This is a genomic window from Alteromonas sp. ABV4_515, from assembly GCF_056160345.1.
Window position 1 is genome coordinate 288,358 of the sequence record NZ_JBSWWZ010000002.1, and the last position, 57,671, is coordinate 346,028.

52 protein-coding genes (2 of these 52 only partly in view) are annotated in these 57,671 nt (G+C 48.2%); 20 read left to right on the forward strand and 32 right to left on the reverse strand.

Translation table 11 applies throughout. From position 1 onward, the window contains the following. Nucleotides 1-385 carry the 3' portion of a DUF3360 family protein gene (locus ACXAGX_RS05585; RefSeq protein ID WP_474837104.1) on the forward strand. Its footprint begins 1,106 nt before the window's first position, so 385 of the gene's 1,491 nt are visible here — the last part of the coding sequence; its start codon lies beyond the left edge, outside the window; it ends in the stop codon at nt 383-385. A 14-nt stretch (nt 386-399) separates the two neighbouring features. Here the strand turns inward: ACXAGX_RS05585 and ACXAGX_RS05590 are convergent, their stop codons facing one another. From ACXAGX_RS05590 to ACXAGX_RS05610, 5 genes are all read right to left on the reverse strand, one after another. Next, a complete protein-coding gene (locus ACXAGX_RS05590) occupies nt 400-1,800 on the reverse strand; it encodes a sensor histidine kinase (protein WP_474837106.1) in 1,401 nt (466 codons plus the stop codon). After that, nucleotides 1,797-2,477: a response regulator transcription factor gene (locus ACXAGX_RS05595; protein ID WP_070124894.1), complete on the reverse strand. Its 681-nt coding sequence runs from the start codon at nt 2,475-2,477 to the stop codon at nt 1,797-1,799. Before ACXAGX_RS05595 ends, ACXAGX_RS05590 begins: the two co-directional genes overlap by 4 nt. Before the next feature lie 169 nt (nt 2,478-2,646). Further along, complete coding sequence (gene aceK / locus ACXAGX_RS05600; RefSeq protein WP_474821006.1) at nt 2,647-4,365, reverse strand: bifunctional isocitrate dehydrogenase kinase/phosphatase; 1,719 nt, start codon at nt 4,363-4,365, stop codon at nt 2,647-2,649. Nucleotides 4,366-4,541: 176 nt separating this feature from the next. Then, a complete protein-coding gene (locus ACXAGX_RS05605; RefSeq protein WP_474837108.1) occupies nt 4,542-5,222 on the reverse strand; it encodes an SDR family oxidoreductase in 681 nt (226 codons plus the stop codon). 95 nt (nt 5,223-5,317) lie between these two features. Further along, nucleotides 5,318-5,860 carry an NUDIX domain-containing protein gene (locus ACXAGX_RS05610; RefSeq protein WP_474821010.1) on the reverse strand — a complete coding sequence of 181 codons (543 nt, stop codon included), beginning with the start codon at nt 5,858-5,860 and terminating at the stop codon, nt 5,318-5,320. A 351-nt stretch (nt 5,861-6,211) separates the two neighbouring features. On the opposite strand from ACXAGX_RS05610, the gene ACXAGX_RS05615 reads away from it, so the two are divergent. Continuing rightward, on the forward strand, nt 6,212-8,776 hold the full coding sequence (locus ACXAGX_RS05615; protein WP_474837110.1) for a TonB-dependent receptor plug domain-containing protein: 2,565 nt from the start codon (nt 6,212-6,214) through the stop codon (nt 8,774-8,776). Between the two features lie 197 nt (nt 8,777-8,973). Continuing rightward, nucleotides 8,974-9,840, forward strand: a complete 867-nt coding sequence (locus tag ACXAGX_RS05620; protein ID WP_474821018.1) for a hypothetical protein — start codon at nt 8,974-8,976, stop codon at nt 9,838-9,840. 77 nt (nt 9,841-9,917) lie between these two features. Here the strand turns inward: ACXAGX_RS05620 and ACXAGX_RS05625 are convergent, their stop codons facing one another. Genes ACXAGX_RS05625 through betI form a run of 5 tightly spaced genes read right to left on the reverse strand, consistent with a single transcriptional unit; the run spans nt 9,918 to nt 15,633 of the window. Then, the gene (locus tag ACXAGX_RS05625; protein ID WP_474837113.1) at nt 9,918-10,631 is read right to left on the reverse strand and encodes a TorF family putative porin; all 714 of its coding nucleotides are present in this window, start codon (nt 10,629-10,631) and stop codon (nt 9,918-9,920) included. Further along, nucleotides 10,632-11,849 carry a BCCT family transporter gene (locus ACXAGX_RS05630; protein WP_474821026.1) on the reverse strand — a complete coding sequence of 406 codons (1,218 nt, stop codon included), beginning with the start codon at nt 11,847-11,849 and terminating at the stop codon, nt 10,632-10,634. It lies immediately after the preceding gene. 49 nt (nt 11,850-11,898) lie between these two features. Beyond that, nucleotides 11,899-13,560, reverse strand: coding sequence for a choline dehydrogenase (gene betA, locus ACXAGX_RS05635; RefSeq protein WP_474837115.1), 1,662 nt, complete (start codon nt 13,558-13,560; stop codon nt 11,899-11,901). 13 nt (nt 13,561-13,573) lie between these two features. Continuing rightward, nucleotides 13,574-15,037: a betaine-aldehyde dehydrogenase gene (betB, locus tag ACXAGX_RS05640; protein ID WP_474837116.1), complete on the reverse strand. Its 1,464-nt coding sequence runs from the start codon at nt 15,035-15,037 to the stop codon at nt 13,574-13,576. A 14-nt stretch (nt 15,038-15,051) separates the two neighbouring features. After that, the gene (gene betI / locus ACXAGX_RS05645) at nt 15,052-15,633 is read right to left on the reverse strand and encodes a transcriptional regulator BetI (protein ID WP_474837118.1); all 582 of its coding nucleotides are present in this window, start codon (nt 15,631-15,633) and stop codon (nt 15,052-15,054) included. Nucleotides 15,634-16,061: 428 nt separating this feature from the next. Here betI and ACXAGX_RS05650 point away from each other — a divergent pair, with 428 nt between their 5' ends. Next, entirely contained in the window at nt 16,062-17,087 is a 1,026-nt protein-coding gene (locus tag ACXAGX_RS05650) for a Gfo/Idh/MocA family protein (RefSeq protein ID WP_474837120.1), read from the forward strand. Nucleotides 17,088-17,106: 19 nt separating this feature from the next. Here the strand turns inward: ACXAGX_RS05650 and ACXAGX_RS05655 are convergent, their stop codons facing one another. After that, entirely contained in the window at nt 17,107-18,840 is a 1,734-nt protein-coding gene (locus tag ACXAGX_RS05655) for an alpha-amylase family glycosyl hydrolase (RefSeq protein ID WP_474837122.1), read from the reverse strand. Between the two features lie 572 nt (nt 18,841-19,412). Here ACXAGX_RS05655 and thrA point away from each other — a divergent pair. Genes thrA through ung form a run of 4 tightly spaced genes read left to right on the forward strand, consistent with a single transcriptional unit; the run spans nt 19,413 to nt 24,798 of the window. Further along, nucleotides 19,413-21,878 carry a bifunctional aspartate kinase/homoserine dehydrogenase I gene (thrA, locus tag ACXAGX_RS05660; protein WP_474837124.1) on the forward strand — a complete coding sequence of 822 codons (2,466 nt, stop codon included), beginning with the start codon at nt 19,413-19,415 and terminating at the stop codon, nt 21,876-21,878. A gap of 15 nt (nt 21,879-21,893) precedes the next feature. Beyond that, nucleotides 21,894-22,850 carry a homoserine kinase gene (gene thrB, locus ACXAGX_RS05665; protein ID WP_474837126.1) on the forward strand — a complete coding sequence of 319 codons (957 nt, stop codon included), beginning with the start codon at nt 21,894-21,896 and terminating at the stop codon, nt 22,848-22,850. An 11-nt stretch (nt 22,851-22,861) separates the two neighbouring features. Next, nucleotides 22,862-24,145, forward strand: a complete 1,284-nt coding sequence (gene thrC, locus ACXAGX_RS05670) for a threonine synthase (RefSeq protein WP_474837128.1) — start codon at nt 22,862-22,864, stop codon at nt 24,143-24,145. After that, nucleotides 24,142-24,798 (forward strand): uracil-DNA glycosylase, encoded by a 657-nt coding sequence (gene ung, locus ACXAGX_RS05675; protein ID WP_474837130.1) that lies wholly within the window; start codon nt 24,142-24,144, stop codon nt 24,796-24,798. Before thrC ends, ung begins: the two co-directional genes overlap by 4 nt. Nucleotides 24,799-24,862: 64 nt before the next feature. Here the strand turns inward: ung and ACXAGX_RS05680 are convergent, their stop codons facing one another. From ACXAGX_RS05680 to tal, 3 genes are all read right to left on the reverse strand, one after another. Continuing rightward, a complete protein-coding gene (locus tag ACXAGX_RS05680) occupies nt 24,863-25,039 on the reverse strand; it encodes a DUF3545 family protein (protein ID WP_083272968.1) in 177 nt (58 codons plus the stop codon). Nucleotides 25,040-25,271: 232 nt separating this feature from the next. Next, the gene (pgi, locus tag ACXAGX_RS05685) at nt 25,272-26,921 is read right to left on the reverse strand and encodes a glucose-6-phosphate isomerase (RefSeq protein WP_474837131.1); all 1,650 of its coding nucleotides are present in this window, start codon (nt 26,919-26,921) and stop codon (nt 25,272-25,274) included. Nucleotides 26,922-26,982: 61 nt separating this feature from the next. Then, nucleotides 26,983-27,942: a transaldolase gene (gene tal / locus ACXAGX_RS05690; RefSeq protein ID WP_474837132.1), complete on the reverse strand. Its 960-nt coding sequence runs from the start codon at nt 27,940-27,942 to the stop codon at nt 26,983-26,985. A 340-nt stretch (nt 27,943-28,282) separates the two neighbouring features. Here tal and yaaA point away from each other — a divergent pair, with 340 nt between their 5' ends. Continuing rightward, on the forward strand, nt 28,283-29,059 hold the full coding sequence (gene yaaA / locus ACXAGX_RS05695) for a peroxide stress protein YaaA (protein ID WP_474837133.1): 777 nt from the start codon (nt 28,283-28,285) through the stop codon (nt 29,057-29,059). Between the two features lie 65 nt (nt 29,060-29,124). On the opposite strand, the gene ACXAGX_RS05700 is transcribed toward yaaA, so the two are convergent. Genes ACXAGX_RS05700 through ACXAGX_RS05710 form a run of 3 tightly spaced genes read right to left on the reverse strand, consistent with a single transcriptional unit; the run spans nt 29,125 to nt 30,921 of the window. Beyond that, complete coding sequence (locus ACXAGX_RS05700; protein ID WP_474837134.1) at nt 29,125-29,679, reverse strand: hypothetical protein; 555 nt, start codon at nt 29,677-29,679, stop codon at nt 29,125-29,127. Nucleotides 29,680-29,682: 3 nt separating this feature from the next. Next, complete coding sequence (locus ACXAGX_RS05705) at nt 29,683-30,186, reverse strand: RNA polymerase sigma factor (RefSeq protein ID WP_474821075.1); 504 nt, start codon at nt 30,184-30,186, stop codon at nt 29,683-29,685. 6 nt (nt 30,187-30,192) lie between these two features. Further along, nucleotides 30,193-30,921: a hypothetical protein gene (locus ACXAGX_RS05710; protein ID WP_474837135.1), complete on the reverse strand. Its 729-nt coding sequence runs from the start codon at nt 30,919-30,921 to the stop codon at nt 30,193-30,195. A 266-nt stretch (nt 30,922-31,187) separates the two neighbouring features. Between ACXAGX_RS05710 and ACXAGX_RS05715 the strand changes: the two genes are divergently transcribed. Then, nucleotides 31,188-31,820 (forward strand): glutathione S-transferase family protein, encoded by a 633-nt coding sequence (locus ACXAGX_RS05715; protein ID WP_474837137.1) that lies wholly within the window; start codon nt 31,188-31,190, stop codon nt 31,818-31,820. Between the two features lie 31 nt (nt 31,821-31,851). Here the strand turns inward: ACXAGX_RS05715 and nei are convergent, their stop codons facing one another. Continuing rightward, nucleotides 31,852-32,679, reverse strand: a complete 828-nt coding sequence (nei, locus tag ACXAGX_RS05720) for an endonuclease VIII (RefSeq protein ID WP_474837139.1) — start codon at nt 32,677-32,679, stop codon at nt 31,852-31,854. Between the two features lie 283 nt (nt 32,680-32,962). Between nei and ACXAGX_RS05725 the strand changes: the two genes are divergently transcribed. Continuing rightward, nucleotides 32,963-34,873 carry a CHRD domain-containing protein gene (locus ACXAGX_RS05725; protein WP_474837141.1) on the forward strand — a complete coding sequence of 637 codons (1,911 nt, stop codon included), beginning with the start codon at nt 32,963-32,965 and terminating at the stop codon, nt 34,871-34,873. Between the two features lie 67 nt (nt 34,874-34,940). Here ACXAGX_RS05725 and ACXAGX_RS05730 read toward each other — a convergent pair whose 3' ends face one another. The 5 genes from ACXAGX_RS05730 to ACXAGX_RS05750 form a co-directional block, all read right to left on the reverse strand. Further along, nucleotides 34,941-36,275 carry a serine hydrolase domain-containing protein gene (locus tag ACXAGX_RS05730; protein ID WP_474821092.1) on the reverse strand — a complete coding sequence of 445 codons (1,335 nt, stop codon included), beginning with the start codon at nt 36,273-36,275 and terminating at the stop codon, nt 34,941-34,943. A gap of 67 nt (nt 36,276-36,342) precedes the next feature. After that, on the reverse strand, nt 36,343-36,786 hold the full coding sequence (locus ACXAGX_RS05735; protein WP_474821095.1) for a DUF4426 domain-containing protein: 444 nt from the start codon (nt 36,784-36,786) through the stop codon (nt 36,343-36,345). 94 nt (nt 36,787-36,880) lie between these two features. Next, a complete protein-coding gene (locus tag ACXAGX_RS05740) occupies nt 36,881-37,423 on the reverse strand; it encodes a YggT family protein (protein WP_474821098.1) in 543 nt (180 codons plus the stop codon). A 21-nt stretch (nt 37,424-37,444) separates the two neighbouring features. Continuing rightward, nucleotides 37,445-38,266, reverse strand: a complete 822-nt coding sequence (gene proC, locus ACXAGX_RS05745; RefSeq protein WP_474837143.1) for a pyrroline-5-carboxylate reductase — start codon at nt 38,264-38,266, stop codon at nt 37,445-37,447. A gap of 48 nt (nt 38,267-38,314) precedes the next feature. Further along, nucleotides 38,315-39,001 carry a YggS family pyridoxal phosphate-dependent enzyme gene (locus ACXAGX_RS05750; protein ID WP_474837145.1) on the reverse strand — a complete coding sequence of 229 codons (687 nt, stop codon included), beginning with the start codon at nt 38,999-39,001 and terminating at the stop codon, nt 38,315-38,317. A gap of 28 nt (nt 39,002-39,029) precedes the next feature. Here ACXAGX_RS05750 and ACXAGX_RS05755 point away from each other — a divergent pair, with 28 nt between their 5' ends. From ACXAGX_RS05755 to ACXAGX_RS05765, 3 genes are read left to right on the forward strand one after another with little or no spacing between them, the layout of a single operon-like run. Then, complete coding sequence (locus ACXAGX_RS05755) at nt 39,030-40,067, forward strand: type IV pilus twitching motility protein PilT (RefSeq protein ID WP_070125090.1); 1,038 nt, start codon at nt 39,030-39,032, stop codon at nt 40,065-40,067. A gap of 10 nt (nt 40,068-40,077) precedes the next feature. Continuing rightward, nucleotides 40,078-41,190 (forward strand): PilT/PilU family type 4a pilus ATPase, encoded by a 1,113-nt coding sequence (locus tag ACXAGX_RS05760; RefSeq protein WP_474837147.1) that lies wholly within the window; start codon nt 40,078-40,080, stop codon nt 41,188-41,190. A 19-nt stretch (nt 41,191-41,209) separates the two neighbouring features. Then, complete coding sequence (locus ACXAGX_RS05765; protein ID WP_474837149.1) at nt 41,210-41,536, forward strand: putative signal transducing protein; 327 nt, start codon at nt 41,210-41,212, stop codon at nt 41,534-41,536. Here the strand turns inward: ACXAGX_RS05765 and ruvX are convergent, their stop codons facing one another. The 6 genes from ruvX to ACXAGX_RS05795 all read right to left on the reverse strand — a co-directional run bounded on the left by ruvX (nt 41,537) and on the right by ACXAGX_RS05795 (nt 46,084). Further along, on the reverse strand, nt 41,537-41,953 hold the full coding sequence (gene ruvX / locus ACXAGX_RS05770; protein ID WP_474837151.1) for a Holliday junction resolvase RuvX: 417 nt from the start codon (nt 41,951-41,953) through the stop codon (nt 41,537-41,539). 1 nt (nt 41,954) lies between these two features. Beyond that, nucleotides 41,955-42,521 (reverse strand): YqgE/AlgH family protein, encoded by a 567-nt coding sequence (locus tag ACXAGX_RS05775; RefSeq protein ID WP_474821117.1) that lies wholly within the window; start codon nt 42,519-42,521, stop codon nt 41,955-41,957. Between the two features lie 10 nt (nt 42,522-42,531). Further along, on the reverse strand, nt 42,532-43,482 hold the full coding sequence (gene gshB, locus ACXAGX_RS05780; RefSeq protein WP_474821120.1) for a glutathione synthase: 951 nt from the start codon (nt 43,480-43,482) through the stop codon (nt 42,532-42,534). Between the two features lie 114 nt (nt 43,483-43,596). Next, nucleotides 43,597-45,024: an ATP-binding protein gene (locus tag ACXAGX_RS05785; RefSeq protein WP_474837153.1), complete on the reverse strand. Its 1,428-nt coding sequence runs from the start codon at nt 45,022-45,024 to the stop codon at nt 43,597-43,599. Between the two features lie 75 nt (nt 45,025-45,099). After that, nucleotides 45,100-45,828: a 16S rRNA (uracil(1498)-N(3))-methyltransferase gene (locus tag ACXAGX_RS05790; RefSeq protein ID WP_474821126.1), complete on the reverse strand. Its 729-nt coding sequence runs from the start codon at nt 45,826-45,828 to the stop codon at nt 45,100-45,102. A gap of 91 nt (nt 45,829-45,919) precedes the next feature. After that, on the reverse strand, nt 45,920-46,084 hold the full coding sequence (locus tag ACXAGX_RS05795; protein WP_170826576.1) for a hypothetical protein: 165 nt from the start codon (nt 46,082-46,084) through the stop codon (nt 45,920-45,922). A 489-nt stretch (nt 46,085-46,573) separates the two neighbouring features. On the opposite strand from ACXAGX_RS05795, the gene ACXAGX_RS05800 reads away from it, so the two are divergent. Next, complete coding sequence (locus tag ACXAGX_RS05800) at nt 46,574-47,449, forward strand: mechanosensitive ion channel family protein (RefSeq protein ID WP_474821133.1); 876 nt, start codon at nt 46,574-46,576, stop codon at nt 47,447-47,449. 49 nt (nt 47,450-47,498) lie between these two features. Here ACXAGX_RS05800 and ACXAGX_RS05805 read toward each other — a convergent pair whose 3' ends face one another. After that, nucleotides 47,499-48,413: a LysR family transcriptional regulator gene (locus tag ACXAGX_RS05805; RefSeq protein ID WP_474837155.1), complete on the reverse strand. Its 915-nt coding sequence runs from the start codon at nt 48,411-48,413 to the stop codon at nt 47,499-47,501. A gap of 125 nt (nt 48,414-48,538) precedes the next feature. Here ACXAGX_RS05805 and ACXAGX_RS05810 point away from each other — a divergent pair, with 125 nt between their 5' ends. After that, nucleotides 48,539-49,645: an NADH:flavin oxidoreductase/NADH oxidase gene (locus tag ACXAGX_RS05810; protein WP_474837157.1), complete on the forward strand. Its 1,107-nt coding sequence runs from the start codon at nt 48,539-48,541 to the stop codon at nt 49,643-49,645. 63 nt (nt 49,646-49,708) lie between these two features. Here the strand turns inward: ACXAGX_RS05810 and ACXAGX_RS05815 are convergent, their stop codons facing one another. Beyond that, nucleotides 49,709-50,506: a M48 family metallopeptidase gene (locus ACXAGX_RS05815; RefSeq protein WP_474837159.1), complete on the reverse strand. Its 798-nt coding sequence runs from the start codon at nt 50,504-50,506 to the stop codon at nt 49,709-49,711. Between the two features lie 260 nt (nt 50,507-50,766). On the opposite strand from ACXAGX_RS05815, the gene ACXAGX_RS05820 reads away from it, so the two are divergent. From ACXAGX_RS05820 to prsR, 4 genes are all read left to right on the forward strand, one after another. Then, on the forward strand, nt 50,767-52,542 hold the full coding sequence (locus ACXAGX_RS05820) for a choice-of-anchor I family protein (RefSeq protein WP_474837161.1): 1,776 nt from the start codon (nt 50,767-50,769) through the stop codon (nt 52,540-52,542). A 225-nt stretch (nt 52,543-52,767) separates the two neighbouring features. After that, entirely contained in the window at nt 52,768-53,892 is a 1,125-nt protein-coding gene (locus tag ACXAGX_RS05825; protein ID WP_474837163.1) for a beta-ketoacyl-ACP synthase III, read from the forward strand. A gap of 39 nt (nt 53,893-53,931) precedes the next feature. Beyond that, nucleotides 53,932-55,962 (forward strand): XrtA/PEP-CTERM system histidine kinase PrsK, encoded by a 2,031-nt coding sequence (gene prsK / locus ACXAGX_RS05830; protein WP_474837165.1) that lies wholly within the window; start codon nt 53,932-53,934, stop codon nt 55,960-55,962. Between the two features lie 48 nt (nt 55,963-56,010). After that, a complete protein-coding gene (gene prsR / locus ACXAGX_RS05835) occupies nt 56,011-57,372 on the forward strand; it encodes a PEP-CTERM-box response regulator transcription factor (protein ID WP_070124961.1) in 1,362 nt (453 codons plus the stop codon). 46 nt (nt 57,373-57,418) lie between these two features. On the opposite strand, the gene ACXAGX_RS05840 is transcribed toward prsR, so the two are convergent. Further along, nucleotides 57,419-57,671: the end of a GGDEF domain-containing protein gene (locus ACXAGX_RS05840; protein ID WP_474837167.1), read on the reverse strand. Its footprint extends 782 nt past the window's final position; only the last 253 of its 1,035 coding nucleotides appear in the window; its start codon lies beyond the right edge, outside the window; it ends in the stop codon at nt 57,419-57,421.

Here is a 57,671-nt window from a genome sequence, read left to right on the forward strand (position 1 = left end):
AGGGGCAATCTTAACGGCGCTATTTTGTGTGTTGGCGGCGGTGATGGGCTATCCCATGGATTTAGCAATTTGGGAACCGGTACTCTGTGTCGCGTTGATTGTGGGCGTATTTGTTCCATTGCTGGAAGCCGGTATGGAAATGACCCGTGAAGGGAAAACCACCCAGTCTGCGGCAATAGTAGTATTTGCCAGCTCGTTGGTGAATCCGGCATTTGGCTGGTCTCTCACCATGCTGTTAGATAATCTGGGCCTGATTGGGAGTAAGGAACGGAGTGCCGAATTGTCTCATATGAGTCGCTGGATCATTCCAGGCGTCATGTTTGTGATCCTAACAACAGTGATGGCGCTGGTAGGCTTACTGCCGGGCATTCCGGCATTGATGTAAGATAACTTAGATGGCTAGTGCGACAGGCTCTTGCTTGATCGCACTGGCAGACTCATTACCACTCCAAACCCGCTTGTCTCACACAGTGGGTTATCGACAAACCACAGTTTACCGTAGTGCAAAGATGTCACCGCACTCACCATCGACAAGCCCAATCCGTTACCAGGGGTGGTGCGACTTTGCTCGGCTCGATAAAACCGTCGGTCCAGGTTTTCAAATTCAGCCGTGGGCAGGCCTCTGCCGCTGTCGAATATGGCAATGATGTTTCGGTTCCCGTATTGCTTCAGCAGCACCTCAATGCGCCCACTGCTTTTCGCATGCTTAAGACTGTTGTCGACCAAGTTACTGAGCGCCTGAAACAGCAAGTGCGGATCGCCTTCAATCTCAACGGCATCGATATTTGTGGTTAATCTGACTTGCTGATCTTCTAACAGCGGTTCGTACAAATCGATAACGTCATTCACCACAGTATGCAGGGCAACGCGCTCAAATCCGGCGCGCTGTCGCTCACTTTCCACGTCAGCAATGCGCAGTAGACTGTTAAATATACCCAGTAAGTTGTCGGCTTCAGCCATGGCATCGTCGCGAAGTTCGCTGTCAGGCATGCGCTCAAGCTTACCACGAAGGCGGGTCAGCGGTGTGCGCAGATCGTGAGCAATGTTATCTGAAACCTGCTTGATGTTTTTCACTGAATTTTCGATTTTATCCAGGGTTTTGTTAAACACGATTGCCAGTCGGCTTAAGTCATCCCAGTTACTGTCTATCTCCATACGCGCAGCCAGGTTTCCCGTGTCCATAATGTCACTAGCAGTGCGCGACATGCGGTTTATACGGTTTACCACATAGATGGCGACCCCAAAACTCAATGCCGCAATCATTACCAACATAACAATAAACAGCCAGCCAAGGGCGCGACCAATTTTCTGCGTGCTATAGAGTGCTTCCACGCTTCGCGCCACCATGATGCGGTATTCCCCTAAAGGAATGTCATCTATTAAGAAGTAATCGCTGGTGGCGAGGTAGCTGTCATTCGCTACGGCCTTGCTCAGGTATTCGGTGATGGGTAACGAGAGAATAACGGGAACGTTTGTTGCGTCGTAGTCTGGTAAGCGTTGTAGATTGCCGGCAAGAATTTTCTGATTGCTGTCGTACAATGCTACGAGTGTGTCGTTATTCGGCAAACTCACTCGCCGGTTCACACTGGATATCGTTTGCTCAATATCACCACTGCGAAATAACTCGGAGAAAAGGAATTTTTCCGCTGCAATGGCAGAGTGGGCTTCAGCCAGCAGCTTGTCGTCGTCGGCCAACGACCAGAAGTAGAAGATAAACAAGATCCCGGCGGAAGATAAAGCGGTAAAGAGCGCGCCTACCCGGAAGCTTGAGCTGCGGGTAAACGCACCAATTGCAATCAACTGAGGCCCTCAGAAATGCGATACCCCGTGCCACGTACCGTTTCAATAAGCGGTATGTTGAAGGTCTTATCTACCTTTTGGCGAAGACGGCTAATATGCACATCAATAAGATTAGTCTGTGGGTCGAAGTGATAATTCCAAACCCGCTCCAACAGCATACTGCGGGTAACCACTTTGCCGCGGTTTCGCAATAAACATTCTAGCAGTTGGAACTCTTTCGCCTGCAAGTCGATTTCTGTTTCACCCCGGGTCACTTTGCGGCGAAGCAGATCTAATGTTAAATCGCCTACCGAAAGCTCTGTTTCCTTGCTGGCAGCACCAGGGCGACCTGCAAGACCCTCAGCGCGGGCAAGCAATTCTTCAATGGCAAAAGGTTTGGTGAGATAGTCGTTGGCACCGGAACGCAGCCCGCGAACCTTATCGTCTACCTGACTTTTAGCACTCAATAATAATACCGGTAATGCGGGGTGTACGGCTCTGATTTCTTCCAACACCGTAAATCCATCCATTTCCGGTAACATGATGTCCAGAATCACCAGATCAAAATGTTCATCAAGGGCCCGGTTTAATCCATTTTTACCGTCGCTCTGATGAAAGCATTCGTGTCCGGCTGATTCCAATCCGCTGCGAATATGTTCTGCAACAGTGGGATCGTCTTCAATGATTAACGCTTTCATACATCCGGCTCTGCTAGTTAATGTTAACAGGACTTCTTACGCCAAAACGACGTGACATTGATCACAATAATAAGCGATTTCACGACTAAAACGTCAAATGTGACATTCTTTTAATATTGCAATGCTACCGAAAAATCGGTTTATCAACACTATAGCTGAAGTTTGTTGTTCAGGTTTCCCGAAGTTGAAAACGCATGGCTGGGTTATACGGGGTAAAGTTTTGAACATCGCCACGGGCAGTAATGCGCTGCACCTCTCGCCAATATTCAGGCGTCATTAAATCACCATGGAGCGACTTGAGAATATCTTTGAATTTCTTTTTACCCACAATAAAGTGTTCGAACTGTTCTGGGAATACATCGTTGGGAGCAACTGATAAGGTGTCCAGTGCGTAGGGATCATCGGATTTGGGCAGTTCGCGGAAATTACGATCTTTCATCAGGCAGATCTCATCGTAATCATAGAATATTACCCGACCGCCTTTGGTAATGCCGAAGTTCTTATGCAGCATGTCGCCGGGGAAAATATTGGCAAGGGCAATTTGTTTTATGCATAAACCGAGTTCGTTTATCGCATTGTGCAGTTTATCTTCATCGGTTTCCTGTAACAGAAACAGGTTCAGCGGCGTCATTTTGCGCTCGATGTAGAGGTGCTTGATGATTAATTCATCGTCAGTAAATTCCAAGCTAGAGGCACAGGTCGATTTCAGTTCGTCGATCAGTTCAGGCGCCATGCGATTAAGCGGGAAGCGGAAGTTCACGTATTCGTGGGTATCTGCCATACGGCCTACGCGGTCCGAGTTTTTCACCAGCTTGTAGCACTCTTTTACGTGCTCGCGGGTGATTTTCTTACTCTCAGCAAATTCGTCTTTGATAATTTTAAACACCACGCCGTAGGTGGGCAGATGAAATACCATCATGACCAGGCCGCGAGTGCCCGGCGCCCGTTCAAAAATATCGTCGGTGTTATCGAGGTGCTGAAGATAGTTGCGGAAAAATACTGTTTTACCGTGCTTGTGATGGCCTAGCGACATATACAGTTCAAAATGCTTTTTGTTGGGCATAAGTTCCTGCAGAAACGCCGCCACTTCAGCCGGGTACTGGGTATCCACCATGAAATAACTGCGGGCAAAGCCAAAAATCACGCTAAGATCCTGCCGGTCGGTAAGCAGGGCATCCACATAAATTTCCTGGCTATTGTTGGTGTGCATGGAAATCACAAAAGGCAGGGTTTCACCGGGCATACAAATGCGCCCGATCAGATAGGCCGATTTGCCGCGATAGAATACGGGTTTTAAGATTTCGACTAATTCCACACTGGCGAGTTGCGCTTTGTTCAAACGCTTACGCAGGGCATTTTCAAGGCTGTCCATGTCGCGCTGACGATCTTCAAAAGCCAGATTAAAGCGGTATAACTTGTAAATCGACTCATACATTTCAGCTACCGTGGTGGTGGTATCTAAACTGTTGATCACCTGTGCCCGATCACGTCCTGGCAGATAGCAGCGGCTTGGCAGCACAAACATCACATCATTTTCGAATGACTGGTGACGAAACAGACGACCGATAATGGAATTGTAGAAGGTTTCTGCCAGCTCAAACTGTGGGTGAGTTTCCAGGTGACGGGTATAGGTTTCTTTCATTTGTTGCCAGAAGCTGCGATCCCGCTGATGCACCTCAACCTGATGATAAATATCGGCAACCGCATCAGACACGCTTTTCTCGTAGATGTTGAGGCGCTCGCGGGAAGCAATTTGTGTTGCTTGCCATTCGCCGTTTTCGAAGCGCTCTTTGGCTCCCCGGGTGATGCGGGTAAACCAGCGATAACTTTTATCGAAGTGGGTGAGAATTTGAAAGGCGATTTTGTTCGCCAGGCGCGTGTCTGTCATTGCCGGTGCTCAATCTGGTTTCACAGGCTAACACTAGCACAGCGATTTTACCGGTCACAACACTCTGGTGAATGCTGACTATCACCAGGATAAGAATGGGTAATGGTTGGCCATAAAATAGCAGCAAGGCGAGACCTTGCTGCCGTGTCAGCCCTGGAGTGTTCGGCTAGGCAGATCTAGTTAGCCGGCATCAGATAGATTTCACGCACGCTATTACGAGCGTTAGTGCCAATAGCATAGGCCACCGCATCCGCCACGTCTTCTGGCTGCAGTTTATCGTCTTTGGGTTCGTCGAAAAAGGGCGTATTGACCATGCCAGGACAAATAGTGGTACAGCGACCTTGCCACTCTTTCATCTCTTCAGCCAGATTCATTCCGAATCCGTAAGCGAACCATTTACTGGCACCGTAAACGGAGCCCTTAATCGGGATTTTGCCGGCGGCTGAGCTGGTCAGCAGAAAATGTCCGGTGGTTTTCTTCAGATGGGGCAGGGTGAGTTTAGCCGTCCATAGCAGAGCTTTGACATTTAGGTCGATTAGGGTATCCCATTCATCAGGATCACCCGCTTCAGTACCTGCCGTGTTCACACCTTTGCCCGCATTGGCAAACACCGCATCCAGACGACCAAAATGATTCACGCCAGCTTCTACAACGGATGCCAGCTCGTTAAACTGGGTGGCATCGGCTGCCACTGCCAGTACGTTTTCTTCCCCCAGCGCGCTGGCAATGGTGTCGAGTTTATCTTTACTTCTCGCGGTAATGATAAGCTTATGACCTTCTTGTACCAGTTTTTTGGCCGTAGCTTCGCCAATGCCGCTGGACGCGCCGGTGATCAGTACAACTTTACTCATAGTCATCTCCTTAAAGCGGTTGCTCATTATGGAGGTTTCTACTTATAACAGTACCGGTTAAGATCAGCCTTGGCGCGATGGCGATTCATCCCTGGATGAACCTAAATAAGTCCTTTCATCCGGGCTAGGCCTAATGCATTGCAGGTGGTCGCATCGAGAATTTCGCCGTTTTTGATTTTCTCATCAAGTTCACTAAGGCGAATTTTATGGCAGGTGAGCCCTTCTTCTTCCGGGTCGAGGTTCTGCTCGGTCATGGTGAAATCTGTGGCAATCCAGATGTGATAACCCTGGTTACAAAAACCGTAGGCTAAATACTGATAACCCACATGGGTCCAACTTTTTGCCAGCAAGCCCGTTTCTTCCTGCAGTTCGCCAGCGGCGAGTTCTGCCGGATCGGCCTGGCCATTCTCTTCCCAGGTGCCCTGGGGGAATTCTAATTGTCGCTTCTCTACCGGATATCGGTATTGCTCCACCATGTACACATAATCATCCTGGATCGGAATGACTACAGTGAAATCGGGTTTTTCCATCACGCTGTAAATGCCTTGCTGGCCGCTAGGACGTTCGATGGCATCTTCCCGCACTCGCATCCATTTATTCTCGTACACCACTTTACTCGACAGTGTCTTTATTTCTGAAGACATTCAACAGACTCCTTTTAATCCTTTTTCATATTCCGGTCGTAAACCGGACCGTTATTTTATGAAAGAAAAATGACAGTTCGTCTACGAAAAGAAGACGGTTAACGGATCTTGTCCGTTTAGTCTTGGAGTTGCGTCGGCAGTTGTGATTAACTCCGGTGCGCAACGTAGCTGGCTAGTTGCCTAAAAACTCAGTCCGCTTTAACCACACGTTGTCCTTTTCAAATAATAAAAAGTCATCATTACTAGATGCCTAAGTCTCACCCTGACGCCAGAAAAAACAGTAGGCGCAACGACGCCAACATTGCAAAACATGCAATGTATTGAATTCACATATAAATTCGGGAACACACTATGCAACAGGAAAGATGCATTTCCTCTAAATTCAGATACTCTCTTCTCTCTGCAGCCATTATCGGCTTGCCGCTTTCTTTTTCAACACAGGTGCAGGCGCAAACTGACACCGTCGCTGATGCCGATCTGGAAAAAATTCAGGTTGTTGGTTCGCGCCGTGTGGGCCGCACCGTTAATGACTCACCTGTACCCATTGATATCATCGATGCGTCTTCTATCGAAGCGACGGGTTTGACAGAAACTAACATGATTCTGAACCAGTTACTGCCTAGCTTTAACTTTCCGCAGCCTTCCATTACCGACGGTACTGACCACGTGCGTCCTGCGCAGCTGCGTGGTCTGGCACCGGATCACACGCTGGTACTGGTAAACGGTAAGCGTCGTCATACCAGCGCACTGCTTAACCTGAACGGTTCAGTGGGCCGTGGCTCATCGGCAGTAGACTTAAATGCCATTCCAGCCAATGCCATTAAGCGTATTGAAGTACTGCGTGATGGTGCGGCAGCCCAGTATGGCTCTGACGCCATTGCCGGTGTTATCAACATCGTGTTGAAAGACGCTTCCGAAGGCGGTGAGTTTTCTGCCACCTACGGTGCAAACGTGACCACCATGGACGGCGTGCCAGATTTAAACGGTGTGTACATTAATGACGAAGGTAACTTAGGTTTTGATACTGGTTCAGACCGCAGCCTGACCGACGGACAAACTGCCACCTTGCGCGGCAACATGGGCTTTGAATGGGGCGATGATGGCTTCATCAATGTGTCTGCCGAATATCGCGATCGTGGTCAGGCTAATCGTGCCGATTTCGACCCTCGCGAAAACTACGCCCGCGATGCTGATGGCAACCTCGACCCACGCGAGTTGACAGTTAACCGTTACAATCACGTTTATGGTAACGGTGAAGTAGAAGACTACGCGCTGTTCGTGAATGCAGGTAAAGCGCTGACCGATGAGGTTGAGTTCTACGCAACAGCCGGTGCCAGTACCCGTGATTCAATCAGCGGTGGTTTTTATCGTCGGGCTCAGGATGGCCGTAACATTGTGACTATTTATCCTGATGGTTTCCTGCCGCAAATTACCACTGATATCACTGATACGTCATTACTTGCTGGTATAAAAGGCTACGGCAATGTGTGGAATTACGACCTGTCTGTTACCCATGGAGGTAACAAACTGGAATATGGCGTGGTAAATACGCTGAACACCTCTGTGGGCCCAACCAGCCAGACTAGCTTCGACGCCGGTACTCTGGAATATAACACCACCGTAGTGAATGCGGATGCCTCTCGTCTGGTAGAAACCGGTGTGTTCTACAGTGAAATGAACTTCGCCATGGGCGCAGAATATCGTCACGAGAGCTATGAGATCTCTGCCGGTGAAGAAGCGTCTTACTTGCAAGGTCCATACGCGGCAGGCGGTCTTGAAATTGCCGGTGAAGGCGATACCCTGGCTGCGGCCGGTTCTCAGGTATTCCCTGGCTTCACCCCTGCATCTGCTGGCGAAAACAGCCGTCATAACTACAGTTTCTATGTGGATTTAGAAGCTGACGTGCTGGAAAACTGGAATGTTGCGGTAGCTGGTCGTTACGAAGATTACTCTGACTTCGGTAGCACCTTTAACTGGAAACTGTCTAACCGAGTGACTATCACTGATGAGTTTGCGTTGCGTGCATCGGTTTCCACCGGTTTCCGTGCGCCTTCTCTGCAACAGCAGTACTTTACTTCTATTTCTACGGTATTCATTGACGATGTACCTACCGAAACTGGTACCTTTGCGCCTTCCAGTGAAGTAGCGCAGGCACTAGGTAGCCCGGGTCTGGATGCAGAAGAATCGACTAACTACAGTGCTGGCTTCACCTATTCGCCAACGGCTGATTTTAACCTGACAGTTGATTTTTATCGCATCGATATTGATGACCGCATCGTGTTATCGAACAACTTGTCTGGTGAAGCCATTACTGCACTGCTGGCGGGTACCGGTGCCACGCAGGGGCGTTTCTTCCTGAATGCCATTGACTCACGCACGCAGGGTGTCGATATCGTGTCTACTTACACGCTGCAAACGGCAGAGTGGGGCGCATTCAACTTCAATCTGGGCGCGAACTTCAACGACAACGAAGTTACCGATGTGATTGATGCACCAGAAGTGCTGCAGAATGCTGGGTTTGACCAGGACAACCTGTTCTCGGGTGTTGAACTGCGTCGCTTCGAGTCTAGCTCACCGGATAATAAATTTAATCTGGGTGTGACCTGGAACTACGATCGCTATACCACCACCCTGCGCACTACCCGTTACGGTGAGGTGGAAGATCCAGCTTCTACTGCGGCAACCAATGAAATTATTCCTGCTGAGTGGATCACGGATCTAGACGTAAATGTGGCACTAACGGAAGGCTTGTCGGTATCGGTAGGTGCTAACAACCTGTTTGATGTGTACCCGGAAGCAAGTCGCTACCTGGTTGAGTCGCCGTCTACATTTACTAACCTGTTCCCGTATTCTGGCTTCTCGCCTTACGGTTTCACCGGTCGTTATGTTTACGGTAAAGTGGCTTATCGCTTCTAAGCGTTAAACTTACAAAAAAAGCCAGCGGTTCAGTGAAGTGTCCGCCGGCTTTTTTTGCCTTGCGTTATAGCTGACTAACGATGATTATTAATTAAGAATTTTTGACGTAAATTTTCAGTAAAGCTTAACTCTGTAACGCATTCCCGTTGCAGAATAAATGCTGACTCGACGTACTTTTATTTCGTAGAAAAGCATTTATGAATCAAATATCGACCCCCTCCACGCAAAAAATCATCTCGATCACCAGTCAGTCTCATTCGGGTTCAACTGTGCTTTCAATGGCGCTGGCCTGTCACTGGCAACTGGTTTCTTTAGGAGAAATCTATCAGGTACTGCGTGAACAGCCTGATTTCTGGCTGGACGATCCCGCACAACGTTGCAGCTGTGGAGCGCATGCTTCTGAATGCAGCTTCTGGCGTGTTGCACTTAGCCGGGTGAAGCAACAACAGAAACATACTGGTAAGCCGGATAAAGCCGATATTCGTGCAGGATATCAAATTGTTCTTGATACCTTCCGCGAGCAGTTTGCAGACTTGGGAATCGTTGATACCTCGAAGGGGGAAGATCATATTTCTTTGCTGAGCGAACTTAAAAATGCCGATCCACAGGTGATTTTTCTGCTCAGGGATGTGCGCTCATTTGCTGTTTCGCAAACCCGACTCGCTCGCCTTGAGAACCGTAAAGGATTTAAAAAAGCAAAAGGGCATTACTGGTACCAGATGGTTCGCTGGTATACTCGAAATAGAAAGCGGGAAGCAAATCTGATTCGATCTGGCCTTTCCTATCAGCAAATCGGGTATGAAGCGTTTTGCTTTGATGTGCGAAATACGCTGGCCCGCACCTTCGAAAAATGCGGCTTAGAACCCGCTGATCAAGAACGTGATATACATCACTCAGAACACCATGTTTTATTTGGCAATCCTATGCGCCTCAACGCCAGTGCTCATCAGCAGATTAATTATGATGACAGGTGGTTTAAGGAAACGGGATATCAGCTACCCCTGACTCTGATGCCATTTGTGATGCGGTACAATCGTGAAAAGGTGTATGCAGTCGGGAAGTGATCTTAAGGAAGTTTGTTTAGCTCGAATAACAAGTTAATAGATGGCGGTGCACGCACCGCCAATATTCAGATAAATGCTCAGAAACTGAAAGTTCTGCTCACTGACGCCACAATGCGGGCATCTGCTCTGTCGAGATCCATGGTGGTATCTTCTGCCGCCAAGGAAAAATCAAACCCCTGATAAGAAGTCAGGTAAGCCAGTCGCCAGTGATAATAGTCGTTATCGCCGTCCCAGCTCCATGCTTGTTCATCATGGCTGTTTGAGCGGTCTCCACTAATGCGAATGGTGTGACCCGGTGCCACTTCAAAAGAATGGGCCAGCATAATAATTGAGTGTCCACCACCCAATCCGAAATAATCCCAGCTATACCAGAAGTTGAGCTCTGTATTCCCCAGTTTATTGCCGTGATTAAAGCTGGCGTAGACTTCCGGGTAATTGTAGTCGCTGCTGTAGTCGGCGCCGTGGTAAGTGTAATAAGCAATACCGGTATCCAGACTCAGGCTGTCGGTCAGCGCCTGGTAATAACCTGTGTAGCCGTCCCACTCCAGTTTGGTTTCGTCACCGGCATAGTCAATGTTAGAACCCCAGGTGCCCGCATACCAGCCATTGTCGGCGCTGTAGTCTATGCTGCCCTGCAGAGCTGGGTTGTTCTGTGTTTGGCTCACACCATTGAAGGTGTAGTCTGAATTTAGCGAAACGGTGCCAGACCAATCGGCATGGGCATCAGCGGCTACCAATAGACTGGTCGCTGCCAACGGTAATAGTGATTTAATTAATACTGCTTTTTTCATTTAATTAAGCGTCTCTATTTTAGTGAAATCAATTTTGTTTTCTTTTGGTGAAGCTTCGATATTGCTGACTTTTCTTGCTTTAGTGACAGCCATGTAACCGGCACAAATGAAGAACAAGCCAATCACTAACGCGCCCACCCACTGGATTTTCAGGAAATCCAGCTGGAACAGCATGGTAAGTAAACTCAATACCACCACGTTGCCGATGATGTATTTGGCTTTGCCAAAACGGGCCACAGTGATATTCAGGTTGTCGGTGTACAGACGCACCAGTGAATCCAATGAATTCAACACAAATGTGATGCCCACAAAAGCCATGGCCAGGTTATATAAGCCGCCAGTGTTCAACCCGTTATCGTGATAGAAGTATAGTACGGAGAACCATGTCGCGATGGGGATTGACGGGAATATCAACATTGCCGCCAGAACCTGATAGGTACGTAAACCACCCACGAAACGGGAGGTAAACTGACCAATCATGATGCTCCAGGCAAACCACCAAAACAGGTAAAATTCGTGATAATCGTTCAGCGGCAGCAAAAACTGTTCGATGTTGCCAAAGTAGTCACCCATCATGGCAGTGGTATTAATAAACGCACCTACAGAGCCGTTGTCACCTAAGAAGGCGCCTGCCCACATCAGCGCGATAAGGCCGATGAATAACCAGGTGGTCGACAAACTTAAAATACGAACGTATTTCAAGCTGGTACTGGAATATACCGCCCCGCTAATTACAGCCAGAACAATAAGATAAAAAATACCCGTTCCCACGCTGGTGTCTTCCAGTGAAGGCAAATACCAGGGCAAATTTGCCAGCAATAAATAAGCAGTGAAGGCACAGGTACCAATGATCACCACGTTATTGATGAACTTTACCCAGGAAATTTCGAAAAACTTCACCCGCGGTTCAATCACGCAAAAATAGAAACAGGTAAGGAAGTAGAAACTCCAAATCAGGAAACCCCAGAACCCGAACTCTATGGCTAACGGGTTGGCAAAACTGTATTCCGGGCTCACAGCCGTATCGGCGTAACCGGCAAATTCAGTCAGCGGGAACATGATCAGGCCCACATCGAGCCCAGAGGTAAACAAAATAGCGATAAACGTTAATGTGCGAACTGGGGTAACACCGACACAGCGGATGCGGCCCCATTTCAACAGGATAAAGGCGATAGACGCGTACGTGAATATCAGCCCGGCGGATAACCAGGTGGTCATAATTTCTCCCAAGTTAAATGCTGTTCGAGCGTAAACTGGCGAGTAACCCTTACGAGTTAGCTCGCTGCTTAGTCTGCCAGTCCTGTTCCATCAGAACGGGTGTATCGGTCGCCGGTGGTAATGCAGATTTGCCCAGAATTAAATCTGCGGCTCGCTCTGCAACCATAATTGTCGGCGAATTGAGGTTGCCGTTGGGAATGGTGGGGAAGATGGAGGAATCCACTACCCGCAAGCCTTTCACGCCGTGTACCCGCGTTTGCGGATCCACTACGGCCATATCGTCTGTGCCCATTTTGCATGAGCACGAAGGGTGATAAGCACTTTCAACGTTCTGACGCACAAAGGCATCAATTTCTTCGTCGGTTTGTACGTGTTTACCCGGTTGGATCTCTTCACCGCGATACGCAGATAACGCATCCTGGCCAATGATTTCCCGTGTTAGTTTTACGCAATCACGGAAGCCTTCGCGGTCTTCCTCTTCAGCTAAGTAGTTGAACAGGATCTCTGGTGGCACGGTTGGATCGGCCGATGTCACCTTAATATGGCCGCGACTTTTTGGCTTGTTATGGCCAATGTGAACCTGGAAACCATGTCCTTTCACTGCACTCTTACCGTCGTAACGCATGGCTGCAGGCAGGAAGTGATACTGCAAATCAGGCCATTCAACGCCGGCTTTAGAGCGAATAAAGCCGCAGGATTCAAAGTGATTGGTTGCACCCAGCCCCTTCTTTGTGAGGATCCAGCGAACACCAATTTTTAACTTGCTCCACCAGTCCAGCTTGCCGTTCAGCGTAATGGGCTTGTTGCAGCGGAACTGGAAGTAAAACTCTAGGTGATCCTGCAGGTTCTGGCCCACGCCCGGAAGCGCATGTTTAACCTCAATGCCTGCCGCCTTAAGGGTGTTAGCGTCGCCCACACCCGATAGTTGCAGCAGGTGAGGGGAGCCTACTGAACCCGCCGATAAAATCACTTCATTAGCAAAGTACTCTTCCGTGTTGCCATTACGGGTTAACCGAACCCCTTTTGCGACTTTATCGTCGATAAGGACTTTCTCAACCAGGGCATGAGTAATAACAGTAAGATTACTGCGTCCCATGGCAGGACGAAGATACGCATTCGATGCCGACCAGCGTACGCCGTCTTTTACCGTCATATGCATGGGGCCGAAGCCTTCCTGCAAAGCGCCGTTATAATCTTTGGTTTCGAAATATCCCGCTTCAACGCCCGCTTCGATAAAAGCAGAATAAAGCGGATTCTCCATGTTATTGCCGTTATTAGTGGCTAAGGGGCCTTTGCCGCCACGATACTCGTCGCCACCAAACGCCCAACTTTCCGCTTTTTTGAAATATGGCAAACAGTGCGCATAGCTCCAGTCGGTGGCACCGTGTCGTTCCCATTCATCGAAATCTTTGGCATGACCACGCACATACACCATGCCATTAATCGACGAAGAGCCGCCGAGCACACGACCACGGGGGCAGTGCATTTTGCGATTGTCCAAATGAGGCTCTGGCTCGGTTTCAAACTGCCAGGCGTACTTTGTCGTGTTCATTGGAATAGACAGGGCAGTAGGCATCTGAATAAAGATGCTTTTATCACTCCCCCCATTCTCAATGAGCAATACGTTGTGGTCGCCGCTTTCAGTAAGACGGTTGGCTAATACGCAACCTGCTGAACCGGCACCGACAATAATATAATCAAACTTCTGCATCAGACCTCCTAGATTAAAACGGGCTTTCTACATCAGACATGCCGATGTAAACCGCTTTGGTCTGGGTGTAGTGATACAGGGTTTTCAACCCATTTTCGCGACCGATACCCGACTGCTTATAGCCGCCAACCGGCATTTCAGCGGGTGATGCACCGTAGCTGTTAATCCAGCAAATACCGGCTTCCATCTGATGAATAACGCGGTGTGCACGGGTAATGTCTTTGGTGAAAACACCTGCTGCGAGACCAAGGTGTGTGTTATTCGCCCGGGCGATTACTTCGTCTTCGTCGTCGAAGGTTAATACCGACATCACCGGACCGAAAATCTCTTCCTTCACGATGGTCATATCGTCGGTGCAGTCAGTGAAAATGGTTGGTGCAACAAAATAACCGTTTGGCGCAGATGCCGGTTTAAGTGCGTGACCACCGGTTACCAGCGTCGCGCCTTCATCTTTACCTCTCTGGATATAATCCATCACCAGGTTACGGTGCTTCTCAGAGATCAATGCTCCCAGATTCGTCGCAGGGTCCATCGGATCGCCGGCAACGATGTTCTGTTCAGTGCGTTGCTTGAGTTTTTCCATGAACTCGGCATAAACACGCTTATGTACGAAAACCCGGGTACCGTTGGTACACACTTCGCCTTGGGTGTAAAAGTTCGCGAGCATGGCGGCAGAAACCGCATTGTCTACATCCACATCATCAAAAATGATGAGTGGCGATTTGCCGCCCAACTCCATGGTGACGTCTTTCAGTGAAGAAGCAGAGCTCGCCATGACTTTTTTACCTGTACCCACTTCGCCAGTGAACGATACTTTGGCAATTTCAGGGTGCGCGGTTAGCCAGGCTCCCACTTCACCGTCGCCCTGAACTACGTTGAACACACCTGCGGGTACACCCGCTTCAATGAAGATCTCTGCCAGCTTGAGTGCGCCCAGCGGAGTTTCTTCAGAAGGTTTAAAAATCATCGCATTTCCGCAGGCTAATGCCGGTGCAGATTTCCAGCAGGCAATTTGCAGCGGATAGTTCCAGGCACCGATACCGGCACAAATCCCAAGGGGTTCCTGACGGGTGTAGTAGAAGTCGCCGCCTAAATCTTGTTGATTACCTTCGATGGAAGGCGCAAGGCCAGCAAAGAACTCGATGCTATCTGCACCGGTTACCACATCAACTACCGACGCTTCCTGCCAGGCTTTACCGGTATCCAGAACTTCAATTTTTGCCAGCTCGTCATTGCGTTCACGCAACAAGGCAACCGCTTTCAACAAAATGCGGCTGCGCTCCATTCCTGACATTTTTTTCCAAACAGCAAAGCCTTCCTGGGCGCTTTTCATTGCCGCTTGTCTGACATCATCACAAGCTTTTTCCATTTGATAGGCCACTTCACCGGTGGCGGGGTTAATGACATCAAAGGTTTCACCTGTGCTATTGGCCAGGTATTTACCATGTACGAAATTCTGGTAGCGGGGTAACGACATTAAATGCTCCGAAATTAAGAAATTAGTTTTGCAATAAATTGCTTACAAAGGCGCTCACTTGCCTCAAAGTCAGGATTCGATTCCTGACTCAGTGCACTGCGCAGCCAAAAACCGTCAATCATTGCTGCGGTTGCCTGAGCCGCTTCGATAGCCTGATCTTTTGGCATGAGTTGTCGGAAGGAGAACCGTAAGTTGCTCAACAAACGTTGGTTGTTGATGTGCTGTAGTCGCGCCAGTTCAGGCACGTGCAGCGACTGTTCCCAAAAACTTAACCAGGCTTTAGTAGCAGGCTCTGAGCGTTGAAACACACTGAAGTTACTTTCAACAATCAGATTAAGGCGCTCAACCGGAGACAAGGTTTGCCCAGCCGTTTTTTCGACCAGAACATGATTTAGCTTGTCCAGTAAATGACGCACAGTGGCTTCGATTAACTGCTGCTTACCACCAAAATAGTGATTAATGATCCCAGACGATAAGCCCGCTTTTTTACTAATAGTAGTAATGGTTGTGTGGTACAGACCAAACTCATCAATTGAAGCCAACGTGGCTTCAATGAGCTGCTGCTTTCGTATGGGTTTCATTCCGACTTTAGGCATAATTTTTTGTTGATTGACCGTTCAATTAAAATAAAGCTTAATGATTTGAGTTGAATCTATCAAGTGTCTTTTTGTTGCTGATCTCAGGGTGCTGCAGCAAATCTCTTTGATTATTCTGATTTCAAATAATTGAAGTTTAATGGTATTTTTTTAATTGGGACTGTTTTAAATCGTGTCTTAAATAATTTGAATTTATATCTTTAGTTGCTGGTGTTGGTTGCTTTTTGTACTGATTGATGATGGGGTTAGGCTATTTTTATTAGTGAATCAGTTTCAAATGTGTCGCCCAGGCAGAGGAATATTAATAGTCGACAGGAGTTGAAAAAGACCAGTTGCTAAATTTATTTTTCATTTTATTTTAAATTGAAATGTATTTTTCGTTACTGTATTGTTAATGCTCAATTTACTGGCCACGCTTTAAGGAATTTATGCGCATAGGATTAGTAGGCTACGGTACTGGCGGACAACATTTTCATGCACCGTTTATCGAAGCAGCGAAAGGGGTAACGCTGGCTGCAGTAGTGGCCAGAGCACCGGAAACTATTGCTAAAGTTAAGGCGGATTTTCCTGAATTGCCTGTTTATAGCAGCCTTACGGACATGATTGCCTCTGGTTCAGTGGATGCAGTAACAATTACCACACCGCCAGCTACGCGTCAGTCGCTGGTACTCGAAGCGCTCGATGCGGGGCTGCATGTAGTAGCGGACAAGCCATTTGCGCCTGATGTAAAGCACGCCAGGATTCTAGAGGAAAAGGCGCAGGAAAAAGGCGTCGTACTGGGCGTTTTTCATAACAGACGGTTTGATACAGATGTGCTCACTCTGAAAAAGACGCTGGATAGCGGTGTTTTAGGCGAACTATCCCGGCTTCATACCCGCTTTGATCTGGATGATCAGGGGACTCTGGAGAAAGGCCCTGAGGGCGGGCTGTTGCGTGATCTTGGTTCTCATCAAATCGATCAGGTATTGCATTTACTTGGCCCGGTAGAATCTGTTTATGCCAGTCTTGATAATCAGATGTATCCGGAGGGGCTTACCAACGTAAGTTACTGTCTTACACTCAAACACACGAGCGGGATTACTTCCCATGTCTCAGCGTCTAAACTGAATTATCAGGTAGCCAAAGAGTTTATTGTTTATGGAGAGTTCGGCAGTTATTACTCTAATTCTACCGACGTTCAGGCGGCAGCAATTTTTGCCGGAGACCGGCCGAAAGATAATCCCGAAAAGTGGGGCATAGAAGAGAAATCGCGTTGGACGGTTTTAGCTACTGCTGAAGGTAAAACCCACATTCGCTGCGAGCAGGGGAATTACCACGACTACTATTCTCAGTTTGCCCTGGCAGTAGAAAATGGTGATAAACCACCGGTTACACCAGCAGATGCTATTGCTGCCATTGAGGTAATGGAAGCCGCTTATGAAAGCGCCGGAACGAATCAGGCAGTGAAGTTATAACTTCACTACCTGTACCACCTTAGTGGCCGGAAAATATAAAAGCCGAGTAAGGCGTCATGTGAATAAGGTTGTCGTTAACTGAAAACGAGTCAGTGGTGATCCCGTCCTGCCAGCTGAACAAACATTTGGCATCTGAAGGTAAGCCGTTGAGCCGGTATTCATCGACATCAGCCCCGGAAAGGTTAATAAACACATAAATTGACTTGTCATCAAGTCCGTTCGTACGCTTATACCCCAGCACTTTCTGCCCGTCATCTTTGTGAATGACTTCCGCGGAACCGCCGGTCAGGGCGGCGCTTTTACCGTCACTATTGGTGCGCAGTGCCACCAGTGCAGCGAAGGCTTCAGCAAACTCTTTAAAGCGCTCTTTGCGGTCCCATTCAATATCGTGGTTATCGTCGAACCAGCCGGATTCTTTGAAATCCTGCCCCTGGAACAACATGGGCACGCCGACGGACGTCAGTACCAGTACGCCAGCCAGAATACCTTTTTGACGAGCGAAGTAATTATCGTCTACATTGCCGGGCGCAACTTCTTCAACCAGCCGCGACTGTCCGTTTGCCACTTCATCGTGGGATTCGGTGTAAACCACCCGGGCGAACGGGTTGTTGCTGATCACATTTGTCACCGAAGAGGCGACCGTATTTAAATCGACATGACTGTCTTCCGTTTTTGTCAGTGCATCACGGATAGGATGAACAAAGCCAGCGGCCCATTGAGAAGTGTAACCGCAACCCCCTTCTTCAACCGGGTTGGTGATGTATTCGTGGGAGTGTAAGTCTTCAGCAATGGTCATCTTATCTGGATGCGCCTGGTGGACTTGTTGGTTTATGGTTCGGATCAAATCGTAGGCTTCCGGAATATCATCCTCGCCATTATCGGCACCAGACACGCTGCGCATATAGGGCACCATGTCCATACGCAGGCCATCGGCATGAAACTCATCCACCCACATTAAAGCGTTGTCGGTGAGATAGTCACGCACTTCCTGACGGCCGTAGTCGGGGCGTGTGTCGCCCCAGGGGGTGGTGCTACGGTAGTCGTTGTAAAAATAAATGCCGCCTTTATCATTTTCCTGCCAGCCATCAAACTGCCAAATATCCAGATCACTGGGACCAAGGTGGTTATACACAACATCGAGTACGACACCCATGCCCAGCCCATGGGCGGCATCAATAAATTCTTTCAAACCGTCCGGGCCGCCATAGGCTTCTTCTACAGCGTAAGGATAAGCCGGGTTGTATCCCCAGCTAATGTCGCCGGCAAACTCATTAACCGGCATCAGCTCAATAATATTGATGCCCAGTTTTTTTAGTTCGGGTAACTTTTCGATAGCCGTTGCGAAAGTGCCGTGGCCGTCCTTCGGTTTATTAAAGGTGCCAATGTGCATTTCGTAAATTACCCGTTCATGGATGGGAGGGGCTTTAAACGGGGAATGCTCCCAAGGAAAGTCATCGTCGTAGATAACGCTATTGCCCACACTATTCGTTAACTTGCGCGCCCGTGGATCATTCTTTACCAGCCGCTCATCCTGTCGCGTTGTAATAATGAATTTATATTCCTGGCCGTTTTCTGCATTATCGATACAGCCATACCACACGCCACCGTTGGTTGCGTTCAGTGCCGTTCCGTTATCGTTCCAGCCATTAAAAGTACCTGTTACTGCCACCGCTTTTGCGTTGGGGGCCCAAACCGCAAACTGGTAGCCTTTCGTTACAGGTGAAACGCCGAGTAATCCGTTAAATGAAGACATCGATAGGCTCCGAAAAGAAGGTAATAAAGGAAGTGATTAACTACTATCACTCGCAGAGCAAAGAAGATGCCGCAAAATGGCGTTTGTGTTTTATTGATAGGCTTTTAATTACGGCGTGAAACCAACTGATTTTGTTTTACTTTTTTAGAGTAGCTGTGAATGTGTCGATTGGGAGGAAGCTGATGGGAATATTGTTACGGGCAAAATTTACCGGCACGCAAAGCAAAAACTTCCCGGTGAGTGAGGTTTGCTTAGGATGATTGTTTTGCCATATTGCAATATGGCATGTCAGTTTTGCGCGCTTATTAGGACTAAATTTTCTGATTTGGCGGTGTTTTACCCAGAAAAAGCAAAATCGCGGTTGACAGTTAGACGTCTATACGGCAAATTGTCGCTATGAAAACAATTATTAGCACCACCGGCATGATGATTATTACCACCTCGTTGAGGGCGGTCGCTGGCTAGTGCGCATAAGCAAACAGACATCGAAAGCCCGCCCCCCAACAAGGAGCGGGTTTTTTTTTACGCAATTAAGCGTTGATGTAGCAAAATAAAACCGAAAGGAGCATTACATGAAAGTCTTAAAGTTTGGTGGATCTTCTCTGGCCGACGCAAAACGTTATCTTCGCGTTACCGAGATTTGTATGACCGCCCACCAAACCGAGGGCGCAGCCGTAGTGCTCTCTGCCCCGAAGGGCGTCACTAACGCGCTGTCGCTGCTTTGCGATCAGGCCGCTGCCGGCGAAGATTTCAACCCGTTGTTCACCAAGCTGGATGAGCTGGTAAACGGTATCGCTAAAGAACTCGATGAAACCCTTACTGGTTTCCCTTTTGAAAAGGTTTCTACTTTTATTGCCAGCCGTTTAGGCATCTTAAAACAGCAACTTGAAGGTATTCGTTTACTGGGGACTGCGCCAGATTCAGTGGCGGCAGAAATTCTCAGCCTTGGCGAATACATCAGTGTGTCTATGTTTGGGGGTATTCTTGAAAGCAAAGGTGTAGCCAATCAGCTTATCGACCCGGTTGATTACGTACTGGCAAATGGCGAGTACCTTGACAGCATCGCCGATGTGGCATTAAGTAAGGCCCGCTTTAGTGAAGTGGTTAGCGACGGTAGCGTGTTCCTGGTTATGCCAGGGTTTGTTGCAGCCAATGATGATCGCGAAAAAGTAACGCTGGGCCGTAACGGTTCTGACTATTCTGCAGCGATTTTGGCAGCGTGTATCGATGCATCGTGCTGCGAAATCTGGACTGACGTAGACGGCGTATATAACGCCGATCCGAATCAGGTTGAAGGCGCGGTACTGCTTGATAAATTGACGTATCAGGAAGCCATGGAACTGTCTTACTTCGGCGCGAAAGTACTGCATCCTAAGACCATTGGCCCCATCGCTCAGCACCACATTCCTTGTCTTATCAAAAATACTTTAAACCCAGCGGCACCGGGTACGCTCATCAGCAATGAAAAAAGTGAAATCTGGACCTCCGTAAAAGGTATTTCCCAGCTTGATAATGTGACCATGTTTAATGTAGCTGGCCCTGGCTTGAAGGGCATGGTTGGCATGGCGAGTCGCGTATTTGAAGTAATGAGCAATGCGAATATTTCCATTAGTCTCATCACGCAGTCCAGCTCTGAGTACAGCATTAGCTTCTGTATCCAGGAAAAAGATGCCGTACGTGCCCAGCACCTGCTGGAAGATGCCTTTACTCTTGAGCTACAAAACCAGCTGCTTGATCAAATTGAAGTCCGTCACGACCTGGCCATTGTTACGCTCGTGGGCGACGGTATGCGCCACACCAAAGGTTTGGCGGCCCGCTTCTTCGCTGCGTTGTCGCAGGCTCGGGTAAATAACGTTGCTATCGCGCAGGGCTCGTCTGAACGTTCTATTTCCACCGTGATCGAAGCGAAAAAGGCGAAAAAAGCCGTTCGCGTGATCCACCAGAATTTCTTCTCAGATCGTCACACCATCGACGTATTCCTGGTTGGCTGCGGTAATGTGGGTACAGAGTTACTGGGTCAGATCGCCCGTCAGCAACCCGCGTTGCTTAAACGTAACATTCAACTGCGCGTGTACGGTATTGCTAACAGCCGTAAATTGCTGCTCGACAGCAACGGCATTGATGTGGCTTGCGACTGGAAATCACTGCTGGCTGAGTCATCCGAAACGCTGAGCGTAGACCGTCTGCACCAGTTTGCTAACGATAACAGCCTGGTAAACCCAGTGATTGTTGACTGTACCAGTCATGAAGCAGTGGCAACACAGTATGTCGACATGATGGAGCAGGGCTTCCACGTGGTGACACCAAACAAGAAAGCCAACACCGACACCATGGCTTACTATAAAAAGCTGCGTCGCACGGCACAGAACACCAACCGTCAGTACCTGTATGAAACAACGGTAGGTGCCGGTTTGCCGGTTATCGATAACCTGCAAAAACTGTTTGCAGCCGGTGACGTACTGCACCAGTTTGAAGGTATTTTGTCTGGTAGCTTGTCGTATGTATTCGGAAAGCTGGAAGAAGGCATGAGCCTGTCTGAAGCCACCACGGCAGCGAAATCGAATGGTTACACTGAGCCAGACCCACGTGACGACTTAAGTGGTATGGACGTTGCCCGTAAACTGCTTATTATGGCTCGTGAAGCTGGTCTTGCGCTTGAGTTGTCAGATATCGAAATTGAATCTGTACTGCCTGCGGGTTTTGCTGAGGGCGCCTCTATTGATGAGTTCATGCAGCAGTTACCAGAATTGGATGCGGAGTTCGGAAAGCGTGTTGATGCCGCCAAAGCAGATGATAGCGTGCTTCGCTATATCGGTAGCATCAATGGTGACAAGTGCCGAGTAACCATTCAGGCGGTACCATTGTCTCATCCATTGGCGGCAGTGAAAGACGGCGAGAACGCGCTGGCTATTAGCAGTGATTATTATCAGCCAATTCCTTATGTAATTCGTGGTTATGGTGCCGGTGGTACGGTAACAGCGGCGGGGGTATTTGCAGATATCCTGCGTACCATGCCGTGGAAACAAATGGCGCTGTAATTAAAGGATAGTAGTATGAAAACAACCCGCGCTTACGCGCCTGCCTCAATTGGCAATGTTAGTCTGGGTTTTGACGTTCTGGGTGCCGCGCTGGCACCTGTGGACGGCACAGAACTTGGCGATGTGGTGGAAGTCAGCGATGCTGCCGAATTCAGGCTGACTTGTACCGGCGCTTTTGCCCACAAATTACCGCCAGGTGCTGACAATAATATCGTGACACTTTGCTACGCACATTTCTTTGAAGAAATGGTGAAAGCGGGCGAAGAAACCCATCATGTGGCGATGACGCTACATAAAAACCTTCCTATCGGCAGTGGACTCGGCTCCAGTGCCAGTTCCATTGTTGCTGCTTTCCATGCATTGAACGCACATTTCGACTACCCGTTTGATGAAAACGGGCTACTGTTGATGATGGGCGAACTGGAAGGGCAGATCAGCGGCAGTATTCACTATGACAATGTGGCGCCATGCTATTTAGGCGGCTTAACGCTGATGACCGGCAATGATGCGAAAGTTACCGTACAGTTGCCAACCGTGAAAAGCTGGTATTGGGTGGTATGTTACTCTGGAATTAGTGTGTCTACGTCGGCAGCCCGAAATATTCTGCCAAAAGAAGTGGCCATGGCTGATACGTTAACCTTTGGTCGTCAGTTGGGTGTGTTTGTGCATGCCTTGCATGCTGGCGATACCGATTTAGCTGCCAGCGTAATGCAGGATGTTATTGCAGAACCCTATCGTAAATCGTTACTGCCGGGGTTTGATGATGCCCGTGCGTTCAGCATGGAAAACGGCGGCCTGGCATTTGGTATTTCTGGCTCTGGTCCTACCGTGTTTGCCGTGTGTGACGACGCAGATAAAGCTGAGGCAATTCGCGAGTGGCTTCAGGCTAATTATGTACAAAACGAAGATGGCTTCAGCCACGTTTGCCGCATTCCTGATAAAGGCGCGGTAGAACAGCAAGTGAAAGAATAAAGGTATCCCAAGTGGAATTAGTAAATTTAAAAGTAGCATCTGATACAGCATCATTTTCTGAAGCTGTAAAACGTGGTCTGGGTCAGAATCAGGGCCTGTATTTTCCTACCAGCATTCCTAAACTGGAAAACATTGACGCACTGCTGGAAAAACCGTTTGTAGAGCGCAGCGTTGAAGTGCTCACTTCCCTTATCGGCGATGAGCTGGGCGAGGGCACGCTGCAGGAAATCGTTGAAGCGGCTTTCACGTTTCCGGCCCCGGTTGTCAGTGTAAACGATAAAGTGGCAACGCTGGAATTGTTCCACGGCCCGACACTGGCGTTTAAAGATTTTGGTGGCCGTTTCATGGCACAAGTGTTGTCTCGTATCAGTAATGGCGAGCCAATTACTATCCTTACTGCAACCTCGGGTGACACGGGTGCAGCGGTTGCCCATGCTTTCCACGGTATTCCTAACATCAACGTGGTCATCCTGTTCCCGAAAGGTAAAATCAGTCAGTTGCAGGAAAAACTGTTTACTACGTTGGGTGATAACATTCATACGGTTGCTATCGAGAGTGATTTCGATGCCTGTCAGGCGATGGTTAAAAACGCGTTTGACGATCCGGATGTACGCGAAGGTCTGCACCTTAACTCTGCCAACTCAATCAATATCAGCCGTCTGCTGGCACAGGTTTGCTACTACTTTGAAGCCGTAAGCCAATTAACGCCTGAGCAGCGTGAAGAGCTGGTATTCTCCGTACCTAGCGGCAACTTTGGTAACCTGACAGCGGGTATGATTGCCAAGTCTATGGGTCTGCCAATTAAGCGTTTTGTGGCTGCAACAAACCTCAATGATACGGTTCCCCGTTACCTGAAAACCGGTGAGTGGGCGCCAAATCCTACCGTCGCAACCATGTCTAACGCCATGGACGTTAGCCAGCCAAACAACTGGCCACGTATTGAAGCGCTTATTGAGCGCGGATACCTGGATAAAGACTGCCTGCGCGGCGAATGTGTTGATGAAGAATACACGCAAATTGCCATGCGTCAGTTGGCGCAGCAGGGTTACACCAGCGAACCACATGCCGCTATCGCTTATCGTGCTGTAAGCCACGATCTGAGTGACAGTGAATATGGCGTGTTCCTGGGAACCGCGCACCCGGCTAAATTTCGCGAAACCGTGGAAAACGTTCTGGGTTCACCGTTAAGCCTGCCTCAGGCACTGGTAGACTGCTCAAGCAAAGAAAGTCAGGCGGTGCCACTACCTGCTGACTACGAGGCGCTGAAAGCGCACATGTTCTCTATTTTAAAATGAGTTCATGGCACGAAGTGCTTAGCCCCGAAAAGGCTAAGCCTTACTTTGTCGAACTGATGGCGAAGGTGGATAAGGCCCGGCAGGAGAAAACGGTTTATCCACCCGAGCAAGATGTATTCAATGCCTTTGCCATGACACCGCTGGATGACGTGAAAGTGGTGATCTTGGGGCAAGATCCTTACCACGGTGCCGGTCAGGCACATGGTCTGAGTTTCTCGGTACAGGACGGCGTTAAAATTCCGCCTTCATTGCGGAATATCTACAAAGAGCTGGCGACTGATATCGACGGATTCAGCATCCCGCAGCATGGAAATCTGACAAGCTGGGCAGAGCAGGGTGTGTTGCTTCTTAACACGGTGCTTACCGTGGAAGAGGCGAATGCAAACAGTCACGCCAAATTCGGTTGGGAGACATTTACTGATGCCGTTATAGACGCAGTAAATCATCACACCGACGGCGTGGTATTTCTTTTGTGGGGCAGCCACGCGCAGAAAAAAGGGGCGAATATCGACAGTCAGCGCCATCTGGTACTGACATCACCGCATCCGTCACCACTTTCCGCTCGTCGTGGCTTTTTCGGGTGTCAGCATTTTAGCCAGGCAAATACGTGGCTAAAGCAACACCAGAAAACACCCATAACATGGCAGGTTTAACTAAACCTCTACCCTGGTCTAATAAAGCAAAACGGCCACCTGTTTCCAGGTGGCCGTTTTCGTTTTATCTTTCCATGGTTTCCAGTTCGTACTCAAACCCGTAATCGATTTCTGCCAGTTCCTTTTCCAGTTTGAATCGGTCCTGCAGAGCTTCGATTTCTCTCCACTTTCTTTTCTTGCTTTTAGTTTTAGCCGGAGTTTCTTCAATATTTAACATTGCAAACAGATCTGACTTATCCACTGGGATCTCCTTTTATACACCACTAACATCAGTGCCAGAATTGAATGTTTTTTCATCCTTCTGACTACTTTTGTATCACAGTCGACACGATAATAAAATGAAAAAGTTTACTTTTTATTAACAAATTGTGACGGTTATATGACATCGTGTGGATTTGCCCAATGAAAACGGCCAGTAAAAACCGGCCGTTTGTCAGATGCACCATGTCTGGTTTAACCCAGCTTAACTTTCCTTAAGTTGGTGCATTGGCGTTTCTGAATCGACTAATAAGTTGCTGGGTTGATGCATCAAACGTATCGCTTTCTACTTCACCCTGGATGCCAGCAAGTACCTGATTACCGAGTACTTTGCCAAGCTCAACGCCCCATTGGTCAAAGGAGTTCACCTGCCAGATAACGCCCTGGACAAATACCTTATGCTCATACATTGCAACGAGTGCGCCAAGTGTTTGCGGATCGAGCTTTTCAAACAAAATAGTGTTGCTCGGTTTGTTGCCCGGCATGGTTTTGTGTTGTGCCAGTGCGCTGCGCGCTTCTTCTGAAAGCCCTTTGCCTTCTAAATCGGCGAAACACTCATCAAAGGTTTTACCTTGCATCAGTGCCTGAGTTTGACCGAAGCAGTTAGACGCCAACATAGCATGATGCGTGTCGTTCTGATTCGGTACATTCAGCGGCAGCATAAAGTCTGCGGGGATCACAGAGGTGCCCTGGTGGATGAGCTGGTGGAAGCTGTGCTGGCCATTGGTGCCTTCGCTACCCCAGATAATCGGACCGGTTTGCCAGTCAACAACGTTACCTTCTAGTGTGACCTGCTTACCATTACTTTCCATATCGAGCTGCTGCACATATGCAGGCAAGCCGCGCAAGTAATGATAGTAGGGCAGCATTACATGAGATTGTGCATCGAAGAAATTGCGATACCACACGCCAAGCACCGCCAGGATAACCGGTAAGTTGCTCTCGAATGGTGCAGTGCAGAAATGTTTGTCCATTTCGTGTGCACCTTCCAGCAGGCCTTTGAAGTTTTCAAAACCCAGTGCCAGTGAGATAGGCAAACCAATAGCAGACCAAAGTGAATAACGACCACCTACCCAATCCCACATTGGGAAGATATTTTCTTCGGCAATACCAAATTCTGTCGCGGCTTTAACATTAGAGGACACCGCAACGAAATGTTTCGCGATATCTTCTTGCTTACCACCTTCACCTAAGAACCAGGCTTTGGCAGTTAACGTATTTTGCAAGGTTTCCTGCGTCGAGAATGACTTAGAAGACATCACGACGAGGGTTTCTTCGTGATCGACACTGGCAAGCACATCGTGAATGTGACAGCCATCAACGTTGGCAACAAAGTGCACTTTCACCGCGTCACACGTATACGGCTTGAGTGCCTCGGTCATGATTTTGGGGCCAAGGAATGAGCCGCCTATGCCAATGGCAACGATTTGCTTAATGGCTTTCCCGGTATAACCCTTATGCTCGCCCGAATGAATAGAGGCTGTGAAGGCTTCAATTTTATCCAATGTTGCCAGAACTTCAGGCATCACATCTTCGCCATCAACCACGACTGGCTTGCCACTAAAGTTACGTAAAGCGGTATGCAACACGGCACGGCCTTCGGTACTGTTAATGGCTTCACCGCTAAACATTGCCTCACGGTGGGCTTCTACGCCCTGGGCCTTTGCCAGAGTGAATAGTTCGCTTAGCACTTCATCCGTCACGCGGTTCTTTGAGTAGTCAACAAACAGGCCGCAGGCTTCAACCTGCATTTTATCTGCCCGTGATGGGTCGCTATTAAACCAGTCACGCATGTGCGTGTCGCTGATGCTTTTAGCCAGTCCAGAAAGCTTCTCCCAGGCTGGCTGTTGAGTAAAATCTGTCATCGTATTTCCAATTCCGAATAGTAAAAAGGCCTGTTACTCGATTAACAGGCCTCCAAGGCAATTACTGACCAAGCTTTTCTTTCAGCATGGTCTCCAGTTTTTCCTGGTCTGCCGCAAAATTACGGATACCTTCAGCCAGTTTCTGGGTTGCCATGGCGTCTTCGTTCATGTCCCAACGGAAACCAACTTCGTCAAGTTTCGCGCCTGGTGTAGCGGTTGCGCCATTATCTTTCAGTTTCACTGGCAGTTCGTCAGTGTTGTTTTTCAGTTCTTCCAGCAGATTCGGGCTGATAGTTAAACGGTCGCAGCCGGCCAGAGCCTGAATTTCACCGATGTTACGGAAACTCGCACCCATCACCACGGTGCTGTAACCATGCTCTTTGTAGTAGTTGTAAATGCGGGTTACGGAAACTACACCAGGATCTTCGTCTGCGGTGTATTCTTTCTTGTCTGTGTTGGCTTTGTACCAGTCGAGAATACGGCCTACAAACGGGGAAATCAGGTACACACCTGCCTCGGCACAAGCACGGGCTTGGGCAAAGCTGAACAGTAGTGTCAGGTTACACTGAATACCTTTCTGCTCAAGAATTTCAGCGGCCTTGATACCTTCCCAGGTAGAGGCGATTTTAATCAGGATTTTAGATTTGTCGATGCCTTCATCGTTGTACAGCTCAACCAGGCGCTCAGCCTTGGCGATGGTGGCGCCGGTGTCGAAAGACAAACGTGCATCAACTTCTGTAGAAATGCGACCTGGAATAACACCTGAAATTTCTTTACCAATGGTGACGGCCAGTTTGTCAGACGCATCAGTTAATTGTTGCGCAGGATCTTGAGATTGCAGTTTCGCCCAGGCTACCGCATCGTCGATATAACCAGCGTACTCTGGAATACCCGCCGCTTTAAGCAGCAGTGAAGGGTTGGTGGTAGCGTCTACCGGCTCGTATTTTTTGATCGCTTCAATGTCACCTGTATCGGCAACAACCGTGGTAATTTCGCGCAGCGCGTCTAATTGATTGCTCATCATTGCTCTCTGAATAGATGTTTTAAATAAAACGAACAGCCGGCTGCGTTGTGCAAACCCGCTGGTAGAATTCTGGGGTTGTGAATAACTAAATCAACCCAAATGTAGAGTTTGTATGTCCGGAAGATTAAACCAGATCGAATTTAGTAAATTTATAACAGACTGGCGCTATAAATAACACCGTAATGGATGAAAATGTACGGCTAAAACGAAGAATGGTAATTACGTTAACACAGTAAACCGGTTCACCGATGGAGCCGTATTTTGTGGTAACCTTTGTGGCATGCCTAACCGGTGACAATACAGCGGTGCGGACGAATTGAATTAAAGAGGAAATAGAATGTTAGTAGTGGTATCACCGGCGAAAAATCTCGACTTCGAATCGCCGGTTCCGGTGGAAACCTATACGCAGCCAGAGATGTTGTCTTCGGCAGAAAAATTAGCTGAAACCTGTAAGAAATTAACACCGGCTGATTTATCTTCACTTATGAAAATCAGTGACAAACTGGCGACGCTGAATGCAAACCGCTTCGATTCTTTCAGTACTCCGTTCACCAAGGACAATGCGCGACAAGCGCTTTATGCGTTCAACGGCGATGTATACACCGGGCTAGATGCTTACTCTTTAAAAGATAAAGACGTGGAATATGCGCAAGCTCATCTGCGTATTTTGTCTGGGCTTTACGGCTTGCTAAAACCGATGGATTTAATGCAGCCATACCGGTTGGAAATGGGCACAAAGCTGGAAAATCCCAAAGGTAAAAACCTTTATGAATACTGGGGTTCAGACATTACCACTGCATTGAATAAAGCCCTTGAAGCACAAGGTGACAACGTGCTGGTAAATTTAGCATCCAATGAGTATTTTAAGTCGGTGAAGGCAAAATCCTTAGACGGCATGATTGTCACGCCGCATTTTAAAGATTTAAAGAACGGTCAGTATAAGATTATCAGTTTCTTCGCCAAGAAAGCCCGTGGTCTCATGGCGCGCTACATCATTGAAAATCAGGTTGAGAATGTCGCAGGTTTGAAGGCGTTTAATGTGGCAGGGTACTACTTTTCAGAAGAACAAAGCAGCGATACGGATTTAGTTTTTCTGCGCGATGAAGCCGAATAGGCTTCATCAATACGCTTCAGGTTAGCTGTAACTTCGTTCCAGATATCATATCTGCCATTCGTCGATTAGCTAACCTCTTCTATACGTTCCAATTTGTCCGGAAGCGCCTTTTTCAAATAGCGATAACGCCATCCTGCACCAAGCACCACTACTGCATTCGCGAGCAGTTGGGTAAGCCACAATGTCCAGGTGGCATAAAGCGTGATATTGATGATTGCCAGAAGCAATAATCCCAGCCACATCACAGCACAGGCAATAAAGCTGACTTTCCAGTAATGAACTTGCTTATGCAGCGCGTTTTTTTCAAAGTTCAGCATGCTGAAAACATCTGCCGTTTGCATCGTCCATTGTTTGTGGCGCAGGCGGAACGACCATACTGTAAAAGCTAGCGGAACCGGCAGTAAACAGGCAATTAAAGTAAATTGGCCGGTACTTTGTACGTCAAATATCAGGGTATACAGAACGAATAGTGTCACTGCCACAGCGCCGGCAACATCGGCAAACGCTTTCCACTTCATTTTTTGTCTGGCACGGCGGGTTCTTTGAATCAACGCCTCGGTATCAACCTTTGGCGTGTTCGCTTTAAATGCCTGCTGCCATTGTTCAATTTGTGGGTCCATTTATCAGTTCCTGTTCATCAGCTTTGCTAGTTGCTGCTTAGCTCTGCTGGCGCGCTGCGCTACGGCATCTTCGCTGAGCCCTAGTGTCGTGGCAATTTCTGGGTATGAGAAGCCTTCAAGTTGTAGTGCAATGACCTGACGATAATTGATTTTCAGTTTGTGAAGTCCGCTCATGAGATCCAAAACCTGTTCATGGCTATTGGCTGGCGTAGAAAAAGTGTCAGACGATTCATCATATTCCTCACTCGTTGCATACCTGCGCTGTTCCTTGATGACATGGTCGACGGCCCGGTTGTGAGCAATTCTTGCGATGTAGGTTTTCAGAGTGGATTCTTCCCGAAACTGATTTTCGTTACTTTCGGTGCTATCCAGCGCCCGCCATACCAACAGAGAAATATCTTGAATAAGATCTTCTTGTAATGCCGTGTCTTTCTCGTAAGTTGCCGCGACCCGCGCAATTAATGGCGCGAAGTCTCTCAGCAGGCGTGTGATATGGGGCGCTTTCAAGGTTTGTTACTTACTAGGTGCTGTGAGGTGCGTGTAGCCAGCGTATAGAGCACAACTCATCAATGGGCCGAAAATGATGACAGAGAGGATAATGTACGGCGCGGCAAATAAGATAAGCGCATAGCCAATACCGATGATCAGAAATGGTTTCCATGCCTTGGTTAAAAAGTGAATGCTTTCTGAAATAGCTTTCATAACACGCTGATTTTCCAATAGTATTCTTGCTGGTGCAAAAGATAACAGTAGCATCAGAGGCATTGCGGAAGCAAATACGAGTCCGAGCTGCCAACGTGCAACCTCGGTTTGTTTCATGTGCAGTAAGAGGTCTACAGCATCAGGCCCAATCACTAACATGGCTACGCCAAATTGCATGGCTGCCATAGCAATACCCGTTAAGCCAAATAACGCTACAGATAACCAGTTGCCGGAAGAGAACGCCGATTTAAAAGAAAACTGCCCCGTGAGATTGATATGATGTAAAAGTGGCCAAAGTAGGGCTACTGCCGCTGCTCCAAACCATTTCGACGTGATGATACTGTATGGAGCCGGTAGCAACTGGATGAACCCGCTAAGCAGCATGGGTAACAACGCGAAGAGGATAATTTTTACTGGTGATTTACGTAGCAGCGCAAAGCCCTCTTTTAACCATTGCCAACCGGTAGCATAAGTAAACGCGGCCTTGTCTGTATTGCTGGAAGTGGTTGTGGATTGCTGTTGCATTACGGAAGTTGTCATGGGTAATCCCTCATTAAAGTTACATTCCTTGTTAGATACACACTGCCCTCCAACAAGCTTTATGTTTTCGATATCCCCATAGACGATGACGATTCAGTAATCCTGACAAATTTTTTTAATTTTTTTCCTGCAGAGCTATTTTTTGAAAATCAAACTTGCTACCCAGAGTGGTGAATTGCGGTGATAACCTGTAATGGCTTATGCTAAGTAGAGTTAATGCTGCCTCAATAAGAGGCAGATCAACAGACCCATCAGGAGAAATGGCAATGTATACACTTTATGGATTTCCGCGCACTCGCTCAGTGCGTGTGGCTTGGGCACTGGAAGAGTTGGGTTTACCCTACGAATACAAACTGATTAATCTCAGAAAAGGCGAGCACAAAAGTGTGGATTTTCTGGCGTTAAACCCTGCCGGGAAAATTCCAACTCTGCTAACAGAAAACGGGCCAATGAGTGAGTCAGCCGCTACCGTTACCTGGTTGATGGACAAGCACGGTTACCAAGAATTTATGCCGACACTGGGCAGTACCCCGCGCATGCTCTATGAACAGGCGATGATGTTTCTGGTTACCGAACTCGAGCAGCCTCTGTGGACCATGGTGAAGCACGATTTTGCTTTACCGGAACAATACCGCATCGAGAAAATGCAGGACGTGTCAAAATTTGAATTCTCAGTGGCACTGAAAACCTTTGCCGAGTTGTTAGGCGATCAGGACTACCTGACCGGTCATATGTTTACCGGTGTTGATATTGTCGCGGGTCATATTCTCTCTTGGGCCAAGGGCAACAAGCTCGACTTCACTTACGATAACGTGAAAGCTTATGCTGAACGGGTGCTGGGCAGACCATCATATGAAGCTGCCTGGAAAAATGAGACCAGCTATTTGCCGACAGATTAAGAAAATCGCTATGAACTATCAGCCTGCGTGATTACTCCGCTGCAGGCTGACATTTCGGACACTCATAAAGCCGTCTGCCAGAAAGCGTCTTTTTGCGAATTAACGTCCCGCAAACGCGACAGGGCTCTCCCTCACGATCAAACACCATAAAACGCGTACTGTCGTAATCCGCTTTTTCTTTTATTGCGCGGCGGTATGCTTTATCCGGTACAGTATAGCCAAAGGTTTTATAGGAGCGCAAAGCCACATCAACGGTTTGCTCAGCCAGCTTTTTCAGCCTGCAGTCGTCGTAATCCATGGGTCGGGCGGTAGCATCGCAACCCGCATAGAACAGAATTTCGCTACGCAGATAATTACCGAGCCCAGCTATAAAATGTTGGTCGAGATAAAGTGCTGCAAGGGATCTCCGTCGAAACTGATTTAATTGCAGTCGATGCAAAACAACGTCAGCGCTGGTGTCTGAAGACAGAATATCCGGACCGATTTTGCTGAGAAACGGATGTTCACTCAGACTAACGGTATCCCACAACTCGATATCAGAAGCGCTATAAAGCAAGGCGCTTTGTTTGTCAGTAAATAACCCTAAGCGCAGAGAACGGTTCGACTCTGGTAGCTCTTCGCCGTTGATGATCACCCACTTTCCATAAAGTTGATTGTGAGAATAAATTGTTTTGCCATTGCCAAGATGGATAAGCATGGCTTTGCCTTTACAGTCCACGTCCAATACTGTTTGCCCTGCAATCATTGGCTGACTGGCTTTCAGTGATTCCAGGCCAATAATAATTTTGCTCAGCTTCTTCCCCTTTAGCACTTTTGCCAACGCATCCCGGCTTTGGCGAATTTCCGGCCCTTCAGGCATGACTTCCTCTCATGTGTTTGACTTATTTCTATTACGATAAAGCACCTGAAACAGGTTGAATAAAGCTGTTTCGTGCTCGTAAAAACACGATTGAAGAAATAATCAACGGGTAATTACCTCTATCAATTTGAACAAATCGGATAAAGCGACGGGAATCATAAACTTGTTTAGGTATTAATAATTGTTAATGAAAATTTTAAGGTTATTTAAGTGAATAAATAAACTTTATGGTCCAGATTGCGTTAAAAGATTGTTAATTTTGTTTTACCAGACGGAGAGATTCATGAAATTATACAAGCTAGCGATCATGGGCAGCGCAGTGATGCTATCAGCATGCGGCAGCGACAATGATGACGATCCTATTGAAACACCTGTAGAGCCAACCTTCACGGCTACCACCACATACAATATCGATTTAAACGGCATGCAGTCGGTACCAATGACGGGTTCCATGCAAATGGCGACAGCGACCGTAGAGGTCGATGAAAACCTCATGCAAATTCGTGCTTCTGTGGATATCAGTGGTGTGGATGGTGTGACGGCTGTGCACATTCACGATGGCGATATTGGGATGAATGGCGATGTGGCTTTTGGTTTTGAAATGGATGGCGACGACGCTTACACCCTTGCTGAAACCGACGTTACCAGCGAGCTGATCGAAGATCTGGCAGACGGCGACTGGTACATCAATGTTCATACAGAAACCTTTGAAAACGGAGAAGTTCGCGGCCAAATCGTATCAAATGATATGGCTATCGTTACTTTCAAAATGAGTGGAAAGCAGGAGGTACCAGCGGTATCTACCATGGCTGATGGCTACGGTTATGCCTTGGTTTCAACCACCACCTACGACCTTGACCTGGTCGTTTATACCGAAGATTTAGATGACGCCAGCGCTGCGCACATTCATACGGGACGCATTGGTACCAATGGTGATGTCTTAGTTGCCCTTGAACAGTCAATGGATGACATGACAATGTGGATGACGCCCGAAGGCACCATGATTGACGAAGACATCCTCGCGGTGCTGGTATCCGGCGGGCATTATGTCAACGTGCATTCTCCTGACTTCCCAAGTGGTGAAATTCGAGGGCAAATACTGACTGAAAATTATGCTTTAGCGACATTTGCCTTATCTGGCGCGCAGGAAGTTCCTGCTGTAATGACAGACGCCTACGGCAGTGGTTATGCGCTGGTTAACACCGATGATTACGGCTTAGAACTCAAAGTCGTTACCGAAGGTGTAGACGATGCCACCATGGCACACATTCACACCGGTCGAGTGGGTATGAATGGTGACGTGCTGGTCGCGCTTGAGCAATCGGGTAATGATGCCGGTACCTGGATGACGCCAGAAAATGCGATGATCGACGAAGAGACTTTCAACGTGCTGGCTTCCGGCGGTCATTATGTGAATGTTCACACCAACGATAATGCCGGTGGTGAGCTTCGCGGGCAGATCCTGACTGATGATTATGTTCTCGCGACCTTTATGTTAGATGGCGAGCAAGAAGTGCCTGTGGTCGACACCATGGCAATGGGTCACGGCTATGCACTTGTGAATACATCAACCTACGCGCTGGAGTTGGTTGTCGATACAGAAGGCGTGGATGACGCAACAGGTGCACATATTCACACAGGTAACATTGGCATGAATGGCGACGTACTTGTCGCGCTAGAGCAGTCTGCCGATGATATGGGCGTGTGGATGACGCCTGCTGAAACCATGATTGATGCGGATATCCTGGCGGTATTGGCTTCAGGCGGACACTACGTGAACGTGCATACGCCAGCAAACATGGGCGGCGAAATCCGCGGCCAAATCCTGACACCGGAATACACCCTGGTAACCTTCCCATTAACCGGTGACCAACAAGTTCCTGCGGTAACGACCACGGCAACGGGCAATGGCTATGCGCTGGTGAACAGCATGACCTATGACCTGAGCCTCGTGGCCCATACCGAAGGCGTGGACGATGCCACTATGGCACACATTCATACCGGTGCTGCGGGAGAAAATGGCGATGTGCTAGTGGGTCTGGAACAGTCTATGGATGATATGGGTATGTGGATGACTCCAGCAAATACCATGATCGATATGGATATTTACAACGTGCTGATTTCAGGTGGCCACTATGTGAACGTGCATACGCCAGCCAATCCTGACGGCGAGCTGCGCGGTCAGATTGAATAATTAGATCTGATAAACAACTTACCGAGGCCTGCGATTATGCAGGCCTTTTTTAGACCGGCCTTTATGACTATTCACGAACAAACGGAAATTTACCGCCACCCTGGTGGAGCGTGAAGCGGTCCACATCAATGCCAGATCCGTTGCTATCGAAAACGATTGTGATACGTGCTGGCTCAAAACGAAATTCGTGAGGAGAAAAGGGCGTCAGGGGAAGAGGGCCTTGGCCAGTCGCCTGGGCATACAGTTGAGCATCTTTAACGAAAAAAGTGATTTTCAGCGGTAAAGCATCAGAGGCGAATACGCCTTCAAAACGTTTTAATGAGGACGTGGTTAAGGTAATCGCTTGCTGAGAAAAATCGGGAATATCGAAATCGTTTCCATAGTAACTGCTAAACACAGCGATGTTGATATCATTCAATGGATAATTAATGCCGTTTGTGAAAACGGCAACAGCAACATCGTCGTCTTCCTGAGTTGCAGTAAACGATCTGAATCCGTCAATAGCGCCATCGTGACCATATAGGGTTTTATCATTAAACGGGTACCGGGCCAGGCCAGAACCATATCCATCTTTAATGGTTTTCATTTTTGAAAGCGATGCGCTGGAAATAAGTTTACCTGCGAACAAACCAGAGAGAAACTTCGCGACATCCGTGGGAGTAGAAATAATGGCGCCGGCGCCAAGAACCACTGAGTGGTCAGCTTCAGGGACACGTTGCCAGGTGCTCTGCTGGAACATGTGGGAGCGGGCCCTGTGGTCGTCATTATCAACATCACCAAAAGACGATTCAGTCAGCGATAGTTTGTCCAGAATATGAGACTGAAGTCGCGCCGCGTAGGTATTCCCACTGATGTCTTCAATAATAAAACCAAGCAGCATATAAGCTGAGTTGGAATAGCTGGCTTTGCTGCCGGGTGTAAAATCACTGTCTAGCGATGCGAGAAGTTTCAGCATTTCCTGCTTGCTCTTCGGCACATGAGCGGTGGCGAAGAAGTTTGGTAAATCTGTGTAATTATGAATGCCGCTACGATGACTCAGCATCATGGCAATGGTGATGTCTTCAGCGTTTTTAATTTGCGGGTAGAAGTTTGCAAGTGGCGTGTCGAGAGAGAGATTGCCTTCTTCTATAAGCTGAAAAATCAGCGTGGCGGTGAAGGTCTTGGTAATTGAGCCAATGCGGTAGCGGGTGTGGATATCTGCCTTTTTATCCGCTTCAATATCGGCAAACCCCACTGCCTTTTGATAAATCGGTTGGCCGTGTTCGGTTACCGCCACACTTACCATCAGCTTGTCGTTAGCGGCGAGCGTTTCAAGCAATTGGTCGAGCTTTTTGCCGTCAAAACCCCATGAGGAAAAGCTGAAAATAAACAGAAAAACACTAAAGATAAGACGTTTGTTCATGATTGCTCCCTGCGTTGCCAAACGTAAAAGGCCGAACGTGAACCCTGCGGCATTGTAAGATTAGTTGCTACTCCACAAACATTTCCTGCTGAAATTTCAGCGTTTGTGTGTCGTTGCCCCGTTGCACTTCAATATTAAACCGAAAGGTTTCCCTGTCGTTAAACGACAGGGGGGCTAAATAATAAATCGCATCCTCTTCCTGCACTCGTTTAAATGTGAGCGATTTTTTCGTGCCAAGTAAATTGGTTGCGGTACCGCTAACAGAGACAACCTGGGCTTCTTGCGTGGCTTTGTCGAGTACAGAAATATTTACCAGCGCGTTATATTTGCTGCGCACAATGCCGTAGCTACGTGCGACCTCTGGGGTGAAAAAGGTGGTGTTTACCACGATGTAATGGACATCCCAATCGCCTAACTGCTTTTTCTGTTCGGCTGCTGCCTGACCACTTAACAACAGGAAGAAAGCAGTAACAAGTGGAAGAAGATAAGCAATATGGCGTTGATTCATCATGATGTCCTTATTGATAACCCTTTAAAAAAGCTTAGCGCTAAAAAACGACCTGGCAATAAAAAAGGCAGCGTACTGCTGCCTTTCAATCATATCACTAATGAATTCCAAAGGTACTGCTGAGGAATATCTGAATAAACTGCAGCAACAGGATGGCAACCAGCACCGATAAATCCAAGCCACCAATAGGCGGAATAATTTTTCTGATGGGGGCCAGGAACGGCTCCGTGAGCTGATACATCACGTATTCAATGGGGTTCTGACCTTGAGATACCCAGCTAAGAATAGCGCGAATGATCAGTACCCAGAACATCAGTCTGAACGTTTCATTGATTACCGTGACCACAGACAGAATAACAATAGAAAGTGGATCGTAATTACCACCGAACATGGCGATTAACACCACAAACTTCAGCGCAGCTACGAGCAGCGCTAATACAAACGTCGCCGTATCAAAATTGCCGATGGACGGAATGACCCGGCGCATTGGCCCCACAATTGGGTGGGTCGCTTTAACAATAAACTGGCTGGCAGGATTATAAAAATCCGCTCTTACCAGCTGTAACCACAATCGTAATATCACCACCATCAAATACAAATCGAAAAGGGTGGAAATAAGAAAGGCCGATGCGTTGCTCATTAACTGTTTTTCCTGTGAAACTTAAAGTTGTTTAGCCATTTCTTCAGCCCGTGAAACCGCTGCGCGCATCGCTTTGCTTACGGTTTCTTTAAGGCCTTCGTCGAGAAGGCTGTTTACGGCCGCTGCTGTGGTGCCGCCCTTAGACGTAACTTGGGCCCGAAGCTCGCTTAATTCAATATCTGGATTGTGACAAACCATTTCAGCGGCACCAAGCATGGCCTGCTGCACCATTTCACGGGCGGTTTTATCGTCGAAGCCCATGTTGATGGCTTCTTCTTGCATGGCCTGTAAAAACAGGAAGAAATAAGCCGGGCTGCTGCCTGCGGCGGCGATAACGCCATTAATGCCGTCTTCTTGTTCAACCCATACGGTTTCGCCGACAGCTTTCATCACGTCATCGGCATAGTCGCGGTCGGTACTGCTCACGGTGTCGTCGGCGTATAAACCAGTCATGCCTTTACCAATCAAACTTGGCGTGTTTGGCATTACGCGTACCACCGGATACTCGCCGCCTAGCATTTCTTGTAAACGGGATACCGGCAGGCCAGCGGCAATAGATAAAAACAGCTTTCCAGCGAAGTCGTTGTTTTCCTGCAGCGCGCCGAGCATGTCACCCATCATTTGTGGTTTCACTGCCAGCACAATGGCATCAGCAAACTGGCAGGCCTCATCGTTTGACTGGGTAACCTGAATGCCGAATTCTTCACTCAGTTTATCGAGTTTTGGCGTAGAGGGATTACTGGCGATGATATTTGCCTTGTCATAACCAGACTGGATAAGCCCGCTGATGATGCTGCGTGTCATATTACCTGCGCCAATAAAAGCCAATTTCTTTTGTTGCATGAATACCCTTTTTGTCATTTCAAATTACAAGATAGCGGGGCAGGAGGGTTAGCTCCTGGCGCCAAAAATCGCGCTGCCAATTCTTACCATGGTAGAACCGTGGGCGATGGCGGCGTCCATATCCCCGCTCATTCCTACGGACAGGGTATCAAATTCGCTCAGCTTTTGCTGGTATTGATGGAATAAATCCGCCAGCGCGCTTAACGTTGCGTTCTGCTGCTGTTCATCGGGTGCGGCTTTTGGAATGGCCATTAATCCACGTAATTTCAGATTAGGCATAGTTTGGATGGTGTCAATCAGCGCAGGTAATTCAGCTGGCTGAATACCTGATTTACTGTCTTCATCATCAATATTTAACTGAATTAACACATTAAGTGGTTTCATCGATGAAGGGCGCTGGTCGTTTAACCGGCGGGCGATTTTCTCGCGGTCGATGGTTTGTACCCAGTCGAAGAGTTCGGCAACCACTTTGGTCTTATTCGATTGTAACGGGCCAATCATGTGCCATTCAATATCGGTGTATTCACTGAGTTGCTGAACCTTTTCAACACCTTCCTGCACATAATTCTCGCCAAACAAACGTTGTCCTTCTTCATACGCTTGGACAATATCGGATACCGGTTTGGTCTTGGTTACCGCTAGTAATTCAACGGATTTTGGAGGACGATGCGCACTTGCAGTGGCTAGTTCGATTCGCGAGCGTGCGGATTTCAGTCGTTCTGCTATTGTTTGCATTAATCAATCGGCGTTTGGAGACATGGTTGTGGATATTACCGAACTTTTAGCTTTCAGTGTTAAAAATAAAGCTTCTGACTTGCACTTATCGGCTGGGTTGCCGCCTATTATCCGTGTTGACGGTGAAATGCGTAAGCTGAACATCCCTGAGCTTGACCACAAACAGGTTCACGCGCTGATTTATGAAATCATGAACGACAAGCAGCGCAAAGAGTATGAAGAAAACCTGGAAGTGGATTTTTCTTTTGAAGTAAAAGATTTGTCTCGATTCCGTGTTAATGCCTTTATGCAGAACCGAGGCGCTGCTGCGGTTTTACGTACCATCCCCAGTAAAGTATTGTCGCTGGATGACATTGCCGCGCCACCTATTTTCCGTGATCTAATTGATCAGCCAACGGGTTTGGTGCTGGTAACCGGCGCTACCGGTTCGGGTAAAAGTACTACGCTGGCTGCGATGATCGATCATATCAATAACACAAAACGCGACCACATTCTTACCATCGAAGACCCTATCGAATTCGTGCATGAAAATAAAATGAGCGTATTGAACCAGCGGGAAGTGCATCGCGATACACATAGCTTCTCGAATGCACTGCGTTCAGCGCTACGTGAAGATCCGGATGTGGTACTGGTGGGCGAGCTTCGTGATTTAGAAACCATTCGTCTGGCAATGACCGCCGCGGAAACTGGACACTTGGTGTTCGGTACGCTTCACACCAACTCCGCCCCGAAAACCATTGACCGTATTATCGATGTATTCCCGGCAGAAGAAAAAGCCATGATTCGTTCAATGTTGTCAGAATCACTGCGCGCCGTTATTTCTCAAACCCTACTGAAGAAAGTGGGCGGCGGCCGTGTGGCGGCGCACGAAATAATGGTGGGGATTCCGGCCATTCGAAACCTTATTCGTGAAGATAAAGTACCACAGATGTATTCGGTGATTCAGACCGGCCAGGCACATGGTATGCAAACCATGGATCAGGCGCTGCAGAAGCTGGTTGCCCTCGGCGTGATCTCACATCAAGACGCGGCTGCGAAGTCCGTTGATAAAAACAAAATGATGTAAGGAGAACAGGGTGACATTAACGGATTATTTTAAACTTGCCACCGAGCGCGGCGCATCGGACATCTTTATTTCTGTAGGGTTTCCGGTGAGTGCAAAAATTGACGGCCAGCTAACGCACTTAAGCAGCGAGCCGCTTACACAGTTTCAAGCCAAGGAACTGGTACACAGCGTAATGGAAGAACGCTATATAAAAGAACTGAGCGAAAACAAAGAAAGTAATTTTGCGGTGGGTATTAAAGAGATTGGACGCTTTCGTTGCAGTGCGTTCTGGCAACGGGACTCCATTGGTATGGTTGCCCGCCGAATTGTGACGGAAATTCCCACCGCCGACGAACTAGGTTTACCGCCAATTCTAAAAGACATCATCATGAGTAAACGTGGTCTGGTGTTGATGGTAGGGGCAACCGGTACCGGTAAATCTACCTCATTGGCTGCACTCATTCACCATCGAAATCACAATACCAAGGGGCATATTCTTACCATTGAAGATCCCATTGAGTTTATTCATAAACACGGTTCTTGTGTGGTCACTCAGCGTGAAGTAGGCATTGATACCCTGAGCTTTGATGACGCGCTGAAAAGTTCGTTGCGACAAGCGCCTGATGTAATTTTGCTGGGTGAAATTCGCTCCATGGAGACCATGGAATACGCCATGTCGTTTGCCGATACCGGCCATTTGTGTGTGGCAACGCTTCACGCCAACAACGCCAACCAGGCCATCGAGCGTATTATGCACTTAGCGCCGAAGGAAATGCATAACAAACTGTTGTTTGATTTAAGCTTGAACCTGCGTGCGATTGTGGCGCAACAACTGGTGCCGAAGAAAGATGAAAAGGGTCGGGTAGCGGCCATCGAAATCTTGCTTAATTCACCGCTGGTTTCTGATCTCATTCAGAAAAACCGCATCGGTGAAGTGAAAGAAGCGATGAAAAAAGGCCGCGAAATGGGCATGCGTACCTTTGATATGGCATTGTATGATCTGTATAAAGAAGATCGTATTAGTTATGAACAAGCGATTCATCACGCTGACTCACCCAATGATTTACGCCTGATGATCAAACTCGACAGCAGCGAAGGATCTGAACTGGGCTCGCTGTCAGGTGTCTCAATCGATATGGACTAAGTGAAAAATAAGAGGGGCGATGCAGAAACTTTTCAGTGATGACGACCGGTTTTTGGTGCAGCAGGTTCGCTCTGAGTTGGACGCCGCCAATATCCCTTATCTGGTAAAGAATGAGTACGCGGGCGGCGCTGTGGGTGAGCTCCCCTGGCAGGAAACGCAAATGGAATTATGGCTGCTCGATGAGCAGTGGTTACCCAAAGCAACACAAATTGTCGAAGCGCTGAGTCCTGCTGATTTTTCTGGAACCTGGCAGTGCACTGCCTGTGGGGAAACCAATGATGGTCAGTTTTCTTTATGTTGGAAATGCCAGACCGTACACGATGAGCTGGCATTGGGTGACAGTTAGCTAATACTGATTCTCCGCCCAACTGGTAAAAATCACACAAGCAGACACGCTGTCGACCTTGTCTTTAGTCAGCTTTTTAAAGCCACCGAGCTCGAATAACATGGCTTTGGCATCGGCTGTAGACAGGCGCTCATCCCAGGTTTCTACTTTCACGTTGAAACGGCCTTCAAGTCGATTGGCAAAGCGCTTTGCTAGCTGGGTGACGGGCTGCTCGGTGCCATCCATATTTAGCGGCAGGCCAACTATCACTAGGTTAGGTTGCCATTCGTCATAGATCTTCTGCACCAGCGCCCAGTCGGGAACGCCATCTCGGGCTTTTAATGCAGCAAGGGGAGAGGCGGTGCCAGTGATTTCCTGACCTACAGCAACGCCGATACTCTTGGTACCAAAATCAAAACTTAAAACGGAACGGCTCATCTTAGGCGTGGCCCACCTGCGGGGTAAGTTGCCAAACATCCACACCCAGCTTTTTCACCGCCGATTGCCATCTTTGATGCATGGGGGTATTGAACAGAATATCGGTGTCGGCTTCTACCATTAGCCAGGCATTTTCCTGCATTTCCTGCTCAAGCTGACCGGCTTCCCAACCCGCATAGCCAAGCGCAATAAGGGCATGTTCTGGGCCTTGCTGATGACCAATGGCTGAGAGAATGTCTTTCGATGTGGTTACCACCACACCCGGCGCCATTTTCAGGCTAGAGCCCCAATCTCCTTCATCACTGTGTAATACAAAGCCTCGCTCCTGGGACACCGGTCCACCGGCCAGAATGATTTGTTCAGCAATGCTGTCGTTGAAGGTGCCGTCTTTGTCTGTCTGTTCGAGCAGTTCTTTCAGGTTCATGTTAGAAGGCTGATTGATAACAATACCCATTGCGCCTTCACTGTTGTGTTCGCAGATATATGTGATGGATCGCGAAAAATACGGATCATCCAATGACGGCATTGCGATTAAAAAGTGATTTTGCAGGGATTTCAATTCAGTCATTCAACGCTCCTCAGACTGCCAGTTTACTCTCGATGGCATCAAACAGTTTACCCATGATACTGAAATCGAAGTGGGCTTCAATTTCCCGCACACAGGTGGGGCTGGTGATGTTTATTTCGGTAATACGATCGCCAATTACATCAAGGCCGACAAATAATATACGGTTTTTCTTAAGAACTGGCGCAATCGCTTCTGCCAGTGCCCGATCAGATTCGCTAATAGCTTGAGGACGTCCAGTGCCACCTGCGGCCAGATTACCACGGGTTTCGCCTTTGGTTGGTAAGCGAGCCAGGCAATATGGCATCACTTCACCATCCACTATTAATACCCGCTTGTCGCCTTCTTTAATGGCTGGCAAGTATTCTTGTACCATCATTTGCTGAGCGCCGTTTTTCGTGAGCGTTTCGATAATGACGCCCAGGTTATTGCCGTCAGGTTTTACCCGGAAAATCGATGCGCCGCCCATGCCATCGAGGGGTTTACAGATAATATCTTCATGTTGGGCGTGAAAATCGCGCACCAATTGCGCATTGCGGGTAACGCGGGTGGCTGGAATTAAATCCGGGAACCAGGAGGTAAAGAGTTTTTCGTTATAATCGCGCAACGCCTGCGGGTTGTTAACAACCAGCGAGCCCTCTGCTTCTGCCAGCGACAGCATTTGGGTTGCATATAAAAACTCGCTGTCGAAGGGCGGATCTTTGCGCATCATCAGCACGTTAATGGCCGACAACGTGATGGTTTCCCGTGGCGATAAATCGTAGAAGTCAGTAGCTTGATCCCGCACGGTAACCTTGCGAACAGAAGCCATGGCCTTGCCGTTGTCCAGATACATATCGGACTGTTCCATGTAATAAATGGTGGCGCCACGTTTCTGGGCTTCCAGCATCATTGCGAAGCTGGTGTCTTTATGAGGTTTTACCGAGGAAATAGGGTCCATCACGAAACCGACGGAATAGGTCATGTTTGCTACTCTTAACTAACGGGAAGATATAATCCTACTATGGCGCTGATATTACGAAAATCAACACCTTTAGCGGGTTATATTGTGCTGAAGCCATGAAATGCGTTGTTGCAATTAGCCTCGCTTCTGAAAAGGAAGCATGAGGATAACCCGGGAACCGCCCCCACGGCGATGCTGTGCATGCATGGTGCCATTGAGACCGGATTTAACCTGACGTTGGCAGCGATCAAGACCACCTGCATCAGTATCGACATTGTGGGATACGGATTTAGCACCCGCGAGTTTCTGCAGCACAGTTCGTGGAATACCCCGTCCCTCATCTTCGATAACCAGTTGCATGGTGTTGGTGCCATTCACGTTATGGGTACTTGCGGAAACCCACATTCTGCCATGGTTCTCATTAGGATATGCATGTTGATAAACATTGAGGAGTAGCTCGCTGAGTACCTGAGTGAAGCAACCTGTTGGCAGTGAAAAGCTAAAATCGGCTTCAATATTTAAACAGGGGGTAAGTGCGAAGTGGGGAACAGAATCGGCAATAATGCCAGCAATTGCTCCCACCGTTGCCGATACGGGAAAGTCCTGAACCGGATTCACCGTCATCAGTTCAATATAGTCAGCCAGCTCTCTAATTCGTTCCCGGGCCTGACCAAGCATGCCCAAGCCAGAAGAGCCCGAGCGAATGATTGAATTATGAAACTGATTCAGCCCTTCTTTTGATAGTTGCTTCAGACTCACATTGCGCCGATTTTGTTCGGTAAGCACATTTTGAAATGTGAGTGTGGTATACACAACATTCAGCTGTGCGTTGATTTCATCAATCAGCCCACAGGCCATGCTGTGAAAGCTTTTTGGCAATGGCTGATGCACTAATTGCGTTACGGCTTGATGATGGCGAACTAACAGCTTGTCGTGCTCTGAACGCAGACTGTGAAGGGCTTGTTCCGATTGCGACACTTGTTTTTGCAATGTCCAGTTTACGCTGGTTCTGCCCTGTTGCTGTTCGCAATAGGAAAACACTTTCACGATATTGGCGGCCACGGCTTGATAGTGCGCTACTGTGGGAAGATCGGGCGAATGTTTATCGCTGCCGGTGATCAACAACGTACCAATACAGCGGTTATCATCTATCAGCGGGAACGACCAATAGCAGGTAATATCGGCAGCGGCGATGTCTTCAGAAAAATCCTGCCAGTGCGGATAAGCAGCAAGATTTTCGATGAAATAGGGCGCTAGCGTGGATGCGGCTTGTCCACAGGCAGTATGTTTGTCACCAACGAGAACCCGGCGAACGGTTTTTAAAAAACCTTCTGGAAGTGAGTGCGCGGTGAGGAGTTGTAGCGTTGCACTGTGGTGAATATGCTGAAGTATGGCAAACCGGTGTCCCGGGGTATGCTGCTCTAAAAAGTGCAGGTAAAGAGCGAGCACCTTGGCTAAAGGTTCCCCTTCAAGAATTTTTTCAAGACAAGTACTGTAAACCTGCTCCAGGTTTAATCGACCTGAAGCAGCAGCGTATTGATGAGCCGGTTGTACCAAATACATAATACGTATTTATTATTTTTCTTATTTGTAGGTCTTTTTTAACCTGATTAAGCCAACAACTCAAGTTTTCCTTGGTTACAAATCGCCGTGCAAAGACTGCAAAATGGAAACTGATGTTAGCGCAGCGGTTTCTGTTCGCAGAATGCGAGGGCCAAGACTCACCGACGAATAGCCGTTTTCATTGGCTTGATGAATTTCCTGTTCAGATAATCCGCCTTCCGGACCAATTAAAAGACGGAATCCATGGGTGCTGTATGGCGTTTTTGACAAAGGTTGTTCTGCTCCGGGCGCGAGAATAAGACGGCTGGCCTGCGTTGGGCTAGCCAACCACTGATTCAGTGTTACGGGGGCATTGAGCTTAGGAACGGTATTGCGACCGCACTGTTCACAGGCGCCGGTGATAATTTTTTGCCATTGTTGGATTTTTTTCTCCCAACGCTTTTCATCCAGCTTGACTGCACAGCGTTGAGTGAGAATAGGTGTGATTTCACTCACCCCCAGTTCTACTGATTTTTGTAAAACGGTGTCCATGCGATCGCCTTTCGATACGCCCTGACCTAAGTGAATAGAAAGGGGGGATTCTTTTCCTATGGTCAAACACGCGTCGGCTTCTACCACCACCTGTTTTCTGCTTACATCGATAATCTGCGCTGAATATTCATTGCCGTCACCATTAAACAATACCACCGGGTGGTTGGCTTTCAGGCGCAAGACCGTGGCAACGTGATGGGCTGCATCTCCGTCTAGCGTAAATTCTTCATCAATAGGAATAGGGGCAGGATGGTATAAGCGGGGGATTCGCATTTGAGGTTATCACTTCAGCATTTCACACAATGACTTATGATAACGATTTTGCAGTGGCGGACGCAACGCCGCCACCTCAAATTACAGTGGGTTAGTTTACCTGAACACTGCCTGTGCGGGTTTCTTTAGAGATTTTGCTCATGTCAGCAGCCTGCGCCTGACGTCGGGCATGAATGGTGTTTTTGCCCTTATCTGAGCTAAGTGCAAAACCCAGAATGAAAAGAACGAGCACAAAAAGAATAGAAAGAAATAACATTGTTAAAATCCCTTAGTTTAGCAAACCCTTACATAGCGATAGCTAAATACCAGATACGTCACGACCACAACATCGGTTCCTGATGTTGAAAAATAATTTCGGTGTAAGTCACTTTACACCGGCATTCTGGCTGTATTTCCAGTTACCAAGTCTTGCCCAGCAAGCGTTGGTGAAATCGAATGTTAGACGAATTGGACGTAAATACCAGCTTTAAAATGCGCTGAAATTATACGATTTTGTAATTAGTCCAAAATTCATAAGGTTAAGAAACACGCTTTTGCGAAGCCATCAGCTAAGTTCGCGAAGCACTGAATATAGCGATTGCGGATGACAGAAATATTATAATTTTTGCGCTTGTGGTACATAATGGCCATTCATACCAACGTATGTACTTAAAAGCTGGCCAGAAACATTGCGTGATCTAGTTCAAAGTTGCTATCGTAAACCCGCACTAACGTAAAGCTTGCGCTACACAAAAAGGAAACCTGTATGGAAGAAAACCTGTCTTTGTTCACTGCTGATGACATTGAACGCTATATCAACGTTTATGCTATTCCGTGGGCAATCAATATTGCCATGGCCGTGGCCATATTCGTTATCGGTCGACTCATCGTTGGCCTGCTACTTTCGATTTTCCGTCGTGTGATGGCGAAATCTAAATACGATGACATGTTGATCAACTTTGTTGAGTCTATCGTCTCAGCCATATTGATGCTGTTCGTTATTGTAGCGTCGCTTGACCAGTTAGGTGTAGATACCACATCGCTGGTAGCGATTGTTGGTGCTGCGGGCTTAGCGATTGGTTTGTCACTTCAGGATTCACTGAAAAACTTTGCCGCGGGTGTGATGCTGCTGGTATTCAAACCGTTCAAGCAAGGTAACTATGTTGCAACAGCAGGAACAGAAGGTATCGTACAAAAGATCGGTATTTTCCACACAGTTATGACCTCGCTGGACAATAAAGAAATTACCATTCCTAACGGTAAAATCTACAGCGACAACATTACTAACTTCTCTGCGAAAGATACCCGTCGTTGTGACATGATGTTTGGTATTGGTTACGACGATGATCTTCTGAAAGCAAAAAGCATTCTGCAAGAACTGGTCGACAGCGAAGAGCGCATTCTGAAAGAGCCTGCGTGCCTGATTGGTGTTGCTGAACTGGGTGACAACTCGGTTAACTTTACCGTTCGTCCTTGGGTTAAGGCATCAGATAATCTGGCTGTGCGCCTGGCATTTACCGAAGCGGTTAAATTACGCTTCGATGAGGAAGGTATTTCCATTCCTTATCCACAAATGGATGTTCACTTCTACAAAGAAGCAGACCGTGTTGCCGAACAGGAAAAAGCGTCTCAGTCTGCCTGATAGCGCATTTTTTCATAACACATCAAAACCCGGCACTTGCCGGGTTTTTTCATTCATATTGCGAAAAAATCTCTTTGATTTGTCGTCGTATCCATTTTCGTAACGGATCTTCCTGCGTGCGCGGATGCCACAATTGTTCTATTTGAATGGGCGGTACGTCGAACGGTAAATTTTGCGCTAGTAATTGGGGATGTCGTTGGGTGGCATAGTCGGCAATGGGAGCGAGACAGGTAAGCCACAAGGTTCTGCCAACGATAGTATCAGGTAGATTGAGAAACCCTGAAGCACCTGAAACAACCTGACGATTTAAGCCATGTGATTCTAAAGCCTCATCCACAGGACTGCGAAGATCGCCGGTCATGGTTGAAACAACATGACGAGCAGCGGCATACTTTTCTGCGGTAATTGGCGCCGCTTGCGGATTCACCTCTTTGTCACATACCACCTTAAACGGAAATCGAGCAAGAGGCTGGCGATAAAAATGCTCTGGTGCCTTTCTGAAAAAGCCCGCGATGGCAATATCACATTCACCCTGTTCCAGTGCAGCCTGCGGCAATTGCCCCACCGTGTTATGACAAATGATTTTCACATTCGGCGTGTGCTCATGAACACGATCTAGTAATGAGGGTAACAACAGCCATTCGATAAAATCGGTGGCATAAATATGAATTTGATCGACGCGGGTGTGCAGCTCTTTTGCTTCGTGGCGAAGATAAAACTGCTCCAGACTTTTCACCAGGCAACATACATCCTTTGCCATTTGATGCGCTTTCGGTGTAGGGGTGAATCCGCGGCCCGTGCGAATGAAGAGCGGGTCGTCGAACTCAGCTCGGAGTTTATTGAGTTTGTGGCTCATTGCCGGCTGACTCAAGCGTATGCGAGTGGCGGCGCGCTGTAAGCTGCGTTCTTCGTATAAAACCGTAAACAAATAAAGTAAATTGAAATCTTTGCCTGCAATATTCATTTTTTAAAATTAGATCTTTTAAAATATTCATTTATTAAAACACAGATCCGCCCCTATATCTCCTTTACAATCGATTTCTGTCGGGTGGCTAACGCTCGACCAACAAATACCAGCGGAGAAATTAAATGGCAGCATTATTCAGCGCTTTTTCAGTTAAAGACCTAACACTACGAAACCGAATTGCTGTACCACCTATGTGTCAGTATATGGCAGAAGACGGTTACACCAATGAATGGCATCAGGCGCATTATGCGTCGCTTGCCCGTGGTGGTGCAGGCTTGGTTATCGTGGAGGCAACCGGTGTTTCTCCAGAAGGGCGCATAACACCGGCGTGCTTAGGGTTATGGGAAGATGGACAAATAGACGGCCTGCGTCGCATTGCAGCGAATATCGAAGCTGCCGGTGCAGTACCCGGTATTCAAATTGGTCACGCAGGAAGAAAAGCCAGTGCAAACAAGCCCTGGGAAGGCGATGATCATATTCCGTCTGGCGAGCCAGGCAGTTGGGATATTATTGGTCCGTCGGCTATTCCCTTTGGTGTTAACCTGCCACGCACGCCTGCTGAAATGACGAAGCAGGATATCGACCGGGTTAAAGCTGACTTCGTTGCCTCTGCTAAACGTGCTGTTGAAGCCGGTTTTAAATGGTTGGAACTGCATTTTGCCCATGGTTATCTGGCCCAAAGCTTTTGGTCTCCAGTTGCGAATCAGCGAGAGGATGAATACGGCGGCAATGCTGAAAATCGCGGGCGTTTCCTGCTAGAAACCTTGCAAGCCGTGCGGGAAGTATGGCCGCAAAATCTGCCGCTCACTATCCGTTTTGGTGTGGTGGAATACGACGGCTCTGACGACACGCTTTTCCCTGAATCCATTGAACTGATCAAGCAGTTCAAAGCCAACGGTGCCGACTTTATCAGCGTTAGCATTGGCTTTAACACGCCAGAAGCACAAATCCCATGGGGACCGGCGTTTCTTGCGCCAGTCGCCGAGCGGGTTCGCCGTGAAGCGGGTGTGCCGGTTGCGACGGCGTGGGGTGTCGATACACCTGCTCTGGCGAATGGCACGGTAGAAAAAGAACAGCTTGATTTGGTGATGATTGGACGCGCCCATCTGTCGAATCCCCATTGGAGCTACATGGCTGCCAAAGCATTGGGCGAAGACAAGCCTTCGTGGGTGTTGCCAGCTTCTTATGCCCACTGGCTTGAGCGTTATGCGCCAGCGGAAACAGAATGATCGTTTAGGGTGATTGGGGCTGTAAAGTAAAAATCCCGGCATTCGTCGGGATTTTTCATGATATTACTTGCACTTGGGGCGAGTAGCGGTTTTCTGATAATCCGCCATTGCCGCATTCATGTTTGCCTGCAAATTCGCGATACGCGATTGTGGTGCCGGGTGAGTCGATAAAATTTCCATTTGTCGTTGGCCACCGCTAGCCGCTTCCATGTTTTGCCACAAGGTAACCGATTCCCGCGGGTCAAAACCAGCCTGGGCCATCAGCGCCAGACCAATAAGATCGGCTTCAGATTCGTGAGCGCGAGAGAAAGGTAAAGTGATTGCCACCTGTGAGCCTAATCCAATTGCCGCCATAATCGCACCACTATAGGCCACTTCCTGAGAATTAATCACCTGGGCTACCGCCTGGGTACCAAGGTTCGTTAAGGTAGAAGTGGACATACGCTCATTACCATGGTGAGCAATGACGTGGCCAATTTCGTGACCGATAACCGCAGCAAGTTGCGATTGTGTCTTGGCAACGTCAAGAAGCCCGGTATAAACACCAATTTTTCCGCCGGGAAGGGCAAAGGCATTCACCTGTTCATCCTGGAACACAACGACTTCCCATTCACCGTCGAACACAGATTCGGGTACGTAAGGCGTGATCGATTTCGCCACGCACTGCACATAGCTGTTTTCTACCTGCTTGCTGGATATCTTCAATTCTTCTTTCATGCCGGTAAAGGCTTGCGCGCCCATTTCGGCCATTTGCGGCTCAGAATACAGTAGTACCTGATTACGTCCCGTAGGTGACGTGGCACAAGCCGTAAGTAAAGTCGCCAGCCCGGCAGCGACCAGTGTTTTCATCCGCAGTTTCATAGTATTCCTTGTCTACGTGTTCATCCACATAAGTCTAAACGAAGTGTCTGTTAAATATCACTGATATTGTGAACTAAGTTTTACGTGAGATTAGTTGAAAGAGTTTTTAATTTCCCATCGTCATCCCCTAAACGACTGCAACAAATACGTCACAGAACTGTCGTTCAGTTGTCATAGGGATTCCTTAGGTTGATGTGTTTTTGATGAAGGCAAGTCGTGCACTCATCACATTACAAATAATAATGATCAGAGGAAACAGCATGTTGAATAACCAATATAAGATGGGTGTACTGGCATTCATGGTGTCAGCCGCATTAACCGGATGTAGCCTGGATGGCGATGATGGTGCACAAGGCCCCCAAGGTGCTCAGGGTGAGCAGGGCGTTAGCGGTGCCGACGGTCAGGATGCCAGCTTAGGTGTGAACCTGGAAGTCGTCGGTCGCGCTGTTGTTGGCGGTGTAGGAGCGGCTGAAATTGTCCAGTATCACGCGGGCACGCAAACAGTGTACGCCACCAATGGCGAGTCTGACACCATCTCGGTTATCAGCATTTCGGATGTTACCAGCGAAGCGCTGGAAGCACCCACTTCCTCTACCAACCTGACCAATACCTCTATTGAACTGCCAACAGAAATTGATGGCGTTGCTTTAGCTGGCCTCACCAGCATTGCTGTGTTCGATGACTTACTGGCCGTAGCTATTCCAGCGGACGAAAAAAGTGACAACGGCTTTGTTGTCTTCTATAGCGGCCTTAACGATAGCGCCCCCGTGTTGCTTTCATCGGTTGAAGTAGGGAACCTGCCTGACAACGTGGTATTCACACCCGATGGCACAAAAGTGCTTACGGCAAATGAAGGTGAGCCTTCTGACGATTACACCATCGACCCGGAAGGTTCAATTAGCGTGATCAATGTCGCAGATGGCGTACCGGCAGATTCGGCGACTACGCTAACTTTCGAAGGCTTCAACGACAGCCAGGCTGAACTTGAAGCCATGGGTATGATGTTCCCTAACCCTTCCGGTCGTACCATCAATGGTGTCACCATTGCTACCACGGTTGCCATGGATCTTGAACCTGAATACATCACTGCCACCAACGACATGGCGTATGTTTCTTTACAAGAGAACAACGGCGTTGCAGTTGTTGACTTAGAAGCGATGACCATCAGCATTATCGGTTTGGGCGTGAAAGACTGGGGCGACTACCAAATTGATGTTCAGGAGAACGGCGAAGTCAGCTTTGGCCAGTACGACGGTCTTTACGGCGTATACATGCCCGACACGATTACCAAAATGGAATGGAACGGCGCTACCTTCCTGCTGACGGCGAACGAAGGTGACGCCCGCGAATATATTTTCGAGGCAGATAATGAAGCTGCTTGTTTGGCTGCTGGTGGACTGGAATTTGACGACGGTGACTGCCTGGCGTACACCGATGAAGCAAAAATTGAAGATCTGACTGCTGCAACCAACTCTGAGCTTGCCATGCTACAGGCCAACGGTGAAGCAGACGACCTGCGTGTAACCACGGCGATGGGCGACGCCGATGGCGACGGTGAATTCGATGCTGCTTACACCTATGGTGCCCGTTCTTTCACTATCTGGGATCAGAACGGTCAGGTTGTTTACGACTCTGGTGACGATTTCGAGCGAATCACGGCGTCGGTGCACGGTGCGGCGTTCAATAATGGCGACGACGAAAACGAAGGTGACAGTCGTTCTGAAAACAAAGGGCCAGAGCCAGAAGCGATTGCGGTAGGCACAATTGGTAGTCGTACTTATGCGTTTATTGGCCTGGAGAGAATGGGCGGACTGTTCGCTTATGACGTTACCAATCCTTATAACGTGAGCTTCTCAGCATACGCGATTAACCGCGACTTAACTGAAGGGTTAACGGTTGACGATGGTATTGGCGATCTGGCGCCGGAAAGCATTGTTTTTGTTACGGCGGAACAAAGTCCTACCGGTGAACCTCTGCTGATTGTCGGCAACGAAGTGAGTGGTTCTGTTACACTTTGGCAGGTCACTGCGAACTAACCTGTTCGACGATTTTACTTACAAGATCAACCCGGGTTCCGGTAACGGCCCCGGGTTTTTGTTTATCTGAAGTGCCATGACTTTTGATGTCTAAAACGCTAAGCTACGCAAAACCCAACCGATTTGCCTGAACGGTTTTTGCTCCAGCCTGCGTGAAGTCTAACGTTTAGCCATGCAGGTTTCACAACAACACATGTGTCACGACAGATAAAAAGAGAGCTATTCATGTCAGAAAACGTTGTTATTAGTGGCGTGGGTCTGTGGACTCCACAACACGTTATTACCAATGAAGAACTGGTTGCCAGCTATAATGCCTACGCAGATAAATATAATGAAGAAAATGCGGCAGACATTGAAGCAGGTACATTGACTGCTAAACCCCATTCCAGCGCAGAATTTATCGAAAAAGCATCGGGTATTAAACAGCGATATATCTACTGCAAAGAGGGAGCCCTTGATGTAAATCGTATGCGCCCCGATATTGCTGAACGCGGCGACGACGAGCTGTCACAGCAGGCCGAAATTGCCCTTGAGGCTGCCAAAAAAGCGTTGGCTGCGGCGAATAAATCGCCTGAAGACATCGACGCGGTAATTGTATCATGTGCTTACACCCAGCGTTCGTACCCAGCTATTGCCATTGAAGTGCAAAACCAGTTAGGCATTAAGGGCTTTGGTTTTGACATGCTGGTTGCCTGTTCCGCGGCAACCTTTGGTATGCATAGAGGCTGGGAAATGGTGGCTTCGGGGAACGCTCGGGCAGTGTTGGTTATCAACCCAGAACTGGTGTCACCGCAGGTCAATTACACCGACCGTGACAGCCATTTTATCTTTGGTGATGTAGCAACGGCTACCGTGCTGGAATCTGCAGAAACGGCCTCGTCTGCGCATCAGTTTGAAATTTTAAGTACCAAAGCGGTCACCCAGTTTTCTAACAATATTCGTTCGAACTTTGGCTACATGAGCCGAGCAACCGACGCAGACCCTTATGGCGAAGATAAGCTATTTCATCAAGCGGGTCGGAAAGTCTTTAAAGAGGTTTGTCCTATGGCGGCCAACCATATAGAAGACCACCTGACTAAACATGACTTGAAGCCCGAAAATGTGCGTCGCTGGTGGTTGCATCAGGCCAACATCAATATGAATTTGTTGATTGCCAAGCGCCTTTTAGGGCGCGACGCTACCGCCGACGAAGCCCCCATCGTGCTAGACCGTTACGCCAATACCGCGTCTGCAGGGTCGGTTATCGCCTTCGCGTTACATCATCAAGATCTCAGTGCGGGAGATGTTGGCGTACTATGTTCTTTCGGCGCGGGTTACTCTATCGGCAGCCTGGTAATAAAAAAACGATAATAAGCGCGACACGCGTTGGAACGATGAAATAGGGAAGTCATGATTTCTGATATTGGTTACGGTCTGAATGCAGCCGGGTATTTTGTGCTTTTGCTGCTGTTGTTCACTGTGCGCAAGTCAGGGCTTGCCAAACACTTGCTGGTACTTGCTACCATGGCAACCATGGTGTGGTCGCTGAGTTTTGTTACTCAGCTCACCGGCCCTATTTCCGTGAAACAGTTGCTCATCGCAGACTCACTGAAGCAACTCGTTTGGCTGTTGTTTATTGCCGGTTGTCTGCAAGACAACTTTGACAACCTTTGGCAGGTGCTACGACGGCCTGCCACCATTGCAATCCTCACGCCGCCCGCTCTGGCGCTGGTGGCGCCACTCATCACCGTTATTCCGCATACCTGGCAATTCCTGTTTTTAACCGTTTTGTCGTTAGAAGTGCTCATTTTACTTGAGGTGCTCTATCGTCAATCTGGCGAGAACCAGTGGGCGTTCAAGCCGCTGGTACTGTACCTGGGAGCCATTCATTTGTTTGAGTTCGTCATGTATGCGAATGCCACCATGGTCACGCAAATAGAGCTTATCTATCTCGTATCCCGTGGTTTCATTTATTTGATGATGATGCCATTACTGATTGTCGCTATTCGTCGCATTAAGCACTGGGGCGTCGATATCTTTATCTCCCGGGAAGTGGTGCTGCACAGTTCTTTACTGCTGGTGGCAGGTATTTACTTGCTGGTGATGGCGTTAGCGGGTTATGTGGTGAATTTTATCGGCGGTAATTGGAGTTCAACCATTCAGACCGTGCTGGTAGTGCTGTCGATGGCATTGCTGATCACGCTGGTAATTTCGAACAGTATTCGTACCCGCATTAAAGTGTTTATAACCAAACACTTCTTCGCTAACCAATTTGACTACCGGGTAGAGTGGGTAAAGCTCACGCAAGCACTCTCGTCGACAGACGGTAGCACCGCCCCAGACGTTTACGGCAATGCGCTTCACGGGCTGCTCGGGGCGATTAACTATGAAAATGGGTTACTGCTTAAATCTAACGGCATTGATTTTGATGTGGTTGCCAATGACAATTTCGACAAGCTGTTGCCGGAAGAAGCCGACATTGTTAAGCAACTCATGCCATTCTGCCAGCAGACTAACTGGCTGGTAGATATTGAAGAATATGCGTCTAAGCCGTTTGAATATAATGGTTTACAACTTGATCGGGAAAGGCTTAAAACCTGTCGTTTTCAACTGGCGCTGCCATTGTTCAATCGCGAAAAAATTTGGGGCTTCGCATTGTTGAAAACCAAAGAAAGCGAAGCGCTAGCACTGAACTGGGAAGTGCGGGACTATCTTAACGCGGTTACCGAGCAGGTTGGTACTTACTTACTTCACCATGAAGCCGCCAACGCCGTAGCAGAAAATGCGCAATTCGCTGCGTTTAACCGCATGTCGGCGTTCGTCTTACATGATTTAAAAAACGTCATGGCGCAAATCGACCTTATTCTGTGTAATGCCGAGCAGCATAAGCATAACCCAGAGTTTATTGAAGATACCTTTGAAACCCTGCATTATACTAAGGCTAGAATGGATAAAATGTTGCGCCAGCTTACGGAGAAGAAGGTTGATGAAACCGGTGTGTTTTCGGCCCATAAGCTTTCCGATTTGATCAACCGCCTAGTGGATAGCCGTTGTCAGTCTTTGCAGCCTCTACCTACCATTGAAGTAGAAAGCGAAGAAAATGTAGTGGTCGATCCTGAGAAATTCAGTAATGTGATGTACCATCTGGTAAGCAATGCGCAACAAGCAACGTCCTCAGAAGGGTTTGTGCGCATCACTCTCGAATGCGACCCAGCCAGCCAGCAGCAAATTGTGCGTATAGAAGACAACGGGTGTGGCATGGACGAAGCCTTTATAGAACAGCGCTTGTTTAAGCCATTCGATACCACCAAAGGAAACGCGGGCATGGGGATTGGCGCCTATGACGCACGAAATTATATGCAATCTATTGGCGGAAAATTGTCGGTAGATAGCGAAGTTGGAAAGGGAAGTTGTTTTACCCTGGTGTTTCCACTGGACTAACAACACGCATTGTTCCCATAACGAAATACTATTTATGGAATTTTAAGAATGACCGATACGATTCTTGTTGTCGACGATGACCTCGGCATCCAAAAACAGTTGAAATGGAGCTTTACTGATTACGATGTGGTCTTTGCTGATGACAGAACCTCGGCTATTGCTCAGTTACGTCGTCACGAACCGAAGGTTGTAACTTTGGATCTTGGCTTGCCGCCTGATCCCGCCAATGCGTCAGAAGGGCTTAAAACCCTTGAAGAAATTATGGCACTGGCACCACGCACAAAAGTGATTGTGGTAACAGGCAATAACGATAAAGAAAATGCGCTTAAAGCCATCGACCTTGGCGCTTACGACTTTTACCAAAAGCCAATAGATTCAGACACCATCAAGTTGTTGGTGCAGCGTGCATTGAACCTGGCCAACCTGGAACACCAAAACCGGATCTTGGCGAAGGCGCGTCCTGCCATGGGCCGAATCATTGGTAATTCCGATGCCATTCAAGCGGTAATGCGCAAAGCGGAGAAGATTGCTGGCACCGACATAAGCACACTGCTGCAGGGAGAAAGTGGTACCGGTAAGGAAGTGTTTGCACGCAGCATTCACGAACATAGCCCCCGTAAAGACAAGCCTTTTGTTGCAATCAACTGTGCCTCTATTCCGGAAAACCTGCTGGAAAGTGAGCTGTTTGGTTATGAAAAGGGCGCATTTACCGGCGCTAACAAAACCACTCTGGGTAAAATCGAAACGGCCCAGGGCGGTACACTGTTCCTCGATGAAATAGGTGATATGCCCATTGGTCTGCAAGCTAAGATGCTGCGTTTCTTACAGGAGCGAGTGATTGAGCGAGTAGGTGGCCGCGCCGAAATCCCGGTTGATATTCGGGTTATCTGTGCAACGCACCGTGATTTACAACAGATGGTTGCCGACGAAACATTCCGTGAGGATTTGTATTATCGCGTAGGTGAAATTCCTATTTTCATTCCGCCTTTACGGGAGCGGGAACAGGATATTATTCTGTTGGCGCGCACCTTCCTAAACACCTATCGAGAAGAGTTTAACGCGAAAGCGAAAAGTTTCTCAGACAACGCAATTCAAGCCATGCTGGCGCACAAGTGGCCTGGCAACATTCGTGAAATGCAAAATAAGCTGAAGTCTGCGGTTATTATGGCGGAAGGCTCGGTGGTGCAAGCGGAAGATCTCGGCTTAATGGCACCGCGAGGTGATGCTGAGCCAGAAACGCTGAATTTACGCGAAGTGAGAGAAATGGCGGAAAGCCGTGCCATTCGTCGAGCCTACCAAACGGCAGACAAAAACATGTCAAAAACAGCGGAGTTACTGGGTGTTACCCGTCCTACACTGTATTCCCTGATTGATAAATATCACATGGAAGACATTAAGACTGGCGTTTAGTCTGCGTATACGTGAAGCCTCGTTGTTGAGGCGTTACAATAAACGCTTAATCTGGCCAGTAGATGCTGGCTAGATTATTCAACGACGTTTTGACATTTGTGCCGCTAATACCAAATCTATGCGCAAGGGGCGTAAGCTCATCTGTTGGGTGAAACGCGCCAGTCGCGTTTTCCACGCCAACCCAACAATCCCGCTGAGAAATTTTCGCGGCATACAGGCAATAGTCGGTGAGAGAAAAGGTTTGCTCCCAACTGAATGCAGCTGAACGTTCCGGCCATAGCGGCAATGCCGAAAACCCC

What these genes read in the sequence shown, in the direction of transcription:
- ACXAGX_RS05595 (WP_070124894.1), bottom strand. Translation starts at nt 2,477, where the DNA reads ATGAAAGCGTTAATCATTGAAGACGATCCCACTGTTGCAGAACATATT.
- aceK (WP_474821006.1), bottom strand. Translation starts at nt 4,365, where the DNA reads ATGACAGACACGCGCCTGGCGAACAAAATCGCCTTTCAAATTCTCACC.
- ACXAGX_RS05605 (WP_474837108.1), bottom strand. Translation starts at nt 5,222, where the DNA reads ATGACTATGAGTAAAGTTGTACTGATCACCGGCGCGTCCAGCGGCATT.
- ACXAGX_RS05610 (WP_474821010.1), bottom strand. Translation starts at nt 5,860, where the DNA reads ATGTCTTCAGAAATAAAGACACTGTCGAGTAAAGTGGTGTACGAGAAT.
- ACXAGX_RS05615 (WP_474837110.1), top strand. Translation starts at nt 6,212, where the DNA reads ATGCAACAGGAAAGATGCATTTCCTCTAAATTCAGATACTCTCTTCTC.
- ACXAGX_RS05620 (WP_474821018.1), top strand. Translation starts at nt 8,974, where the DNA reads ATGAATCAAATATCGACCCCCTCCACGCAAAAAATCATCTCGATCACC.
- ACXAGX_RS05625 (WP_474837113.1), bottom strand. Translation starts at nt 10,631, where the DNA reads ATGAAAAAAGCAGTATTAATTAAATCACTATTACCGTTGGCAGCGACC.
- ACXAGX_RS05630 (WP_474821026.1), bottom strand. Translation starts at nt 11,849, where the DNA reads ATGACCACCTGGTTATCCGCCGGGCTGATATTCACGTACGCGTCTATC.
- betA (WP_474837115.1), bottom strand. Translation starts at nt 13,560, where the DNA reads ATGCAGAAGTTTGATTATATTATTGTCGGTGCCGGTTCAGCAGGTTGC.
- betB (WP_474837116.1), bottom strand. Translation starts at nt 15,037, where the DNA reads ATGTCGTTACCCCGCTACCAGAATTTCGTACATGGTAAATACCTGGCC.
- betI (WP_474837118.1), bottom strand. Translation starts at nt 15,633, where the DNA reads ATGCCTAAAGTCGGAATGAAACCCATACGAAAGCAGCAGCTCATTGAA.
- ACXAGX_RS05650 (WP_474837120.1), top strand. Translation starts at nt 16,062, where the DNA reads ATGCGCATAGGATTAGTAGGCTACGGTACTGGCGGACAACATTTTCAT.
- ACXAGX_RS05655 (WP_474837122.1), bottom strand. Translation starts at nt 18,840, where the DNA reads ATGTCTTCATTTAACGGATTACTCGGCGTTTCACCTGTAACGAAAGGC.
- thrA (WP_474837124.1), top strand. Translation starts at nt 19,413, where the DNA reads ATGAAAGTCTTAAAGTTTGGTGGATCTTCTCTGGCCGACGCAAAACGT.
- thrB (WP_474837126.1), top strand. Translation starts at nt 21,894, where the DNA reads ATGAAAACAACCCGCGCTTACGCGCCTGCCTCAATTGGCAATGTTAGT.
- ung (WP_474837130.1), top strand. Translation starts at nt 24,142, where the DNA reads ATGAGTTCATGGCACGAAGTGCTTAGCCCCGAAAAGGCTAAGCCTTAC.
- pgi (WP_474837131.1), bottom strand. Translation starts at nt 26,921, where the DNA reads ATGACAGATTTTACTCAACAGCCAGCCTGGGAGAAGCTTTCTGGACTG.
- tal (WP_474837132.1), bottom strand. Translation starts at nt 27,942, where the DNA reads ATGAGCAATCAATTAGACGCGCTGCGCGAAATTACCACGGTTGTTGCC.
- yaaA (WP_474837133.1), top strand. Translation starts at nt 28,283, where the DNA reads ATGTTAGTAGTGGTATCACCGGCGAAAAATCTCGACTTCGAATCGCCG.
- ACXAGX_RS05700 (WP_474837134.1), bottom strand. Translation starts at nt 29,679, where the DNA reads ATGGACCCACAAATTGAACAATGGCAGCAGGCATTTAAAGCGAACACG.
- ACXAGX_RS05710 (WP_474837135.1), bottom strand. Translation starts at nt 30,921, where the DNA reads ATGACAACTTCCGTAATGCAACAGCAATCCACAACCACTTCCAGCAAT.
- ACXAGX_RS05715 (WP_474837137.1), top strand. Translation starts at nt 31,188, where the DNA reads ATGTATACACTTTATGGATTTCCGCGCACTCGCTCAGTGCGTGTGGCT.
- nei (WP_474837139.1), bottom strand. Translation starts at nt 32,679, where the DNA reads ATGCCTGAAGGGCCGGAAATTCGCCAAAGCCGGGATGCGTTGGCAAAA.
- ACXAGX_RS05725 (WP_474837141.1), top strand. Translation starts at nt 32,963, where the DNA reads ATGAAATTATACAAGCTAGCGATCATGGGCAGCGCAGTGATGCTATCA.
- ACXAGX_RS05730 (WP_474821092.1), bottom strand. Translation starts at nt 36,275, where the DNA reads ATGAACAAACGTCTTATCTTTAGTGTTTTTCTGTTTATTTTCAGCTTT.
- ACXAGX_RS05735 (WP_474821095.1), bottom strand. Translation starts at nt 36,786, where the DNA reads ATGATGAATCAACGCCATATTGCTTATCTTCTTCCACTTGTTACTGCT.
- ACXAGX_RS05740 (WP_474821098.1), bottom strand. Translation starts at nt 37,423, where the DNA reads ATGAGCAACGCATCGGCCTTTCTTATTTCCACCCTTTTCGATTTGTAT.
- proC (WP_474837143.1), bottom strand. Translation starts at nt 38,266, where the DNA reads ATGCAACAAAAGAAATTGGCTTTTATTGGCGCAGGTAATATGACACGC.
- ACXAGX_RS05750 (WP_474837145.1), bottom strand. Translation starts at nt 39,001, where the DNA reads ATGCAAACAATAGCAGAACGACTGAAATCCGCACGCTCGCGAATCGAA.
- ACXAGX_RS05765 (WP_474837149.1), top strand. Translation starts at nt 41,210, where the DNA reads ATGCAGAAACTTTTCAGTGATGACGACCGGTTTTTGGTGCAGCAGGTT.
- ruvX (WP_474837151.1), bottom strand. Translation starts at nt 41,953, where the DNA reads ATGAGCCGTTCCGTTTTAAGTTTTGATTTTGGTACCAAGAGTATCGGC.
- ACXAGX_RS05775 (WP_474821117.1), bottom strand. Translation starts at nt 42,521, where the DNA reads ATGACTGAATTGAAATCCCTGCAAAATCACTTTTTAATCGCAATGCCG.
- gshB (WP_474821120.1), bottom strand. Translation starts at nt 43,482, where the DNA reads ATGACCTATTCCGTCGGTTTCGTGATGGACCCTATTTCCTCGGTAAAA.
- ACXAGX_RS05785 (WP_474837153.1), bottom strand. Translation starts at nt 45,024, where the DNA reads ATGTATTTGGTACAACCGGCTCATCAATACGCTGCTGCTTCAGGTCGA.
- ACXAGX_RS05790 (WP_474821126.1), bottom strand. Translation starts at nt 45,828, where the DNA reads ATGCGAATCCCCCGCTTATACCATCCTGCCCCTATTCCTATTGATGAA.
- ACXAGX_RS05795 (WP_170826576.1), bottom strand. Translation starts at nt 46,084, where the DNA reads ATGTTATTTCTTTCTATTCTTTTTGTGCTCGTTCTTTTCATTCTGGGT.
- ACXAGX_RS05800 (WP_474821133.1), top strand. Translation starts at nt 46,574, where the DNA reads ATGGAAGAAAACCTGTCTTTGTTCACTGCTGATGACATTGAACGCTAT.
- ACXAGX_RS05805 (WP_474837155.1), bottom strand. Translation starts at nt 48,413, where the DNA reads ATGAATATTGCAGGCAAAGATTTCAATTTACTTTATTTGTTTACGGTT.
- ACXAGX_RS05810 (WP_474837157.1), top strand. Translation starts at nt 48,539, where the DNA reads ATGGCAGCATTATTCAGCGCTTTTTCAGTTAAAGACCTAACACTACGA.
- ACXAGX_RS05815 (WP_474837159.1), bottom strand. Translation starts at nt 50,506, where the DNA reads ATGAAACTGCGGATGAAAACACTGGTCGCTGCCGGGCTGGCGACTTTA.
- ACXAGX_RS05820 (WP_474837161.1), top strand. Translation starts at nt 50,767, where the DNA reads ATGTTGAATAACCAATATAAGATGGGTGTACTGGCATTCATGGTGTCA.
- ACXAGX_RS05825 (WP_474837163.1), top strand. Translation starts at nt 52,768, where the DNA reads ATGTCAGAAAACGTTGTTATTAGTGGCGTGGGTCTGTGGACTCCACAA.
- prsK (WP_474837165.1), top strand. Translation starts at nt 53,932, where the DNA reads ATGATTTCTGATATTGGTTACGGTCTGAATGCAGCCGGGTATTTTGTG.
- prsR (WP_070124961.1), top strand. Translation starts at nt 56,011, where the DNA reads ATGACCGATACGATTCTTGTTGTCGACGATGACCTCGGCATCCAAAAA.